The following is a 55,499-nucleotide window of genomic DNA, read 5'->3' on the forward strand; positions in this document are numbered from 1 at the left end:
GGGAGCGCGTCGATGCGGGCGAGCAGCTCCGGCGGGAGTTCTGCGGCCACCGCCTGACGGTAGATCTCCGCCTGCTCAACCCGCTCCTGGCCTCGGAAGATGCCGTCGAGCAGGTCGTCGAGTGCCCGGGTGTCCGGCTCGTCGGCCAGTGGTGAGTCGTCGGTCACGTCGATCAGCTACCCGGGGCGGAATCGGTCAAACGTCACCCCGTCGCTGGCCTGCGCTCTTGGGCCGACGGCCCCGCAACCCTTCCTTTGCTCTGCACCCGCCGATGCGACGGTCACGCTTCGTGAGTGGTGCGCGGAGGGGTGCAGAGCAAAGGGAGACACAAAGCGGCGCGGGGGCGGGGGCGGGGGCGGGGGCGGGGGCGGGCAGAGCGACAGCGCCGCCCCCGGCCTTGTGGGCCGGGGGCGGCGCTGGTGTCGGTGTGCAGGTCGCCTCTCGGCGAGTGGCACTACGCGGCTCCAGCCGGACGGTATTCCGCGAAGGCTATTTAGGTGAGGCCCGGGGACACTGGACACACCGACACCCCAGTCAACGAGCCGACCCCCGTTCGTGTTCCGCCGGTCGTGGTGTCGGCGGTCACACCGTCGTGGGCAGTGTGGCCCGACGGGCCCGCACAGCCGAGGCGAGGTGGTCGAGCACCTCGGCGGTGTCGTCCCAACCCAGGCAGGCGTCGGTGACCGACCGCCCGTACTCCAGCGTCCGGGTCGGGTCGAGCTCCTGCCGGCCGGGCAGCAGGAACGACTCCAGCATCACGCCGGTGATCCCGCGCTGACCTGCGGCCAGTTGGGCGGCCACGTCCGCGGCCACCAGCGGCTGGTTACGGTGGTCCTTGCCGCTGTTGGCGTGACTCGCGTCGATCACCAGCCGCTCCGGCAGGTCGGCGGCGCGGAGCAGGTCGAGTGCCCCGGCGACCGCCTCGGCGTCGTAGTTGGGTCGGCCGCCCCCACCGCGCAACACGAGGTGCCCGTCGGTGTTGCCCCGGGTGTGCATGATCGCCGGGGTGCCGGAGAAGTCGATGCCGGGGAAGACGTGTGGCACCCCGGCGGCGCGGATCGCGTCCACGGCCGTGCCGATGCTGCCGTCCGGGCGGTTCTTCATGCCGATCGGCATGGACAGGCCGGAGGCGAGCTGGCGGTGCACCTGGCTCTCCACCGTGCGCGCACCGATCGCGCCCCAGCCCACCGTGTCCGCGATGTACTGCGGGGTGATCGGGTCCAGGAACTCGCAACCCACCGGAAGGCCGAGGCGGAGCACGTCGAGCAGCAGCGCCCGGGCCAGCCGCAGACCGGTGTTGACGTCCCCGCTGCCGTCCAGGCCGGGATCGTTGATCAGGCCCTTCCAGCCGACGGTGGAGCGCGGCTTCTCGAAGTAGACCCGCATGACGATCAGCAGGTCGTCGGCGAGCCGGTCGGCTGCCGTCCGCAGACGCTGCGCGTAGTCCAGGGCGGCGGCCGGGTCGTGCACCGAGCAGGGACCGACCACCACCAGCAGGCGGTCGTCCTCGCGGTCCAGCACGCGACCGACCGCGCGGCGGCCGGTCAACACGGCCGCTGCGAGCGGGGCGTCCAGGGGCAACTCGTGGTGCAGCAGGGCGGGCGTGGTCAGCGGCACGACACGGTCGATCCGCTGATCGCTGACCCGATCGGTCTCCGGGGTCGTCACGGTGGGCATCCTTTCGCCGACCGTGCCCGGGGCCGGTGCCCGGGACGAGCCGGCTGCTCGTACGCAAAAGGGCAGGAACGACAGCTCCTGCCCAGCCGGCTCGGTCCGTGGTGACATCAGTTCATGGTGAAGTCACCGGCGTGCGAGCCGGCTGCCTAAACCATCGATAGGAACGCGTCACCGGGCCAGCGTACCCGACCGGACGCGTTCCCCCGTGCTGTCGTCCCAAGATGCGGGGTGAAGATCGCGTGCCGGGGACGCGGTCGGGGTAACAGGGGTGCCATGACACACGAGCAGAGCGATCAGGACCGGGTGGAGTCCCGTGCGCACCACCTCCTGCCCGAGGAAGAGGCGGTGGGCAGCGACGACCCGGAGGCGCAGGCGGAGGCCATCCTCGCCGAGTCGGACATTCGCACCGCTGACCAGAACGCCGCTCCGGACACGGTGCTGGAGCGTCGTACCTCCGATCAGACAGTGGTGGCGGTCGAACCGCCGGACTGAGCGGTCGCCCCGCGTGCCCGGCGCGACGCCCGGTAGGTCTGGTCACGCAGCCAGGCCAGCGGACCTGCCACCCGCAGTTCGGGTGGCAGGTTGCGCACCGGGTCGAACGCGAGCGCACCGTCCTCCTCGGCGCTGAGCTGGGCGCCGAGGCTGACCTGCCCGACCAGTCGCCACGGCCCCACCGCCGACGCGACCGCGAGCACCAGGCGCGGGGTGTCCGTCCGGGTCGCGGCGGACGCCGCGGCCAGGCTGCGACCGAGGTCGGCCGAGTCGGGGTCGGCCAGCGCGGCCAGCCAGAGGCGGCGCCGGCCCGCGCGGTAGAACGTGATCGTGCTGTACGTGCCGGTGAAGCGGCGTCGCGGCAGCGGCAGGTTCCGCAGCACCGGGGCCGCGCCGCTGGAGCTGACCAGCAGATCGAACGGCCGGCCGCCGTCGCTGTGCAGGCGCAGCGCCAGGCCCAGGACGTCGGGCCAACTGCCGGGCGTGGGCGTTCCCTTGGAAAGCCGGATGGTGGTCCGGTACTGGCCGGGCTGGTCCAGCAGCGCGACCCCGGTGGGCGGTCCGGGCGTACCCCAGATCACCGTCTCGCCGACGAACGAGCGACCGGCCGGATGCAGCAACCGGCCGCGGCGCAGCCAGCCGAGTGCGGTGCTGGCGCGTTCGACGGCGGTGGCGGCCCGGCCGGCGGGCCGGAACGGAGGCTGGGTGACGGTCATTGCTCTCCGGTACCCCGCGCGGCAGCTCCGAAGCCGCCCCGGGTCGGCTCGCCGACCGACGGCACGTCACCTTTCCGCCTCCGAGATCGGATAGCGTCGGGGCATGCCCGACAGCGGTTACCCCTGGCCCATTCAGACGTCCCGACTGGACAACGGCCTGCGCGTGGTGGTGAGTGAGGACCGCACCGCTCCCGCAGTGGCCGTCAACCTCTGGTACGACGTCGGCTCCCGACATGAGCCGGCCGGGCAGACCGGTTTCGCCCACCTCTTCGAGCACCTGATGTTCGAGGGCTCGGTGAACGTGGCGAAGACCGAGCACATGAAGCTGATTCAGGGCTCCGGCGGCTCGCTCAACGCCACCACCAACCCGGACCGGACCAACTACTTCGAGACGGTCCCGGCCGAGCACCTGGAGCTGGCGCTCTGGTTGGAGGCCGACCGGATGGGCGGCCTGGTCCCCGCCCTCACCCAGGAGACGCTGGACAACCAGCGGGACGTGGTGAAGAACGAGCGCCGGCAGCGCTACGAGAACGTGCCGTACGGCGACGCCTGGCTGCGGTTGCTGCCGCTGCTCTACCCGCCGGGGCACCCGTACCACCACGCGACGATCGGCTCGATGGCCGACCTGAACGCCGCCGACCTGGCCACCTTCCAGGCGTTCCACCAGACCTACTACGCGCCGAACAACGCGGTGCTCACAGTGGTCGGCGACGCCACCGCCTCCGACGTGTTCGCGCTCGCCGACAAGTACTTCGGCGCGCTGCCCGCCCGCGACGACATCCCGCCGGCACCGGACGGCCGCACCGTCCCCGCCACCGGGCAGACGGCCGTCGAGTCGGTGAGCGCCGACGTGCCGGCGCCACGGGTCTACATCGCCCACCGCAGCTACCCGTTCGGCACCCCCGGATACAACGTGATCACCGTGCTCGCCACCATCCTGGGCAGCGGCCGGGGCAGCCGGCTCTACCAGCGCCTCGCCGACGGCGAGCGAATCGCGCAACCGGACCTGGTCGGGGCGTACGGGGTGGACCTCGCCCACGCCCCGGCACCGCTGATCGCCACCGCCACCGCCCGCCCCGGAGTGAGCGCCGAGCGGCTCGCCGAAGGGCTGGCCGAGGTCGTCGACGAGTTGGCCACAGTGCCGGTCACCGCCGCCGAGCTGGATCGCGCCAAGGCGTTGCTCAGCACCGGGTGGTGGCGTCAGCTGTCCACCGTCGACGGCCGCGCGGACCTGCTCGGCCGGTACACCACGCAGTTCGGTGACCCGGCCCGCATCGCCGAGCAGTTGCCGGCCCTGCTCGCTGTCACCGCCGAGCAGATCGCCGAGGCCGCCGCCGACGTGCTCGCCACCGACCGGGTGACCCTGACCTACCTGCCCGAGGAGACCTCATGACGCTGATCGCCGACCGTCCCGGACCGGGCGCCGCCCGCCCGTACCGGTTCCCGCCGGTGGTCCGCCGCGCCGCGGCCGGTGGTCAGGTCGTCGCCGCGCACCTGCCGGGGCAGAACCTCGCCGTGGCCCTGCTGCTGCTCGACGTGGGCGCGGGCCAGGAGCCGGTCGGCAAGGAGGGTCTGTCCGGCGTGCTGGCCAAGGCGTTGGAGGAGGGCACCGCGCAGCGGGACGCCGCCGCATACGCGCTCGCCGTCGAAGGGCTCGGCACCGCTCTGTCGACCGGTCTGGACTGGGACTCGTTCCAGGCCAGCGTGGTGATCCCGGTGGACCGGCTGAGCGCCGCCGTGGAACTGCTTGCCGAGGCGGTCCGGACGCCGAAGCTCGACCCCGCCGACGTACGCCGGGTCCGTGACGACGAGGCGACAGCGCTCCGGATGGATTGGGCCAACCCCGGCCCGCGCGCCGACGCCGCGCTGCGCGCCGACCTGTTCGGCGCCCAGAACCGCTGGGGACGGCCGATGCACGGCGACCCGGAGTCGGTCGCCGGGTTGGACGTGGAGGACGTAACGGTCTTCCACTCGGAGTGGTTCCTGCGCCCCGGCACCCTGATCGTCGCCGGTGACCTGGACCGGATCGACCTGGACGCGCTGGCCGCCGCCGCGTTCGCCGGCACCGGTGGTGGTCCCGCCGAGCGCGGCGGTCCCGACGAGGTGCCGCTGCACAGCGGTCGCCGGATCATCCTGGTGGACCGGCCCGGCTCGGTGCAGTCCACGCTGCGGCTGGGCCACCCGTCACCGCACCGGGCGCACCCCGACCACGTGCCGATGACGCTCGCCGGCACCGTGCTCGGCGGGGCGTTCACCTCCCGACTCAACCACCTGCTGCGGGAGGTGCACGGCTACACCTACGGCATCCGGGGCGACTTCGCCGCGTCGCGGCGGTTCGGTCGGTTCGCGGTCAGCTCCGGTGTGCAGACGGCGGTCACCGCGCCGGCCCTGGTCGAGGCGGTGGGCGAGATCACCCGTACCCAGGCCACCGGGGTGACCGAGGAGGAGCTGGAGGTGGCCCGCTCCTGGCGTGCCGGGCAGCTCTCGGTCGAGTTGCAGAGCCCCCGGGCGATCGCCTCCGCGCTGACCACCCTGGTGGTGCACGACCTGCCGGACGACTACCACGCGCGGTTGCGCGAGTCGCTGCTCTCCGCCGACGTGGACCAGGTCTCCGCGGCGGCGGCCACCCACCTGCACCCGGAAGCTCTCACCCTGGTCGTCGAGGGTGACGCCGCAGTGATCCGCGACGACCTGGAGGCCACCGCCCTGGGAGACCTCCTCCCCTAACCCCACCCCACCCTGCCCCGCGCCCCACCCTGCCCCCTCCCTGCCCCACCCGGTCGATCATGAAGTTGTTGTCACTCGCCACGGCGTGTCGCGGCAATAACTTCATGATCGACGGGGGAGGGGGCGGGGAGCGGGCGGGGACGGGGGTTAGGGGGTGGGGCGTGGTGTGAGGTGGACCCGGGGGGTGGGAAAGGGGTCCCGGTTTCGGGGGTGGGGTCGGTAGCCTCGCGGGCATGAGGATCGGCATTGTGGGGGCCACCGGCCAGGTCGGTGGCGTGATGCGGCAGGTGCTGGCGGAGCGGGAGTTCCCAGCGGAGCAGGTGCGGTTGTTCGCCTCGGCGCGGTCCGCCGGGCGTACGCTGCCGTGGCGCGACGGCGAGGTGACAGTCGAGGACGCCGCGACCGCGGACTATTCCGAGCTGGACATCGTGCTCTTCTCGGCCGGTAAGGGCACCGCCCGGGAGTTGGCCCCCCGGGTCGCCGAGGCCGGCGCCGTGGTGATCGACAACTCGTCGGCGTTCCGGATGGACCCGCAGGTGCCGCTGGTGGTCGCCGAGGTCAACCCGCACGCCGCCCTGGACCGGCCCAAGGGCATCATTGCCAACCCGAACTGCACCACGATGGCCGCGATGCCGGTGCTGCGTCCGTTGCACGCCGAGGCTGGCCTGGTCGGCCTGGTCGTCTCCACCTACCAGGCGGTCTCCGGCGCCGGGCTGGCCGGTGTCGCCGAGCTGGACGAGCAGGTCCGCAAGGTGGCCGAGCACGCCGCTGGGCTGGCCTTCGACGGGTCGGCCGTGGAGTTCCCCGCGCCGCGCTCGTTCACCCAGCCGATCGCCTTCAACGTCCTCCCGCTGGCCGGCTCGATCGTCGACGACGGCTCGTTCGAGACCGACGAGGAGCAGAAGCTCCGCAACGAGAGCCGCAAGATCCTGGATATCCCCGACCTGTTGGTCTCCGGCACCTGTGTCCGGGTGCCGGTCTTCACCGGGCACTCGCTCCAGATCAACGCCCGCTTCGCCAGGCCGCTCACCCCGCAGCGCGCTCACGAACTACTGGCCGACGCGCCCGGCGTGGCACTGACCGACGTCCCGACGCCGTTGCAGGCCGCCGGACAGGACCCGACCTACGTGGGCCGGATCCGCGCCGACGAGACCGTCGAGTACGGGCTGGCACTGTTCTGCTCCAACGACAACCTGCGCAAGGGCGCCGCGCTGAACGCTGTGCAACTCGCCGAGCTGGTCGCCGCCGAGCGCCGCTGACCGGCACGGTCGCCGAAACGACGAACAATCACCGAGCCCTCGCCGTACGTCGGCGGGGGCTCGGTGCCATTGCGGGTGGTCGCCCTGCCGTTCGGGGTGGTCGCCCTGCTGTTCCAGGTGGTCGGTGGTCGCCCTGCTGTTCCAGGTGGTCGCCCGCAGGGGCCGGCAGGTCGTGCTTGGATGGGTCGGAGACGATCGTCCAACCTGGAGGACACCATGCCGGATGACCGGACCCAGCAGGCGTTGACCGATCTGGTGGCCAGCCGCTCGATGGGCGTGCTCGCCACGATCAAGCGGGACGGGCGTCCACAGCTGTCAACGGTGGTCTACTCCTTCGACCGGGACGCGGGCCTGATCCGGGTCTCGGTCACCGACGGCCGTGCCAAGACCGCGAACCTGCGCCGCGACCCGCGCGCCAGCTTCCACGTCAGCAGCGAGGACGGCTGGGCGTACGCGGTGGTTGAAGGTCGCGCCGAGCTGACCCCGCCGGCCGCCCGAATCGACGACGAGACGGTCGAGGAGTTGGTGGCGCTCTACCGGGGGTTGAGGGGCGAACACCCCGACTGGGACGAGTACCGCCAGGCCATGGTCGACGAGGGCCGGATCGTGCTACGCCTGCACGTCGAGCGGCTCTACGGCATGCCGCCCCGAGGCTGACCCGCCGCTCAGGCTGACCCGCCACAGCCGATCAGCCTGGCTCGATCACTGTCACGCCGGGCCAACGCTGCGCCGGCCGGTGCCGGGCCAACCGCTGCCGCGACAGGGCCACGTCCACCCGGGCCGGGTTGTGCCGCCACACCCCGCCCAGCAGATCCGTCAGACCGTACGGCGCGCAGACGTCCAGCTGGCCGGCCTGGTCCAGGCGGACGGCCACCGCTGTCGCGTACTCCGGCCAGGTGGCGACCGCCTCGGCCACGCTGCGGTACGGCTCGATCGGGTCGCCGCCGAACGTGGCCGCGTACCAGGTGTGCACAGCCGCCTGGTTGCGAGCCTCCCACGGCGGCTGCGCCCACATCCCCTTCAGCAACGCGGTTGCCCGGTCGTCGTCGGCTCGGGTCAGCCTCGCCGGGTCGAAGAAGACCACGTCAACGTCGCGGACCCGCGCCGGGTCGAACCCGTTGCCGTACCGCTCGCCCCAGACCAGGTCGCGCAGTGCGCCAGCGCCGATCCAGGCGTCCGGCAGCCCGGAATCACGCACCACCGCCAGTGCCCGGATCAGCCAGTTGCTGCCGGCGACCAGCTCCCGCAGCTCGTCCTCGCCCGTCATCATGGGCCCACGGTAGGCAGCGGACACCTGCACGGACAGTCCCGGCGGGCAGTCGGCGTTACCCCCTCCCGGGCGGCGGGTAGACGGGCCGTGCCGACACCGAGAGGGGAGCACCATGACAACGGTCGGAGAGTTCATGACGACCCGGTTGGTGACGATGGACGGCAACGACACGCTCATCGCAGCCGCGCAGGAGATGCGTGACAGTGCGATTGGCGATGTGGTGGTTACCGACGGTGACAGTGTGGTCGGCATCGTCACGGACCGGGACATCACGGTCCGAGGTGTCGCGGAGAACATGGACCCGGGTACGACCCGGTTGAACCAGATCACCACTCGCGACGTGATCACGGTGAGTCAGTACGACGATGCCGTGGCCGCCGCGGACCTGATGCGGACGTACGCCGTACGCCGACTTCCGGTGATCGACGACGGGCGCCTGGTCGGCCTGGTGTCGATGGGTGACCTCGCTGTCGAGCGCGAACCACAGTCGGTCCTGGCCGACATCAGCGCCGACGATCCGAACAACTGACCCGTCCGCCGCGGTGCGCGCCGGCTCTCCCTTCCGGGAGGGCCGGCGCGTGGTGTCTCCACCCCCTGCTCACCCGGATCGGGCGAGGTTGAGCGGGGGAGCGGCGGGGACCCGTGCGGGGACGTGCAACGCCGGCCGTCCGTGCGACGCGAGCGCGGTGGGTGGGATCCCCGGTCCGGCAACTGGGAGGAGTGGACCCGATGGTGGACGCGACCACGAGGTTCTTCGAGGACCTGGACCGGCGGGGGTACGAACCTCTGCTGGCCAAGACCTCCGGGACGCTGCGGATCGACCTGCACGAGGGGGCGCAGACCCGGCACTGGCTGCTGAGGATCGATCACGGCCGGCTGAACGTCAGTCAGGAGGACCAGGAGGCCGACACGGTGATCGGCGCGAGCCCGGTCCTCTTCGACGACATCGCCTCGGGGCGCGAGCACGGGCTGGCGGCGCTGTTGCGGGGGGACATGACGGTGTCCGGTGACGCTCGCCTCGTCGTACAGGTGGAGCGGATCTTTCCGGGCTCCCCGGACGCCCGTGGGCCGCGTCGGCGATTCGCGGGGGAGGAGCACTGATGGGGCAGAGCAACACGATCCGGATCCTGGACGGCAACACGTTCGTCGTCTGCGAGGACACCGGTGACATCGAGGCGACGCCGAGCGAGCCCACCGGGCTCTTCTCCATCGACACCCGGTTCCTGTCGACCTGGGTGCTGACCATCAACGGTGAGCGACTCAACTCGCTCTCCTACGACGACCTTCAGTACTTCGAGTCGCGATTCTTCCTGGTCCCAGGGATGGCCACGCACTACGTGGACGCGAAGCTGTCGATCATCCGCGAGCGCGCGGTGGGCGGCAGCTTCTGTGAGCAGCTGACCATCCTCAACCACGACGAGAAGCCTGTCGACCTGGAAGTCCGAATGGACGCGGCGTCGGACTTCGCCGACCTGTTCCAGGTGAAGGACGAGATCCTCAACAAGAAGGGCGAGATCTACACCGAGGTGGAGTCGGACCGGCTGCGGCTGGGGTACCGGCGGGGGAACTTCCGGCGGGAGACGGTCATCTCGTCGTCGACGTCGGCCCGGTACGACAGCAAGGGCTTCTCGTACACCGTGCATCTGGAGCCCAACGAGCAGTGGGATGCCTCGATCGACGTCCAGACCTACGCGGTCGGACCCGGTGGCCGGGACCTGCGGTTCGGCCTGCGCAAACACGGCACCGAGCGGCTCGCCCTCCAACACGACCTGGAGAAGTGGATCGCCGACGCACCGAAGGTCAACAGCGAGCACGGGCGCGTGGCGAGCACGTACCGGCGCAGTCTGATCGACCTGGCGGCGCTGCGCTTCTCGCCGCTGTCGCTGGGCGGTGCCACCCTGCCGGCCGCCGGTCTGCCCTGGTTCATGACCATGTTCGGCCGGGACAGCATCCTCACCTGCCTGCAGACACTGCCGTTCACCCCGCAGCTGTCGAAGACGACGCTGCGCATCCTGGCGTCCCTGCAGGGCAGCCGGTTCGACGACTTCCGGGACGAGGACCCGGGGCGCATCCTGCACGAGATGCGCTACGGCGAGACCGCGGCCTTCGAGGAGCAGCCACACTCGCCGTACTACGGCTCGGTCGACGCGACGCCGCTGTTCATCGTGCTGCTCGACGAGTACGAAAAGTGGAGCGGGGACGTCGCGCTGGTCAAGGAGTTGGAGCAGGAGTCCCGGGCGGCGCTGAGGTGGATCGACAACTACGCCGACCTGGTTGGCACCGGCTACATCTGGTACGAGCGACGCAACACCGACACCGGCCTGGAGAACCAGTGCTGGAAGGACTCCTGGGATTCAATCTCCTACTCCGACGGCACGCTGCCGCCGTTCCCCCGGGCCACCTGCGAGGTGCAGGGGTACGCGTACGACGCGAAGGTCCGCGCGGCCCGGTTGGCGCGCGAGTTCTGGGGTGATCCGGAGTTCGCCGACCAGTTGGAGCGGGAGGCGGCGGAGCTGAAGGAGCGGTTCAACCGGGACTGGTGGGTGGACGACGGTGAGTACTTCGCCCTGGCCCTGGACCCGGACGGCCGGCAGTGCGACATCCTCAGCTCCAACATCGGCCACCTGCTGTGGAGCGGGATCGTCGAACCCGAGCGGGCGGAGAAGCTCGCCGCGCACCTGGTCGGGCCGCGGCTCTTCTCCGGCTGGGGGGTGCGCACCCTCGCCGAGGGGGAGGCCCGCTACAACCCCATCGGCTACCACAACGGCACGATCTGGCCGTTCGACAACTCGTTCATCGCCTGGGGTCTGCGCCGGTACGGCTTCGCCGAGGAGGCCGCGACCATCGCCAACGGCATCCTGGACGCGGCCACGTACTTCGACGGCCGGCTGCCGGAAGCGTTCGGCGGCTACCCGCGGGAGCTGACCAAGTTCCCGGTGGAGTACCCGACGGCGTGCAGCCCGCAGGCCTGGTCGACAGGTACCCCGCTGCTGCTGCTGCGCACCATGCTCGGTCTGGAGCCGCACGAGGGTCACCTGGCGGTCGAGCCACGGCTGCCGGTGGGGATGGGTCGCATCGAGGTGCTGGACATCCCCGGTCGTTGGGGCCGGGTGGACGCGTTCGCCCGGGGTCGACTGGATCTGGACAACCTCGCGGACTGATCGATTCGGCCGCCGAACCGGCGGTGGCGCCGCCGCTCGCGTCGCCGCCGCCGGGTCGCCACCCAGCCGATCCCCAGCCGGTCAGGGTAGATTCTGCGAATGCCGGAGCTCGTGTACCCGCCCGTTATCGCCACCGCCAAGACGCTGTTCCGGGTCCTCGACCTGAAGATCACCATCGAGGGCGCCCACCACGTACCCCGCACGGGCGGGGCGGTGCTGGCCAGCAACCACGTCAGCTACCTCGACTTCATCTTCGCGGGTCTGGGCGCGAACGCGTCGGGCCGCCTGGTGCGGTTCATGGCCAAGGATTCGGTCTTCACGCACAAGATCTCCGGCCCGCTGATGCGCGGTATGCGGCACATTCCGGTGGACCGGCAGGCCGGCGCTGCCTCGTTCCGCGCCGCCGTTGGCGCGCTCAAGAAGGGCGAGGTCGTCGGCGTCTTCCCCGAGGCGACGATCAGCCGGTCGTTCACCGTCAAGGAGCTCAAGAGCGGCACGGTCCGGATGGCCCGCTCGGCGAAGGTGCCGGTGTTGCCGGTCGCGCTGTGGGGCACCCAGCGCCTCTGGACCAAGGGCCGCCCGCGCACTCTGACCCGTCGGCACACGCCGATCACGATCCTGATCGGCGAGCCGATCAGCCCGGCGGACTTCCCGGACCCGAACGTGCTGGCCGCCGAGCTGACCACCCGCCTCAGCGCCCTCGTCGACCGGGCACAGCGGGATTATCCGGACACCCCGGCCGGCCCGGACGACACCTGGTGGCAGCCCGCGCACCTGGGCGGCAGCGCGCCCACGCCGGAGGAGGCCGCCGCTCTGGACGCCGCCGCCGAACACCCCGCTCCCAGCGCCTGACGCTGAAGGCGTGTGTCGACGTTCTCGGTGGGCCCGGGGCTTCGACGCACGCCCTAGCTGGCTGGATCGCTCCGCGCCAGGGCAGAACGGTGTCTGCCGACGCGGACGGTCGGTGTCACCGCTGCCCGGATGCTGCGCCGCCTGCGAGCCCGCCCCACGAGGTCGGATCCGGTCTTGAGCGGTAGTAGTCGTCCCGGGAGTGGAACTCCACCGGCAACGAGCCGGGCAGCGTGATCCGGGTGTCGCCGGCGAGCAGACCGGGGCCGGCCCGCAGCAGCAGCACGTCGCGCTCCTGGGCCGAGAGGTCGACCAGTTGTGGACGGTTGAGCCGGAACATGGCAACCGCCCGGCGGACCTGCCGGGCCAGCGCCACGACCTCGGCTGTCACTCCGCTGAAGGCCAACGCCGGCTGCTGAATGGTGCGCAGCGCGTCGCAGACGATCAGCAGCTGGGCTGGGACGTCCGGCGCGCTCGTCGGCAGCTCCAACCGGGACGGCCACTGCCAGCGGATCTGACCGCTCATCAGGCCGTTCAGTCGAGCCGGTGGCCGGGCCCGGTGCGTGCCGTCGGCGACCAGCGACAGGTGCGAGCCACTGCCCACCCAGCAGATCCGCTGGTCGGTCACGGTCACCGCGACCGGCTCGGGCAACTGCCAGCGGCGTCGCACCTCGCTCGGCCCGAGCAGGTAGCCCGCGACCAGCAGCCGGTGTCGCCCGAGCAACCGCTCGCCGGGCATGGGTCGCAGGTTGTAGCGGCGGTCCAGGGTCGGGCCCACGTCGTCGTCGGTGGCGTCGAACCGGTGAGGACCGATGAAGAAGGGGGACGCGTCGGCGTGCATCGTCACGACCTTCCGGTCAGCTGGCTGTGTAAGGAAGCCTTCCGGACCGGCGCGCCCCTGTCATGACGCCTGTTAGGGGGTCGGCCGGTCGTGCGCCGCCTGTGACCGGTAGATGCCGATCTCCTCCGGGCGGACGAGACCGTCCTCGATCGCACGGGCGAGTAGCGCCGCCTTTGTGGCGGCGGGTCGCCCCGCCCGGGTGTACTTGATCCGTGCCCGGTCGACGTACTGCTTCACCGTGTGCTCGCTGATCTGCATCCGCCGGGCCACCGACGCCTTGGACATCGACTGGAACCAGAGCAGCAGCGCCTCACGCTCCTTGTCGGACAACATCGGCCGGTCCGGCCGTGGGTCGCCGACCATCGCACCGGCCAGCGCCGGCGGCACGTACGGACGGTCGCTCGCCGCGGCCAGCACCGTCTCCACGCAGTGTTCCCGGCCCTCGTGCTTGGCCAGGAACGCCACCGCCCCGGCGTCCAACGCGGCGAGCATCGTCTGCGGGTCGGTGTGCTCCGAATAGACCACCACCCGCCGGCCGGCGGCGCTCAGTTCGGCCAACTTGTCCAACGCCATCCGCCCGTGCAGTCGCAGATCGAGCAGTATGACGTCGGCGTGCGGCGCCGCCCGCAGCACCGCGTCCGGGTCGTCTCCGGTGGCGAGCACCGTCAGGCGAGGCTCGGTGGCGAGCCAGGCGCGGACCCCCTCGACCACCACCGGATGGTCGTCGACGATCGCCACCCCGACCGGTCGATCGCCGGTCACCGCCGCCACCGGGTCTGCGCCCATCTGATGTTTCCGTCCCGTTCGTAGAGGTACTCCACCGGCCCGTCGTTGTGCTCCCCGGGGGGCGGGCCAGTCGACTCCGGCCCCTCCCGGTCCGGTGTGACCAGGCTGACCACCACCTCGTCCGAGCCGGAGACCACTGTCAGACGCGCCCATTCCCGGGCGTCGGCGAGGGTGCCGGTGAGCGGGTCGGCCAGCCGGCGGCGGACCTCCACCGGCAGCGGCGGCGGGGTGCCGATGGTGACCAGGTCGATCGGAAGGCCGTTGCGTTCCGCCAGGTCGGCGGCGGCTCGCAACTCGTGCAACAGCGGGTCGGGCACATCGTCGGACTCGGCGATCAGCCGGCGCAGTCGGGCGGCGGCCAGCATGCACCGGCGCTGCACCTCCGGGTCGTCCGGGTCGGCCTGGCCGGCGGCCAGGTCCCCGAGGACCCGCCCGGCCGCCGAGCTGACCAGGGCCAGCCGGTCCCGGCGTTCCCGAAGGCCACGCTCGGCGGCGTCCCGCTCCGCGGCCATCGCGTGACCGGCGGCCGACACGGCGGCCCGTTCCCGAGCCAGGCCGACGATGACGGTGCTGCCGACGAAGACCGCCACCGGCAGCGAGAACGTGCCGTAGACGTACATCACGTAGCGGGCCACGTCGGCCGGATCGGGGCCGTGCCCGAGCACCGCGACCAGGGCGATCAACGCGTGCGTGCTGAGGAGCGCGATCAGCCCCACGACGCGCCGGCCCCACACCGCCAGCACGAAGAACCAGCCGAGCGTGCCCCACACCCAGTTGGCGGCGGTGAACAACTGCCGCTCACCGGCCGCGGCGAAGACGGCCGCGTCGACGACGAGCAGCAGCCCGGCCAGCGGCCACGGCGGCAGCGGCGAGCCTTGCAGCAGCCGTACCCCGGCGACCGCGCCGGTCACGGCGACCAGTACCCAGGCGCCGAGCACCACCGCTGGCGCGGCGAACTCCGCACGGGCGGACAGCACCGCCGGCAGCGCGATCGCGACGTGCCAGGCCAACGCGATGGCGACGGCGGCGATCCGGGCACCCCGGTCGGACGCGTGCGCCACGGCGGCCGGGGCGGCGAGCGCCGCGGGGGACTCCGGTTCCCGAGGCGTCGGAACGCTGGTCCAGTTCGGTGTCTCGGGCGCGTCGGTGGGGTGCGCCGGGGCGTTCAGGTCAGCCGACACCGGGCCACTCCAGCCGAATCCGGGTGCCCACGCCGACGGCCGAGTGCACGTCGGCCCGGCCACCGACAGTCGCCATCCGGCCACAGATGGACTCGCGCAACCCGTACCGGTGCGGTGGGACGGTGGCCAGGTCGAAGCCGGGGCCGTCGTCGACGACCTCGACCACGACGCCGATGGCGTCGCGGGTCAGCCGCAGCGTGGCCCCGGCGCCCGGCGCGTGGCGGACCACGTTGGACAGCGCCGCGTAGGCGCTCTCGCTGATCGCGTCGGCCACGCCGACCGGGACGGCGCAGGACTCCAGGTCCAGCCGTACCGCAAGCTCGGGTAGCCGGTCGGCCACCAACCGCAACCGCCCGTCGAGCGGCACCGGGCCGTCACCGGCCACCGGGCCGACGTCGGTGAGCGCGACGAGGGTACGCAGGTCGGCCGCGCAGCGGTCCCGGAAGACTGTCGAAGGCCCGGCCACCGCGCCCAGCCCCACCATGGTCAGCGTCCCGAGCACCGTGTCGTGCAGGTCGCGGTTCTGCTGGCGTTCGGCCTCGCGGGCGGCGCGTGCGACCAACGCCTCCCGGGTCAGCCGCTGGTGTTCGACGAAGGCGCGGTCCGCCCGGCCGATGCGTCGGCGCATGACCGCCGCCATCATCGCCGTGCAGGCGGTCTGTGCCAGTAGCGTGGCCGCGTGCGCCCGGGCTTCGGTGGGGTTGCCGGCTGCCTGCGCCCCCGTCACGTAGGTGGCTATCACGAGTAGCCCGGCCGGGATCGACCAGCGTGCCGAGGTCGTGGCCTGTGTGTTGATCACCGTGGTGCTGGCCAGCACGGCGATCCAGCTGCCCTCGCCGGGCAGCACCTCGGGCGCCATCAGCACCGGGATGAGCAGGCAGGTCAGCGCGGTGACCGCCACGTCACCGCCGACGAGGCCGGGGCCGATGCCGTGGCGCAACGCGCGGTGTGCGTACCAGAGGGACCAGCCGGTCAGCACCCCCACGGCGGGCAGCAGCACCGCCTGCTGCACCGGCGGGGTCTGCACCGACACGGCGACCGCCGCGCCGAACAGCCCGCAGCTCAGCCGCAGCAGCGCTGGCAACGTGGTGAAGATGAGGCCCAGGGCCCCGCCGGCGGGATTGTCCAGCGTGGGCGGCGGCACGGTTGGGGTGGCAACGGCCGGCATCGGGAAGTGTCCTTCCGACAACGACCCGGTCCGGGTCCACGCGGCGTAGATCGACATCGGACAATAGCATGGCGGACCGTGGCGGGGTCTCCATTGTGTGCGGAGTGTCGCTAATGTGTCACTCTGTGCTGTGGGCGCTGCGGCGGGCGGGCGTGATCCACTCGCGTTCACGGAAGTCGGGGTGTCCGGAGCCGGCTGACCACCCGACATCATGAAAACCGAGTCGATCACCGGGTGCGATGGAGCGACCACCCGGCCGGAACCGGGGTCGCCCGTCGTCCGTCTCATCCCCGGATGGAAAGGTGGTGAGCCGGATGCGCTTCTCCCGTACCGCACTCGCGGTGGCACTGCTCGGCATGACGCTGGGCGGCTGCGGTGGCACGGAGATTGGGCCGGGTCGGGCCGACGAGCCCGCTCCGGCTCAGATCGTCGACGGGTGGACCTCCTGCGCCACGGAGGCGCCCAGGGCCGGTGAGATGACCATGGAGGCGTCGCCACTGGCCGTGGACGAGCCGACGATCGGTCGCATCGACCCCACGTTCACACCGGTCGCGGCCGTGGTCTGCGGGCGGGAGATTCGGCCGGGACCCAATGGTGGCCAGGAGCAGGTCGCCACCGAGCGACGCGCCGAGGAGATCGCACGGCTGCTCACCGCGCTGCGCCTTCCCGACGAACAGGCCAACGGGAAGGTGGCCTGCACCCTCGACATGGTCATTCCGCCGTGGCTCGCACTGGTGGACGAGCGGGGGCGTTGGCTCCGGCCCCACATCCCGACGGACTCCTGCGACAAGCCGCACCCCGAGGTGATCGCCGCTCTGGCCGGGCCGCAGTGGACCACTGTGGACACCCGCACCATCCGGCAGGTCGAATCCGCGGCGGCCGAGGCCGCCGGATGTGCCCAACAGTGGACGGACCTGGTGTGGGTGGAGACCCGCAATGGCCGCCCCGGGCCGCCTCCGCCGGCCCGCTCGACCGCCGGGCCGCTGCGCCTCTGCGTCTACGAGGTGCCCGCGTCGCTCCAGGAGGGCGAGAAACCGCCGGGTGATTTCGTGTACGGCGGCCCGCTGCCGGCCGAGCGTCAGGCGGGCGTGCTCCGAGGGCTGTCCAACCGCCGGGCGGTGGTCGACTGTGCCACCCCGGCGAGCCGCTTCGCGGTGCTGCGCCCGCTCGAAGGGGCGGGCCCCGACCGGTACGTGGAACTCGACGGTTGCCAACGGTTCCTGGTCGCGCCAGCGACGGGTGGTGCGCAACTTGGCCAGGGCGACGCCGCTCTGGCCGCCTTGCTGGGGCCCGTCTAGAAAGTCGGAGGTACGCGCTACCGTCCCGGTCATGGCAGCTCGGATTTCCCTCACCCTCGACTCCACGGACGCACAGGTGCTCGCCGCCTTCTGGAAGGAGGCCCTGGGTTACATCGACGAGCCACCACCGCCGCCCTTCGCCACCCGCGCGGAATGGCACGCGCAGTTCGACCTGCCAGAGGACGACCTTCCCGAGCACGGCGCGTGGCTGTGCGACCCCGATGGTGTCGGCCCCTACCTCTCCATCCTCAACGTGCCCGAGCCCAAGACGGCGAAGAACCGGCTCCACATCGACATCCGGGTGCCCGGCCACGGCAACTCCGACGAGCAGTGGGCGCGGATCCGGGCTGAGGCCGAGCGGCTGGTGCGGGCCGGCGGACGGGTCCTGGCGGAGTTCGACCAGCAACACGTGGTGATGGCCGACCCGGAGGGCAACGAATTTTGCGTGGCGGCGGCCTCAGCCTGAGCGCGGCGTCACCAGGTCTCCAGGCGGTCGAGGTCGCGGGCCGGCCGGTACCCGCCGAGGATCGCCAAGCCCTCCGCCTCGGTGTAGCCGTTTCCCCAACCCTTGCGGAACGCCTCGACGACGCAGGGCTTGACCACCATCTCCAGGACGTCACTGCCTTGCCGACGGGCCCGGTAGGGGCCGGCGACGAGATCCGCGGGCCGGGCGTCGCGGGCCGGGGCGGGTTGCGCCCGAACGGTCAGCCAACGGCCGGATGCGTCACCGACCACCAGAGCGCCCTCGACGAAAAAGTCCCGCGCTGACCGGCCGAGCGTGACCGAGCACTCCAGCAGCCGTCCGTCGGGCGGCAGCGACTCCAGGCGGAACGGCACGGCGCAGCGGTGGGCGCCGTCGAACCGGACCCGGCTCGCCGTACCCGTCGCGTCGTCAAGGGTGGTCGCGTAGCTGTCCAACTGGGCCCAGAGCCCGTCGGCGGGTTGCCAGCGGACGAACCACAGCTTCCGGTCGCCGGACGGATCGAACCAGGCGACCCCCGAGCGGTCGCCGACCCGTATCTCGGTCCGCCCCTGCGGTCGCCCCTGCGAGGACAGCGTCTGCTGGAGCCCGTCGAGCAACGCCTCGGTGCGCGCCAGCGCGAAACGCGCCTGATCGCTCGGACCCCGGAACTCGACGCTCTCGATGCCGCGCCCGGTGCGCCACGTGGCGAAGTCGGCACCGTTCACCAGCGTGTCGGTAGTGAAGTGCACTGTCGCGGGATCCGCGCCGACCTCCTCGGGGCGTACGGTCCCATCGCTCTGCGCCTTCGGCAGCATCAGTGCCGCGGCCGGCATGACCGGGTCATCGGTGCTCCGAACACCCGGGATCGCCAGCACCACCCAGGTGAGAGCGACACACGCCGCCGCCACGCCGCCGATGATCAGCCCCCGCCGCCGCAGCCGCAACCGCCGGCCCCGATGCCGGGCCTGTTGCACGATCGGCGTCGGGTCGATGTCGCCTCCCGCCCGATGCCTGAGCGTGGTAGCGAGCTGCTCGTCGAGGTCACTGAACATCAGAGGTCTCCCGCCCATGCGTGGGTTGCCGCACCCTGTCGTCGACGCAGCGACGCCAGGGCCCGCTTGGCGTGTGTGCGTACCGTCCCTGTCGAACAGGCGAGGATCTCCGCGATCGACGAGTCGTCCAGATCCTCGTAGTAGCGCAGCACGATCACGGTGCGCTGACGTGCCGGCAGATCACAGACCAACCGCCACAGCGCGTCGCGCTCGGCGACGCCGGCGGCCTCGTCCACCCCGTCGGCCCGATCGAGCACCGCGGCAACCGAGATCTCCCGGCTGCTGAGCCGACGCCACCACGAGTTGTGGGTGTTGACGAGCATGCGTCGCACGTACGCGTCCGGCTGGTCCGTCCGCGAGATGCGCCCCCACCGGGCGTACGCCCGGGCGAGGACCTCCTGAACCAGGTCCTCGGCCCGGTGCTCGTCACCGGTCAGCAGCCGGGCGAGCCGCACCAGCGCTGAAGTGCGAGCGAACGCGTACTCCTCGAACGTCACGCCCTATTAACGCCGTAGGCCGGCCAACCCGTAGACACTCGCCGGGCACTTTCTACCGAGCAGGGCCGCCGTGACGCGCCTACCTGTCGCTGACGTAGGTGCCCCCCTGCGGCACGTCATCACTGGTTTGCGCTCTAGAGCTGTTGGACGATCTGGACCGGGTTGCCGTCCGGGTCGGCCGTCCAGGCGATCAGCAGGCGGTCGAGCCACCGGTGTGGTGCGGCAAGTGCTGGTGCGCCGTTCGCCGTGAGTTCGGCGTACGCGGCGGCGGTGTCGTCGGTCCAGAGGATCACCGCGGCGCGCTGGCCCTGGGGTACGGGGTCGAGCCCGTGATCGTCGCGGGTGGAGGCCACCGAGGCGACGCCGATCTTGTAGCCGTCGAGGACGAGATCGATGTGGATCGGCTCGCCTCGGCCGGCACCCGGAAGGTCTCAGTGAAGCCGAGACCGGCGTAGAACTCGGCGGCGCGGGAGACGTCTTCGCTGAAGAGGATCACCTGAGGAGTGCGGAACATCGACACGGCCCGACGCTACCAACGCAGCGCTGGTGCTGAGCGCCAGGAGACAGCTGCGCGCGGGCGGGGCTATCTCCGTCCTCGGAGAAAATCTATGAGCGAAGCGCTAGACATTCGTGCCGTCGCCGACTAACGTTCCTGGGGTCGAGAGAGCAAACAAAGACGCTGACGTTGCCGCCCCGCACGAGGGCGAAGGAGTGGGGCCCAGGAAGCTTGTAGGGCCTGCTCAGTTAGGCGACGGGCACTCGCCGTCGCTGGGTAGTAGGTAGTACGTGGAAGGCGTGTGACAGCGGGTGGGGCCGACGCTTGTTCAGGGCTTCACCCGAGGTTGAGAAGGGTTCGTCGCACGTGTCAGGGCCATGAAGTCGCGTGGGGCTCGGACACCGACGGGCAGCACGGAGTACGACAGAGGAAATCAGAGGCAAGGGAGGGCATTACACCGTTGGATCGCCCGCTGCCAGTCGCTTTCGTGGGCTGGGCGCGGACACCGCAGTTTCCATCGAACGAGAGGTGGTCTCCGGTCACGCTTATGCGATCCTCGCACCCGAAGTCGTCCCTGACGGCTGGTGCGGACAAGACAAGCCGACGTTCTGTCGGTAGATGGTGTTCCTGACCCACAACCCTTGGGCCCCGGTGCTTCCGAGCACCGGGGCCCTCGTGATGGAGGTTCCATGGCTCAACCCGACGACATGTTCGACGATGAGGACTACCCCGCCTACACGATGGGCCGCGCCGCCGAGATCCTCGGCTGCTCGCAGGACTTCCTACGCCGACTCGGCGATGCGAAACTGATCGACCCGCAGCGCTCCAGTGGCGGGCACCGCCGCTACTCCCGCTACCAACTGCGCCTTGCCGCGAGAGCCCGGGAGATGTGCGACCAGGGCACCGACATGGCCTCGGCCTGCCGAATCATCATTCTTGAGGACCAACTCGAAGAGGCCCTTCGGCGCAATGAGCGCCACCAGCAGGGCTGAGCACACCCTTTGTGCGGCGCAGACGCGCCCGGCCCGACGAAGCATCGAGCCGGGCGCATCAGGCTGAGCTATGCCACGAAGCGGGAACGGCGTCGGCGCCCCATCAGGTAGCCCGCGCCGCCGAGGAGCAGGAGCACACTGCCAATGCCGGCCACGGTCGCGGTGCCGGCACCGGTAACGGGCAGCCCACCGCCCTCGCCACCCTCGCCGCCGGGGGCACCCGGGCTGGCAGAGGCAGTAGGAGTCGGTGCAGCGGTCGTCGAGGCGCTGGGCGTAGCGCTCGGCGTGGGCTGAGACGTCGGCGTCGGGGTGGGCTGAGACGTGCAGTCGAGCTCACGGGCGGCGTACAGGCCGTCGTTCAGGTAAGCCAGATAGGAATCGACGGCCGCCTCGCGGAGCACCGTCTGTGCGGCCGCCTCCACGTTGGGGCCAGCATCCGTCAGCGTGCGAACCACAGTGATCCGCAGAGCCGTTGACCAGGCTGCCTGCACATTCGTCTTGAGGAACGCGCGGAGCTCTTCCTCAGTGCCCTTCAGTGCCTCCTGAATGGCACCCGGCAGAATGGGCAACGAGTCGGCGTTCGCCGCGGACAGGATCTGGGCGGCCAACACCCGTACCTCCTGCTCGGGGGCGGTGTCCAGGTCGATGGTGAAAAGCTCGCGGATGTCCTTGTACGCCTTGCGCTCGACCGCCTGACAGGCCTCGTTCAGCCCGGGCGATTCAATGTGAGCCACCGCCGGTGCCGCCGGAATCAAAAAGGCCAGCGCCAATAGGGCGCCGGCCGGGAACTTCCATCGCATGTGGTCTTCCTCCCCGTTGCAAGCAAAAACACGGAGATACTACCGTCAGTGCGCGAAAGGGCAAGATGGATAGACGTCCCAGGCTGCGTCACGGCCGCCTTCAGATCGTTGCGCCCAAGACGACGTTCCCGCTCGTCCGGTGCCTCGCCCCGAACCGTGCTGAAAGGCCGCCGCGGTGATCGTCTCGACCGGGCACGGCAAGCCGCTGACCTGCGGTGGTGAAGTGCGCCCGGCAGGATTCGAACCTGCGGCCTTGGGATTAGAAGTCCCCTGCTCTATCCGCTGAGCTACGGGCGCGTGTGGCGTGGATGTCGCGCCCAGAGGGTACCGCCGTCCCACTGCCCGACGGCGAAAAGGGTGCCCGCGTCCACGTTGCCGAGCAGAGTCTCACGTCCGCCCCGTAGCGGGCATCCGGGTTACCTCGGGGCGGCCCGGCCGCGGACCGTACCGTTGGCTGGTGCTGCTGGATTCCGACGCCGAGAGCGACGTCGCCTACGAGCTGTGCCAGGTAGTCGGTCGCGCCATCCTGCCGTACCGGTCATCGGGCGACGTCGGTACCGCGTTCTTCTTCCAGGGCGGCGATGACCCGGTGGGAGAGTCGCTGCTGACGGCGGCCGACCTGGTGGGCGGTTCGGGCGGTGAGTTGACCCTGCGGGCCAGCGTCACCGAGCCGGCGGGGGTGGCCCCGGCCGTCATTTCCGAGGCTGAGATCGTGCCCGGCTGGGCCCGCTTCGCTGGCGACGGGGTCGCCGTGTTGCCGACCGCTGGCCTGCACCGGTATGCCGGCGACGGAGGCTGGCGGTGGCGCGTGCAGCCGGTGCCGGCGGGGATCGCCGCCGGGCCCGAGGTGGTCGCCCGCCTCGGCGCCGACACCAGTTCCGCTTTCGTGCTGGCCCATGGGGTACGCGAAGACGGGTCGCGGCCGCTGGAGGTCGCGATCGAGCGGGTGGTCCGCGACGGGGACGCCGTGCTGATCACCACCGAGCTGCCGCCGGGGTACGTCGGCGCGCCGGTCTTCATCGTGCAGGCCGAAGCCACCGGTGAGGTTTCCCCGTACTGCCTGGGCCTGGTCCTGCCCGGTGTCGGCGCGCACCCGGTGGCGACCTTCGACCGGATCAGTGCCGTCCTTCCGGCGACGCCCGGCGACGTCTGAACCGCGCCCGGCCTGGTCAGCCGCCGGCCGTCGTCGCCTTCGCCGGGTCGGCCGGCTGTACGTCGGCCGGGGCGGTGGGGCCGGCGGCGAGGAACGCCTCGGCCCAGCGGCCCACCTCGTCGAAGACCTTCGTCCGCACGGCCGGGCCGGAGAGCGTGAGGTCGTGCAACCCGCCGTCGAAGCGCGCCAGTGTGACGTGGCGACCGAGGCGGGGCGCGTAGCGGACCATGTGCTCGACGTCCAGTACGGCGTCGGCCAGGGTCGCGTTGTCGTGCCACTTGGTGCCCCGGAATGACCGGGTCGAGCAGGCGAGCAGCACCGGCACCTGGATGTTCAGCCCGGCGCGCAGCCGGCGCTGCCCGGTGCGAATCGCGTTCAGCCAGCCGGCCCGGACCGGGAACCCGGCCAGCGGCTTCCACGCCAGGTCGTAGGTCCACTCGCCGCGGTGGTCAGAGTGGATGCTCTCGCCGTACACAGTGCCCAGCCCGAACGGCAGGATGCGGTGCGGCGCCCTGCGGCCCAGCCGGGACACGGCGGCCGCGAGGGGTCGACGGACCGCCCAGGGGGCGTTCAGGTCGAAGAAGGGGCTGTTGAGCACCAGGCCGTCGATGGTGCCGGTGTCGCGGCGGGCGTCCGCCCAGAGCGAGATGATCAGGCCACCGGTGGAGTGGCCCATCGCCAGCAGGGTGTCGTGCCCGTCGTCCTCGCGGATGATCTCGGCGGCGGCGTCCAGCTCCGGGAAGTAGTCGCTGATGTCGCGGCAGAAGTTCGGGGTCTGGGCCGGGAGCAGACTCCGGCCGTATTTACGCAGGTCGAGCGCGTAGAAATCCCAGCCTCGCTCGGCGAAGAAGTCAGCCAGGTGAGTCTGGAAGAAGTAGTCGACGAAGCCGTGCACGTAGAGCACAGCCCGCCCGGTGGGGCGCTCGGCCGGCCGCCGGACCAGCGTCGCGACGACGGGGCCTTCGTCGTCGGTGCCCAGGTCGATCGTCTGCCGCTCGTACGGCGGCCCCAACACGTCCGGTTCCACGAACGCGACGCTACGCCGCCAACCTACCCAGCGGTAGCCCACGCCCGCCCGATGCTCGCCCCCGCGATCTTGCGCTTTGTGTCCCGGCGTTAGGGGCGATTGCCGCCATTCGGCGTTCGAAAGTGCAAGATCGCGGGGGTGTGGCGTGGGTCAGACGGTTTCCGCGTCGGCGCGGAGGGCCGGGTCGACGGGCTCGTCGGCGTCGATCTGCGGCTGCGGGACGTCGCGCAGGTGCTTGTTGTGCCGGGGCTCCTGGCGGGTCTTGGCGTCGTTGAGCTTGCGGCGCAGGTCGTCCCGGACGTCATTGAGGGCGGCGTGCAGGTCCTCCTCGGTGGAGGTGGTGACGATCTTCTGTCGGCCGGCGATCCAGCACTCCAGGGTGACCTTCTGACCGCGCGCCTCCCGGTCCTTCACCGACACCTCCAGCTCGGTGGCGTCGGCGTGGAAGCTGGCGAGCCGGGCGTCGAGGGTGCCGAACTGCTCGGCGATCCAGTTGCGGTCGCCCTGCGAGAACCCGGCGCCCACCCGCAGGCACTCAGCCACGGTGGCCGGGTTCGCCACGGCGCTCATCGCTGCGCCTCGGAAGCGTTCGCGGAGCCGATGGTAGTGATCATCATGGCGCTGACCTCTCGTCGACGTGGAGCTGTCGGTGGTGCGTTGATCAAGTCCTTACCCAGTTCGGGCGGCCTGGGAAACCGTGGACGGCGGGTCGGGTGGGTCGGGCGTACCACAGCAGGGCTTGATCAGGGCGTTGTCCACAGGTGGGTTCGTCATCCACAGGTCGGGGACGGGCGCTCACAAAGGGCGCCCTCAGTGTCGATGCTCGTGTCGAGTCGACTCGCGCTGGCAGGCCCCGATCCCCCTGGAGGGACGATGTTCGACACTTACGTGACAATCGTCGGCAATGTGCTGACTACGCCCGAGTGGCGGCGTACGACCCAGAGCAACACCCTGGTGGCCAACTTCAAGGTCGCCTCCACCGCCCGCCGACTCGACCGGGACAGCGGCCGGTGGGTTGACGGCAATTCGCTCCGCGTCCGCGTCAACTGCTGGCGCAAGCTCGCCGAGGGGGTGGCGGCCTCCGTCATGGTCGGCGATCCGGTGGTGGTCTGCGGGCGGCTCTACACCCGCGACTGGACCGACGACGGCGGTAACCACCGCACGCTCTACGAGTTGGAGGCGGTGGCCGTCGGCCATGACCTGTCCCGGGGGCGCGCCCGTTTCCTGCGCAACCGGCCGAGCATGGCGACCAGCACGGTGGAGGACGCGGAGGCCGAGAGCCGGGTGCACGGCGAGCCCACCGAGCCGGTGCCGGCCGGGCAGGCGCCAGTGCTGCCCGACGACGGTCCGCTGGACGACGACTTCGAGCTGCCCGACTACGCGGAGCTGCGAACCAGCCCGTTCGGCAACGTCCCGGCCGACGACGACAGCCCTCCGAGCGGCGGCGTCCTCGGTGAGGGCGGAGCGCTTGCGGGCGGCGGACAGGGCGGGCCGGCCGACGCTGCGCCGGCTCTCGACGACGAGTTGGCCCCGTCGCCCGAGGCGGACGACGACAACGCCGACGGTGACCTGGACATCGAGTTGGGTTCGGTGCCCGACGAGGGGCAGCCGGAGCCGGCGCAGCCCGGCCGAGGGCGGCGTGGTCGGGGCCGGATTCCGCAACCAGCCTGACCGATCGGCTCGGCCGTCGCGGTTGAGCGGCACGACGGGGGCGGGGTGGCGGCGCGACCAGCGTCGTCACCCCGCGTGACAGGACGTCGGCGGGTTTGCCGGCCTGCCACTCCACGAGTTCTCGTTGCCGGTGCGGCACCGTGGGTTGGGCTGGTTCACGGGATGCTCGTCTAGGCTGGCCGGCCGGAGGTGGTGCGGGTGCGACGGACAGCGCCGATGGCGAACGCGGTGGGGCTGCTGGCCGGGTACGCGCTGGACAGGGTGCTCGGTGACCCCCGCCGGTGGCACCCGGTGGCTGGCTTCGGGCAGGCAGCCGGCGCGTTGGAGCGCCACCTCTACCGCCCGGACCGAACGGCGGGTACGGCATTCACCGCGCTGGCCGTGGGCGGGCCGGTGTTGCTCGGGGCGGTCGCCGCGGCGGCTACCCGCCACCGGCCGGTGACCCGGGCGGTGCTGGTGGCGGCCGGCACCTGGACCGTGCTGGGCGGCCGCACGCTACGGCACGAGGCGACCGTCATGGGTCGTACGCTGCGTGACGGTGACCTGCCCGCTGCCCGGCGACGTCTCGGTCACCTCTGCGGGCGGGACCCGTCGACGCTGGGCGAGTCGGAGTTGGCCCGTGCCACAGTCGAGTCGGTAGCGGAGAACACCTCCGACGCGGTGGTCGCACCGCTGCTCTGGGGTGCGGTCGCTGGTCTTCCCGGGCTGCTGGGCTATCGCGCCGCGAACACCCTCGACGCGATGGTCGGGCACCGGTCGACGCGCTACGCGCGGTTCGGCACGCCGGCCGCTCGGCTGGACGACGCGCTCAACCTCCTGCCGTCCCGGCTGACCGGGCTGCTCACCATCGCCGTCGCGCCGGTCGCGCACGGCGACCGGCAGCGCGCCTGGCAGGTGTGGCGGCGGGACCGCAACGACCACCCGAGCCCCAACGCCGGTCAGTGCGAGGCGGCGATGGCGGGCGCGCTCGGGGTCCGCCTCGGTGGTCGCAACGTCTACTTCGGGCGCTCCGAGGTGCGGCCGTTCCTCGGCGACGGTCCCCGCCCCGAGGCGCGGCACCTGAAGCGTGCCGCCCGGATCTCCGGCGCGGTGGGGCTGGCCGCCGTCGGGTTGGCCGCCGCGTACCCGGTGACGCTCGGCCGGCTGGTCGGTGCGCTGAGCAGGCGTGCACTGACCGGTGCGGGCCGGCGAGGGTCGGCGGTTATGGCCGGTGAACGCGGGTTGAGTGGCGTGGCCGGGACCCTGCGGTCGGGCGGTGCCGGTGAGCACGGGCTGCGGGCCGTCGGTGTGGGCAGGGCTGTCGGGGTGCGACGGGGGAGTGGGAGGTGAGCGGCGGGCTGCTGGTGGCCGGCACGACGTCCGACGCCGGCAAGAGCGTGCTCACCGCCGGCATCTGCCGTTGGCTGCACCGGCAGGGCGTGAAGGTGGCGCCGTACAAGGCGCAGAACATGTCGAACAACTCTGCGGTGGTCGTCGGGGCGGACGGGCGCGGCGGCGAGATCGGGCGCGCCCAGGCCATGCAGGCCGCGGCGTGCGGGCTCGCACCCGACCTGCGGTTCAACCCGGTGCTGCTCAAGCCGGGCAGCGACCTGGCCAGTCAGGTGGTGCTGCTGGGCGAGGCGGTCGACACGATCACCGCGGGCACCTTCCGGCAGTTGCGTCCCCGGCTCGCCGAAACCGCGTACGCCGCGCTGGCCGAGCTGCGCGAGACGTACGACGTGGTGATCTGCGAGGGCGCCGGCAGCCCTGCGGAGATCAACCTGCGGGCCGGTGACTACGTCAACATGGGGCTGGCCCGGCACGCCAACCTGCCCACCATCGTCGTCGGCGACATCGACCGGGGCGGTGTCTTCGCCTCGATGTTCGGCACCGTGGCCCTGCTCGACCCGGCCGACCAGGCGCTGATCGCCGGATTCGTGATCAACAAGTTCCGGGGTGACCTCGGGCTGCTCCAGCCGGGTCTGGACATGCTGCGTCAGGTCACCGGCCGCCCGACGTACGGGGTGCTGCCCTGGTCACTGGACCTGTGGCTCGACGCGGAGGACTCACTCGCCTACGGTCGGGTGCTCGGTCGACCCGCAGCCCCGCACGGCAGCGAATGGCTGGACGTGGCCGTCGTCCGCCTACCCCGGATCAGCAACGCCACCGACGTGGAGGCGCTCGCCACCGAGCCGGGCGTCCGGGTGCGCCTCACCATCGAACCGGCCGAACTGGCCGCCGCCGACCTGGTCGTCCTACCCGGCTCCAAGTCCACCGTCGCCGACCTCGGGTGGCTGCGCGAGACCGGTCTCGCCGACGCGGTGGCCACCCATGTGGCGGCCGGCAAGCCCCTGCTCGGCCTCTGCGGGGGCTTCCAGATGCTCGGCCGCGCCATCCACGATCCGGTGGAGAGCCGGCAGGGCAGCGTGCCGGGGCTCGGTCTGCTGCCCATCGACATCACCTTCGACCCGCGCAAGACCGTCCGGCAGTCGGTGGGCACCGGCCCCGGTGGCCTTCCGGTGCGGGGCTACGAGATCCACCACGGGTACGTCTCGCAGGCCGACCCCACCCTGACCCCGCTGCTGACCGGCGACGACGGCGTCGCAGAGGGCGCCGTGCTCGGCGTGGTGCACGGCACGCACTGGCACGGGGCGTTCGAGTCCGACGAGTTCCGCCGGTGGTTCCTCACCGAGGCGGCTCGCCTGGCCGGTCGCAGCGGGTTCCGGGTCGCACCGGCCACCAGCTTCGCCGCCGCCCGAGAACAGTCGCTCGACCTGCTCGGCGACCTGGTCGAGGAACACCTGGACACCGATGCCCTCTGGCGTCTCATCGAAGCCGGCCCACCCGCCGACCTGCCCTTCATCCCACCCGGCCCTCCACCCTCCTGACCGGTTTACCGTCCCCTGTGGAGGGTGGTCGTGCTCGATCCTCGTCGTGGGGGCCACGCCCACCCGGCACGATCTTGCGCGGACCGACCGCCCGCAACGGAACGTGAGTGGCGGGGTCGGGGGAGTCAGGGGCGGATGTCGGCGGGACGGTCGGTGGTGGGCAGGCCGGCGGCGAGCCAGGCGTCCACGCCGCCGATCATGTCGGTGGCCCGGCGCAGCCCGAGGGTCTGCAGGCTGGCGGCGGCCAGGCTGGAGCTGTAACCCTGTCGGCACACCAGGATGATCTCCCGGTCGTACCCGGTGGCTTCCGGGATCCGCCAGGCACTGGCCGGATCGAGGCGCCACTCCAGTACGGTCCGGTCGACGACGACCGCGCCCGGCAGGTCGCCCTGTTCGCGGCGCTGTAGTTCGGTACGGGTGTCGACCAGCAACGCGCCGCCGCGGACCGCCTCGACGGTCTGCTGCGGAGTCAGTCGGTGCAGCCCGGCACGGGCCTGTTCGAGCAGGGCGTCTATACCGGGGCTCATCACGTCTCGGAGCACCACCCGATCATGCCGATTCGATGGCACCCCGGGCGGCGAACCGGCCGCCCGTCACCCGTCGCCGCCCCAATTCCCCCGGACGTGACGGTGGCGGCGGTGGCGGCATACTTCGGTCATGCACCACGGGAGGCTGCGCTGAACCCGGGAACCGGCGGACCGACAGTCGCGGTTGTCGAGGCGTACGCCGAACTGGCTCGTCGGGTGCTCGCGGGCCCGGCGCGGTTGGGGCGGACCCGGCTGGTCGCGGTCGACGGGCCGAGTGGCGCGGGTAAGAGCCGGTTCGCCGCGCAGCTCGCGGATGCCCTGGCGGGGCCGCTCGGCGGCCGACCGCCGGTGGTGCACACGGACGACCTGCTCGACGGGTGGGACGACCAGGTCACCTTCTGGCCCCGGCTCGACGAGGGGGTGCTCGCCCCGCTGCGTGTCGGTGAGCCGGGTGCCTACCGGCGGTACAGCTGGGTCCGGCGGTGTTTCCTGCCCCGGCCGGTTCCGGTTCCGGTGGCTCCGGTGCTGGTGGTCGAGGGGGTCAGCGCCGCTCGGGCGGTCGTCCGGCCGGAGCTGACGCTGGCCGTGTTCGTCACCGCGCCCGCGTCGCTGCGGCTGGCTCGCGCGGTCGCCCGGGACGGGCCGGAGATCCTGCCCGAGCTGCGCCGCTGGCATGACGGGGAGCGGGCGCACTTCGCCGTCGACGAGACCGCTACCCACGCCGACCTGGTGGTGGACGGCGCGCCGACACTGCCGTACGACGCGGACCGGTACTACGTGCGGCTGCGATGAGCGGGGCATGGACGTGGGCCACGGTCTGCGGCACGATGCGGAGAGCTACGGCAAACGGGGAGCCACCATGACGGCAGCGGACGCGCCAGCGCGGCGTCGGATCACCCTCACCGGCATCAGCTCGCGGGCCTGGGAGCACCCGGCCGACCGTGGTGCCCTGGTCGCGCTGCGGGAGCTGCGCGGCTTCGACGACGTGGTGCGGGCGTTCTTCGGGATGTGGAACGAGCGCGGTTTCCGGCTGTCCGTGCTGGCCTCCGGCATCCGGGTCGACCACCGTCAGTATCCGGCGGTGTGGCAGCGCTACACCGAGGCCGCAGCGGCGCTCGACGTGGCCGAACTGCCCGAGCTGTACGTGACCCAGTCGCCCTGGTTGGGCGCCGAGGCGGTCGGGCTGGAGCGACCGTTCATCGTGCTGAACTCCGCCTGCGTGCAGCAGTTCGACGAGGACGAACTGCGCTGCCTGCTCGGCCACGAGTTGGGCCACGTGGGCAGCGGGCATGCGGTCTACAAGACCATGCTCATGATCCTCACCCGGTGGGCGGCCAACCTGAGCTGGTTGCCGGTCGGCGCGATCGCGCTGCGCGCCATCATCGCGGCGATGCTGGAGTGGTGGCGCAAGGCGGAGCTCTCCGCCGACCGGGCCGGCCTGCTCGCCGGGCAGGACCCGGCCGCCGCGCTGCGGCTTCTGATGAAGCTCGCCGGCGGCGGTGACCTGTCCCAGGTCGACACCACAGCCTTCCTGGAGCAGGCCGCCGAGTACGCCGGTGGCGGCGACCTGCGCGACAGCCTGCACAAGATCCGGATGACCGCGTGGAGCACCCACCCGGTGCCGGTGGCGCGGGCGGCGTCGCTGCGCCAGTGGATCGACTCCGGGGCGTACGGGCGGGTGCTGGCGGGGGACTATCCGCGCCGCGAGGACGACAGCTCGACAAGCGTGTCGGAGGAGATCAAGGCGGCTGCCGAGTCGTACCGGGAGGAGTTCAGCCGGTCGACCGACCCACTGGTCGGGTTGCTGCGCCGGCTCGGCGACGGCGCGAGCGACGTCGGCGAGTGGGTGGGCGGCACCGCCGGTCGGGCGCGTTCCTGGATGGACGCCGCCACCGAGGCGGCGGGCCGCGCACACCGCGCCGGGCGGGCCGCCCCGGGCGCGCGGGCCGGCGCCGGCCCCGCGGACAGCGGTGACGGTACGGGCTCCGCCGGCACACCCCGGTAAGGCCGGCATACGATGCCGGTCATGACCTCACCGATCATGACCGAGTCCGAGGTACGGGCCGCCGTCGAGCGGGAGATGCCCGGCGTCCGGGCCGACCTGGAGCGACTCGTCCGCATCCCCGGCATCGCCTTCGAGGGCTTCGACCACTCACACGTGGAACGCTCCGCCGAGGCGGTCGCCGAGCTGCTGCGCGGCTGTGGCCTGGACGTCGACATCGTGCGATCCGGCGGCCAGCCGGCGGTGATCGGCCGTCGGGCCGCCCCGCCCGGAGCGCCCACCGTGCTTCTCTACGCCCACCACGACGTCCAGCCGGTCGGCGACCGGTCGCTGTGGGAGTCCGACCCGTTCGAGCCTGTGGAACGGGACGGCCGGCTCTACGCCCGGGGCGCGGCCGACGACAAGGCCGGCATCATGGCGCACGTGGCGGCGCTGCGCGCGTACGGTGACGCGCTGCCGGTCGGCGTGGTCCTCTTCATCGAGGGCGAGGAGGAGTACGGCTCCGACTCACTGGAGCAACTGCTGGCCGAGCACCGCGACGCGATCACCTCGGACGTCATCGTGATCGCCGACTCCGGTAACTGGGACATCGGCGTACCGGCGTTGACCACCTCGCTGCGGGGCATCGTCAACTGCTTCGTCGAGGTGCGCACGCTGGACCACGCGGTGCACAGCGGCATGTTCGGCGGTGCCGTGCCGGACGCGCTCACCGCACTGGTCCGGCTGTTGGCGACGCTGCACGACGACGCCGGTGACGTGGCCGTGGACGGCCTGGTCGGCCGGGAGGGCGCCACCGTCGACTACCCGGAGGACCGGGTCCGGGCCGAGGCCGGGCTCGCCGAGGGCGTGCAGTTCATCGGCACCGGCCGGATCACCGATCGACTCTGGACCAAGCCGGCGGTGGCCATTCTCGGTGTCGACGCGCCGTCCACCGGCGAGGCGCCGAACGCCCTGGTCCCGGCCGCGAAGGCGAAGCTCAGCATCCGCCTCGCCCCGGGCGACGACCCCAAGCGGGCGTACGCGGCGGTGCGCGCGCACCTGGAGCAGCACGCGCCGTGGGGTGCGCAGGTGACCGTCACCTTCGAACACGACGGTGACCCGTGCGTGATCGACGCGTCCGGGCCGATGTTCGACGCCGCCCGCTCGGCCTTTCGGACCGCCTGGGACGGCACCGACCCGGTGGACATCGGCGTCGGCGGCTCGATTCCGTTCATCGCCACCTTCCAGGAGATGTTCCCGAAGGCGGCGATCCTGGTGACCGGCGTGGAGGACCCACACGCCCGCGCGCACGGCCCGAACGAGAGTCTGCACCTGGGTGAGTTCGCCCGGGTCTGCCTGGCCGAGGCACTGCTCCTGCGCAACGTGGCGGCGGCGGTGAGCAGTTAGGTGTCAGAACGGCAACTTTGGGCCTGATCTGGGAGTTTACGGCGTGTCGGATGGTCAGCTGTTATAGCCTTTCGTACATGAGTACGAACGAGGTGATGGCCCGGTTGGGGGCCGCTGTCAGCGCGCTGGGAGATGTCGATGTCTCCGCGTGGTCCGAGGACACGCTCAACGAACAGCTCGGTGAGCTCTCCGCCGCACTGGTCGCCCTCGACTCGGTGCTCTCCCGGGTCGCCGGCGAGGTCCGCGCCCGGGGGTTGCGCATCGAGGAACCCGTCTCCGCTTAGGGCGTGTGTCAAAGCCCCTGGCCGGCCTGCGGCGGGCCCAGACGACGACCGGCCGCGTTGGAGATTGGCCCGGATACAACACCGGTATCCGAGCCAATCTCCGCCTTGCCGGATCGCCGCCTGGACTCCGCCTCGGCTCGACCGAGGACTTTGACACACGCCCAGGCCCTGATCCGTCGTCCAGTGAGTGGGCGGCACCCTGCCGACACCGCCCGGGCACGGCAATGCCCGGGCGGTGTCGGAGGTGACTGGCAGGATGAGCTGCGTGCGGTTCCTCGATCTGGCAGCCACCTCCGCCGCCGTCGGCGCCACCAGCGGCCGACGCGCCAAGGTGGAGCTGCTCGCTGACGCGCTGCGCCGGCTCGACCCCGGCGAGGTCGAGCCCGGCGCCGGCTATCTCGCCGGTGAGCTGCGCCAACGGCAGACCGGCGTCGGCTACGCGAGCCTGCGTGACCTGCCGCCGCCGGCCGCCGAGCCGACGTTGACTGTGGCCGGCGTGGACGCGGCCATCGCGCAGATCGCCGCGGTGCACGGCTCAGGCTCACAGGCTCGGCGTCGGGCGCTGCTCGGCGCCCTCTACGCGGCGGCGACGACCGACGAGCAGCGGCTGCTCACCGGCCTGTTCAGTGGCGAGCTACGGCAGGGCGCCCAGGCCGGCCTCCTCGCGGACGCGGTGGCCCGGGCCGCCGAGGTGCCGGTGGCGGCGGTCCGCCGGGCGCTGCTGCTCGCCGGTGATCTCCGGGCGGTGGCGGTGGCCGCGCTGGCCGGAGGGGCCGCCGAGTTGGCCGGCTTCGGTCTACAGGTCGGCCGCCCGCTGGCGCCGATGCTCGCGCAGAGCGCCCCCTCGGTCGACGAGGCGCTCGCCGCGACCGGCACGCCGGCGGTGGTCGACGTGAAGCTCGACGGCATCCGCATCCAGGTGCACCGCTCCGGCACCGACATCGCCGTGTTCACCCGCAGCCTCGACGAGATCACCACCCGGGTGCCCGAGGTGGTCGCCGCGGTCCGTGCCCTGCCGGGCCGGGAGTTGGTCCTCGACGGCGAGGCGATCGGCCTGGACGAGACCGGCCGCCCACTGCCGTTCCAGCAGACGTCGAGCCGGGCCGCCCGACGCACCACCCCCAGCACCACCGGGCGCACACCTGTCGCTCCGGCGGTGCTCGCGGCGGCTGCGAGCACGGGCGCCACGGTGCTCACCCCGTACTTCTTCGACCTGCTGCACCTCGACGGCCAGGATCTGATCGACAGTCCCGGCCGGGAGCGGTGGGCCGCCCTCGCCGGTTCGGTGGATTCGTCGCTGCTGGTCGGTCGCATGGAGGTCGACGGCCCGGAGCAGGCCGCCGCCGCGTTCGCCGCCGCGCTCGACGCCGGGCAGGAGGGCGTTGTGGTCAAGGCGCCGGACGCCCCCTACGACGCCGGCCGGCGAGGTGCCGCCTGGGTCAAGGTGAAACCGAGGCACACCCTCGACCTGGTGGTGCTCGCCGTCGAGTGGGGCAGCGGCCGACGCAAGGGCTGGTTGTCCAACCTGCATCTGGGTGCGCGTGACGCGCGCACCGGTGACTTCGTGATGCTCGGCAAGACGTTCAAGGGGCTCACCGACGAGCTGCTGCGGTGGCAGACCGAACGATTCCTCGACCTCGCCGTGGAACGCGGCGACTGGGTGGTCCGGGTCCGGCCCGAGCAGGTGGTGGAGATCGCCTTCGACGGGGTGCAGACGAGTTCGCGCTATCCCGGTGGGATGGCGCTGCGGTTCGCCCGGGTGGTCCGCTATCGCGACGACAAGTCCGCCGCCGAGGCGGACACCATCGACGCGGTCCGCGCCATCCACGCCGGCCGCGTCACCAGCTGACCGGGCGAGGTCAGGCGGAGGCGGTCGGCGTCGGCTCGGCGGCCCGGTCCAGCGGAGCCGGGGTGGTGCCGATTCCGGCGGCCCGGCGGGCCTCCCGACGGGCCACCCAGCCGTAGCCGAACAGGGCCATCACCGCGAACAGCCACCACTGCACGACGTAGCCGAAGTTCTGCCAGTTGTTGGCGTGCCCGACCGGCACCGCCTTGAACACCGGATCGGCTGCCGGGGTCTGCTCGTCGAGCAGCACGTAAGCGCCGTAGACCGGGTAGGGAAGCTCGCCGGCCAGCCGCGACACCCCGATCCGCCGGATCTCCAGCAGCCCGTCGCGTCGGGCCACAGCGCCGGCGCCGCTCTCGGTCTCGTGCACCCGGCCGACCACAGTCACATCGCCGGTCGGCGCGGCCGGCACCGACGGCTGGGCGGTCGCCCCACCGGGCGCCGGCGGGATCCAGCCCCGGTCCACCAGCACCGCCGTGCCGTCGGCGAGCACCAACGGGGTGAGCACCTCGAAACCGACCCGGCTGTCCACCGTGCGGCCACGGACCAGCACGGTGTTCGTGGGGTCGTACCGGCCGGTGACGGTGACCCGGGTCCAGACCTTGTCCTCGGCGGGGGCCGGACCGGCCGTCCCCGCGCCGCCGGCGGGAGCGCGCAGCGCGTCGATGAGCGGCACCGGAGCCATCCGCTGGCCCGCGTCGATCCGCTCGTTGACCTCGGTGCGCCCCCGGTAGCGGTCGAGCTGCCAGTTGCCGAGGAACACCATGACGGCGGCCGCGACCAGGGTCAGCGCGAGAGCGCCCAGCCAGCGTGGGCTCAGCAGGAACCGGTACACGGCACCGAGGCTACTCGTATGACCGGCGCCACTGACCTGGACCGGGCCGGATGGGTCGGGACCGGCGACCGGGCGTCCGGCCAGGGCCGGGCCGGGCACCCCGGTTGGCGGTGCTCGCGCCTCCAGCCGGGCGGGTATCGTCACGCCGACGGATCGGCCTCGGTCGTCCCGTCGCGTACCCGCCGCCGCTCGCGAGGAGTCGATGATGACCGTCGTGCCGCGCCTGGTGCTCAGCGCGCCGTCCTCCGGGCACGGTAAGAACGCGCTGGCGATCGGGCTGCTAGCCGCCCTGGCCGAGCGAGGGGTCGACGTCGCCGGGTTCAAGCTCGGGCCGGACCACGTCGACGCCGCCTATCTCGGTCTCGCCTCCGGCCGGCCGGGTCGGGTGATCGACCCCCGACTGGTCGGCCTCGACCGGCTCGCCCCGCTGGTGGCGCACGGCGCCGCCGGTGCCGGGCTGGCCGTGGTGCAGGGCAGCATGGGCCTGTACGACTCGGTCGGTGGCCGTCCCGAGCAGGAGTCCACTGCCGCCGCGGCCGCCGCGCTGCGCAGCCCGGTGGTCCTCGTTGTCGACGTGGCCGCGATGGGCCAGTCGGTGGCGGCCCTGGTGCACGGTTTCCGCTCGTACGACGAGCAGCTGTGGCTCGGCGGGGTGATCCTCAACCGGGTGGCGTCGTCGCGGCACGAGGGGATGCTGCGCGAGGCGTTGGACGACGTGGGGGTGCCGGTCTACGGCGCGCTGCGTCGACAGGACCTGCCGGCGGTGCTGCCGTCGCGGCGGCACGGCGTGGCCCCGGTGGTCGAGGGTTCGGCCGACGCCGTCCGTGCGGTCCGCCGGCTGGGCGAGGCCGTCGCCGCCACCGTCGACCTGGAACGGCTGCTCGGGCTGGCCCGTTCCGCCCCGTCGCTGCCGGCTCCGGCCTGGTCTCCCGAGGAGGCCCTCGGCACGTTCACACCCCCGGCGAACCGCCCACTGGTGGCGGTGGCCGGTGGGCCGGGCGGCAGTTTCAGCCACCCGGAGACCACCGAGTTGCTCCAGGCCGCCGGCGCCGAGGTCGTCGTCGTCGACCCGCTACGCGACGAGGCGCTGCCGGTCGGCACCCGCGCGCTGGTCGTCGGCGGCGCGCTGCCCGAGGCGTACGCCGAGCAGTTGTCGGCCAACCGGCGGCTCTGCATCGCGGTGGCCGAGTTGGCGCGGACCGGGCGTCCGGTGATCGCCGAGGGCGCCGGGCTGCTCTGGCTGGCCCGGGAGCTGGACGGGTTGCCGATGTGCGGTGTCCTGGACGCGGTGGGCGTCAGCCGTGACGGGGTGGTGGCCGGCTACCGGGAGGCGACCGCCCAGACCGACAGCGTCGTCGCCGCCACCGGCACGGTGCTGGTCGGGCACAAGGCACACCGCGCGGTGCTCACCCCCCGCGCCGGTCAGCGCCCGGCCTGGAGCTGGGACGGCGGCACGCCCGAGGGCTTCGTCTGGCGCAACGTGCACGCCTCGCAGCTCACGCTGCACTGGGCGAGCCATCCGGCGACGGCGGCCCGGTTGGTCGCCGCGGCGGCGGCCGATCCGACGAGCGAGGTGGTGCCCGCGCAGTCGGGCGAGGTGTCGGTGTGATCGGCCAGGTGGCGGTGCGCCGATTCCCGGCGCTTACCGTCTCCACCCCGCGTACCGAGGTGCGGCAGCTCACAGCGGCCGACGCGGCGGCGGCCGGGGAGATCTTCGCCGACAAGCTCACCCGGCGTTGGCTGCCGCTGCCCGACGACTCCGGCCCGATCGACGGGCTGGCCTGGTGCACCGATCTGGCCCGGCAGCGGCGCGACAGCGGAGAGGGTGACCACTACGCGGTGCTCCGGCGGGAGGACGACCAGGTGGTCGGCTCGCTGTGGACCCGGCGCACCGACTGGGGCGCCCGCCTCACCGAGATCTCCTACGCGATGGCGGCGCACGCGCGGGGCTTCGGCTTCGCCGCCGAGGCGGTCGACGCGGTGGCCATCGCGCTGATCCTGGAGCACGGCTTCCAGCGGGTCGAGCTGCGGGTGGCTCCCGGCAACCTGGCCTCGCGCCGGGTCGCCGAGAAGGCCGGGTTCAGCTACGAGGGGCTGCTGCGCAACGCCGGGTTCGTCAGCGGCGGCCGGGTGGACCTGGAGCTGTGGTCGTTCGTCGCCGCCGACCTGCGCTGAGCCTGAGCCCCGCCGACCTGCGCTGAACCCCGCCGACCTGCGCTGACTCGCGCGCTGGTCAGCCGACGATGGCGTCCGACGGTGGGGTGAACTGACGGGTCGGGGTGCCCTTCAGGCCGTCGCGTAGGGTCTCCGAAACCGCCTTGATCGGGATCTGGGACTGCCCGTCACCGACCGCGTTGAACGGGTTGTCCGGGTCGGAGATGAAGCTCGCCGCGGCCAACTCCGGGGTGTAGCCCACGAACCAGGCCGACCGGGTGCTGTCGGTCGTACCGGTCTTGCCGGCCACCGGGCGTCCGACGGTGCCCCGCACGCTGTCGGCGGTGGACCAGCCGCCGCAGCTGCCGCGCGCCGGGGTGTCGCCGGTCGGGCAGCGGGCCGCGTCGGTGGCCGCCCGTGCCGCGTCCGCGCTGACCACCTGCCGGCAGCGCGGCTTGGCCACCTCACGGTGCAGACCGCCCGCTGTGGCGTACGTGGCGGGCGTGCCGTCCCGGTTCATGATCGCTTGCACGGGGATGGCCTCGCAGTAGCGGCCGTCGGCAGCGATGGCGGCGTACGCGTTCGCCATCTCCAGCGGGGTGGCGTCGGAGACGCCCAGGGTGAACGCACCCCACTTCTTCGCCTTGTCCGGGGACGCGTGGTCCCGGTCGACGTCGGTGCGCCACCGCAGCCCGAGCTGTTCGGCCAACCGGACCGCCCGGTCCGCGCCGACCTTCTCCTCCAGCCAGACGAAGTACGTGTTCACCGACTTGCCGAAGCCGGACCACATGGTCTGCTGACCGGACATGGCGCCGCTGGCGTTGGAGGGCGCCCAGCCGTCGTAGACCTCGGAGCGGTAGCGGTATGGGGCGTTGAACGAGGTGGAGAGGGTCATGCCAGCGTCGAGCGCGGCCAGCATCGGGAACATCTTGAACGTCGATCCGGCCTGGTAGCCGGCCAGGTCACCGCCGCCGAGCAGCGGTGCCACGGTGTTCGGGTAGTTGGCCTTCACGTTCGGCCCGGCCTCCGGGTTGGAGCTCTGCGGGTTGTCGGCCAGGTCCAGCGAGTACGTCCGGTTCACCGCCATGGCCTTCACCCGCCCGGTGCCCGGCTCGGAGACCACGATCCCGTTGGCGAACGGGCTGCCGGTGGCCTCCTTGGTGCCGACGTTCTTCTCCGCGGCCTCCTGGATCTTCGGGTCGATGCTGAGCACGATGCGGTAGCCGCCCCGGCGCAGGTTGTCCATCCGTTCCAGCCGGTTCGCCCCGAACGCGGGCTGGGCGCTCCACCAGTTCTTCAGGTAGTCGCAGGCGAAGCCCCAGCTGTTGTACTTCTCCGCCACCGCGGCGCAGTCGTGCGGTGGGGTGGTCAGCTTGAGCCGGATCGGTTCGGACTTGGCGGCGGCGGCCGAGTCGGGGGAGAGGTAGCCGAGTTGGCTCATCCGGTCCAGCACGTAGTTGCGCCGCCCGGTGGCCTCCTTCTGGTCGGAGTCGGCCGGGTCGTACTCCGAGGGGGACTTGACCAGTCCGGCGAGGGTGGCGGCCTCGACCGGGGTGAGGTCCTTCGGGGTCTTGGAGAAGAAGATCTCGCTGGCGGCGTAGATGCCGTACGCCCGGTGCCCGAAGTACGCCGAGTTCAGGTAGCGCTCCATGATTTCTTCCTTGCTGATCTCCTTCTCCAGGTCCAGCGCCATCCGCATCTCCTTGACCTTGCGCAGGCTGGTCTGCTGGGTGGCTTCCTGGACCTCCTTGGGCGTGGTCGCGCTGTCCCGTAGGGCCATCCGGACGTACTGCATGGTCAGTGTCGAGGCGCCCTGGGAGCCGCCGGAGCGGGCGTTGGAGACGAAGGCCCGGGCCACGCCCTTCGGGTCGACGCCGTGGTGCTGGTAGAAGCGGGAGTCCTCGGCGGCGATGATCGCCTGCTGGATGTTCGGCGACATGTCCGACAGCTTCGTGTACTGCCGGTACTCCTCGTAGAACATCGTCAGCACGGTCTTGCCGTCCGGGCCGTAGACGTACGAGGTCTCGGCGGGCAGGGCGGTCTTCAGCACCCGGGTCTTCTGGTCCACGGCGTGCGCGGTGGCCTTCGCGCCGAGCCCGGTGAGGGCGACGACCGGGTAGGCGACGGCGGCGATCACGATTCCGGCGATCAGTCCGGCGCGGAGGAGAGGGACGAGACGACCAGCGGCAGCAAGGGGTCGGTTGCTCACCTGGTCAAGTTATGACATTTCCGATTCGTACATGAGAAGAACTCTTAAACCGGCGAGTGGTGACGCGGCTTACGCCGGGATCGGCTGTCCCACCGGCCACCTTCCCGGCAGGATCGCGGACATGTCTGATCAGCCGAGCGCTGTCGCCCCACCCGCCGGGGTCGAGCCGGACCTCGCCCACCACGGCGACGCGGAGGCGACCGCCGGTCTGATCGACCTTGCCGTCAACGTCCGTCGGGCGCGGCCGCCCGCCTGGCTGGCCGACCCGATCGCCGCGACCCTGACCGCCCTGGCCCGCTATCCGGACCCGGCGCCGGCACGGGCTGCGGTCGCCGCCCGACACCGCCGTCACCCGAACGAGGTGCTGCTCACCGCCGGCGCCGCCGAGGGGTTCGTGCTGATCGCCCAGGCGCTGCGCGGCGTGCGCCGCCCCGTGGTGGTGCACCCTCAGTTCACCGAGCCGGAGGCGGCGCTGCGGGCCGCCGGACACCCGGTCGAGCGGGTGCTGCTCGACGCCGCCGACGGCTTCCGGCTCGACCCGTCCCGGGTGCCCGCCGACGCCGACCTCGTGATGATCGGCAACCCGACGAACCCGACCTCGGTGCTGCACCCCGCCCAGGCGGTGGCCGCGCTGGCCCGCCCCGGCCGGGTGCTGGTGGTCGACGAGGCGTTCGCGGACACCACCATCGCCTCAGGGCACCCCGGCGAACCGGAGTCGCTGGCCGAACGCCGCGACCTGCCCGGGCTGCTCGTGGTGCGCAGCCTCACCAAGACGTGGGGCCTGGCCGGGCTGCGGATCGGCTACCTGCTCGGCGCGCCGGAGCTGCTGTCCCGGCTGGCCGCCGTCCAACCGCTCTGGGCCGTCAGCACACCCGCGCTGGCGGCCGCGTCGGCCTGCGCCAGCGCCGTCGCGGTCCAGGCCGAACGCGCGATCGCCGCCGACCTCGCCGCCGACCGCGAGCACCTGGTCGCGCGCCTCGCCGAACTGCCCGGTGTACGCGTCGTCGGCCGTCCCGCCAGCGCGTTCGTCCTGCTGCACCTGCCGGGCGCGACAGCGATCCGGGCCGCCCTTCGCGAGCGCGGCTGGGCGGTACGCCGAGGCGACACGTTCCCCGGCCTCGGCCCGGACTGGCTGCGGGTGGCCGTACGCGACCGAAACACCACCGACGAGTTCATCGACGTGCTGCGCGAGACCATGGAGGCATGATGCTGGAGACCACTATCGCGGCGATCCGCCCGGCGGACGAAGCGGCAATGGCCGCCGCCCGGGCGCTGCACGGCCGGCTGACCAAGCCGGCGGGCTCGCTGGGCGCGCTGGAGGAGCTTTCGGTACGCCTCGCCGGCCTGGCCGGAGTCTGCCCACCACCGCTGCCCGAGCCGGCCGCAGTGGCGATCTTCGCGGGCGACCACGGGGTGCACGCCCAGGGGGTCAGCCCCTGGCCGCAGGAGGTCACCGCGCAGATGATCGGCAACTTCCTGGCCGGTGGAGCGGTGGTCAACGCGTTCGCCCGGCAGGCCGGTGCCTCGGTCACCGTGGTCGACGTCGGCGTGGCCAGCCCGCTGCCCACCGACCCGGCCGTGCTCGACCCGGGTTTGCTCGATCCGGCCGCCGACCCGGTCGTGCTCGATCCGGCCGTGCCCCGGCTGGTTGTCTCGTCCGTCCGCCGGGGCACCGGCGACCTCACAGTGACGGCCGCGCTGACCCGGGACGAGGCGCTGGCGGCGGTGCGGACCGGCATCCGGATCGCCGACGAACTGATCGACGCCGGTGCCGGCATCCTGCTCACCGGGGACATGGGCATCGGCAACACGACCCCGGCCGCCGTGCTGATCGCCGCGTTCACCGGCGCCGACCCACTCGACACCACCGGTCGGGGCACCGGGGTCGACGACCCGACGTACGCGCGCAAGGTGGCTGTGGTGCGGGCCGCGCTGGCCCGGCACACCCCCGACCCGGCCGACCCGCTGGGGGTGCTGGCCGCCGTCGGTGGTCTGGAGCACGCCGCCCTGGCCGGGCTGATCCTCGGGGCCGCAGCGCGCCGCACACCGGTGCTGCTGGACGGTGTGATCGCGGTCTCGGCCGCGCTCGCCGCCGCCGCGTTCGCCCCGGACGCGGTCTGCGCCATGATCGCCGGCCACCGCTCGGCCGAGCCCGGTGCCACTGTCGCGTTGCGCCACCTCGGCCTCGACCCGCTGATCGACCTGGGGCTGCGCCTCGGTGAGGGCACCGGCGCGCTGCTGGCGTTGCCCGTGGTCACCGGCGCGGTCCGGGTGCTGCACGAGGTGGCCACCTTCGACTCCGCAGGGGTGGCCGAGAAGTGAGCACGCGCCGCGAACGAGCCGTCCGCCTCGGTGGTGCGGCGTGACCTCCAATCCGTACCCCCTGGGTTTGCGGCTGCACGGGCGGCGCGTGGTCGTGGTGGGTGGCGGCACGGTCGCCACCCGGCGCGTGCCCGCGCTGCTGGACGCCGGCGCGGACGTCCTGCTGGTGGCCCCGGAGCTGACTCCGGCGCTGCGCGCCCGGGCCGACGCGGGTCGGCTGCGCTGGGTGCCCCGACGGTTCGTGCCCGAGGACCTGGACGGTGCCTGGCTGGTCCAGGTCGCTGTCGACGACCCGATGGCGGCGGCTTCGGTGAGCGCCGTCGCCGCCGAGCGGCGGATCTTCTGCGTCCGGGCCGACGACCGGACGGCCGCCACCGCCTGGACCCCGGCCGTGACCCGGCACGGCCCGGTCACCGTGGCGGTACTCGGTGGCGGCGACCCGCACCGGGCGATGACCGTCCGCGACGCCATCCGCGACCTTCTGGCGGTTCGCCTGGCGCCCGCCGGTGCTGCCGCTGCGCCGCCTGACGGGCTCGGTGCTGCCGCTGCGCCGCCTGGCCAGGCCGATGCCGCTGCTGCGCCGCCTGGCGGGCTCGGTGCCGGTGTGACCGAGGCCGGTGTGACCAGCGGGCGGCAGGTCGGGCGGGTGGCGCTGGTCGGGGCGGGGCCGGGGGACCCGGAGCTGATCACCGTGAAGGGCTGGCGGCTGCTCACCGAGGCCGACGTGGTGGTCGCCGACCGGCTGGTGCCCGGACTGCTCCTGGACGAGCTGCGCCCGGACGTCGAACTGGTGGACGCCTCGAAGATCCCCTACGGCCCGTCCCGGGCCCAGGAGGAAATCAACCAGATCCTGGTCGACCGGGCCCTGGCCGGCGCGTTCGTGGTGCGGCTCAAGGGCGGTGACCCGTACGTCTTCGGGCGCGGCGGCGAGGAGTTGTTGGCCTGCGCTGCCGCCGGAGTTCCGGTGACGGTGGTGCCCGGGGTGACCAGCTCGATCGCCGCCCCGGCCGCGGCCGGAATCCCGGTCACTCATCGGGGCGTGGCGCACGAGTTCACTGTCGTCTCCGGACACCTGGCACCCAGCGCACCGGCTTCGCTGGTGCGCTGGGACGCCCTCGCCGCTCTGCACGGCACCCTGGTGATCCTGATGGGGCTGAAGAACCTCGCCGCCATCACGGCCACCCTGATCGCCCACGGTCGGTCGCCGCAGACCCCCGCCGCCGTCGTTCAGGAAGCCACGACGGGCACCCAGCGGGTGCTGCGGTCGACGCTCGACGCGGTGGCCGCCGACGTACTCACGGCCGAGGTACGGCCACCCGCCGTCGTCGTGGTGGGCGACGTGGTCAACACCCTCGACGGCTGAGGGAGTCGCTGCATCTCGCCGGGGGCCGGGAGCCGGGAGCCGGGAGCCGGGAGCCGGGACAGACGACGGGCCGGAGCAGCGCTGCTCCGGCCCGTCGTGGTCTCTCGATCGACTACTGCTTGAGCATGTTGTCCAGCAGCAGGGCGCAGCGGATCAGACCGAGGTGGCTGTACGCCTGCGGGTGGTTGCCCAGGCCGCGCTCGGCGAGCGGGTCGTACTGCTCGGGGAGCAGCCCGGTCGGGCCGGCGGTCAGCACCATCTGTGCGAACAGTTCCTCGGCGTCGGTGCGGCGGCCGGTGCGTAGGTACGCCTCGATCAGCCACGCCGTGCAGATGTGGAAGCCGCCCTCACGGCCGGGCAGGCCGTCGTCCCAGTGGTAGCGGTAGACGACCGGGCCGCTGCGCAGGTCCGCCTCGATCCGTAGGACGGTGGACAGGAAGCGCGGGTCGTCGCCCGGGAGCAGGCCGGAGAGGCCGATCCAGAGCGACGATGCGTCCATGTCCTCGTCCCCGTACGCGACGCTGTACGCCTCGACGTCGGAGTGCCAGCCGTGCTCCAGCACGTTCGCGCCGATCCGGTCGCGCAGGTCCTTCCACTCGGGCCGGTCCTCGCCGCCGTGCTCGCGCATCACGTGCAGCGCGCGGTCGACTGTCATCCAGCACATCACCTTGGAGAAGACGTGGTGCCGGGGTGGCAGCCGGGCCTCCCAGATGCCGTGGTCGGGCTCGTGCCAGCGGCGGCGGACCGCCTCGACCATGTTCTCCAGGACCCGCCACTCGTCGTCGCGGACCGAACCGCGAGCGTCGGCGACGGCCGCGATCAGGTCGGCGATCGGGCCGAAGACGTCCAGCTGCAACTGGTGGTTGGCGAGGTTGCCGACCCGGACCGGCCGGGAACCGGCGTACCCGGGCAGCGTGTCGATGACCGCCTCGGCGCCCAGCTCGTAGCCGTCGATCGTGTAGAGCGGGTGCAGCCGCTCCGGGTGCCCACCGGTGCGCTCGATGCAGCCGTCAACCCAGCGCAGGAACGCCTCGGCCTCCTCGATGGAGCCCAGGTCGACGAGCGAGCGGGCGGTCAGCGCGGCGTCGCGCAGCCAGCAGTAGCGGTAGTCCCAGTTGCGCACGCCGCCCAGCTCCTCGGGGAGCGAGGTGGTCGCCGCGGCCAGGATCGAGCCGGTGGCCTCGTGGCAGAGCCCGCGCAGGGTGAGGGCGCTGCGCGCGACCAGCTCGCGGGAGGTGGACGGCAACCGCAGCGAGGCCACCCAGTCCTTCCACGGCTGCTCGGCCGCGGCCTGCCGCTCGTGGATCGGCACCCGGTGGTGCTCCAGGCTGTGCGTGCCGAAGCGCAGCTCCAGCACCACCTGCCCACCGGCGGCGGAGAGGTCGACGGTCGCCTTGGCGGTCTCGTACCCTCCGTCGTTGCCGACCTCCCACTGCACGCCGGGGGCGTAGAGCGCGACCGGTTCGTTCGAGCCGAGCACCAGCAAGCCGTCGCCGAGCGGCTGCAACTGGACGGCCACCTGGCCGAACTCCGGCCTCGGCGCGAACTCGACAGTGGCCTTGCCACTGCCGGTCAGCACCCGGACCAGGGTCGAGTCGCCGGTGAGGACCGCCGGGCTGTCGCCGGGGGTGGTCTCCCGGGCCGGCTTGTCCAGCCAGTCGGTGACGGTGAGCCCGGACCACCGGGTCTCCACCGTCATCGTGCCGGAGCGGTAGCGCTGGCCCAGCGGAATGCCCCCACGTTCCGGGGCGACGCTGAAGTGACCGGCCGGGCTGCCACCCACCAGGTCGGCGAAGATCGCCGCCGAATCCGGCTTGGGGTGACAGAGCCAGCTCACCTTCGCCTCGGGGGTGAGCAGAGCGACGGTACGACCGTTGGCCAGCATGGAGTGCCGTTCGATCGGCACCGCCCGCTCACCGAACAGCCAGTGCCGCCGGGTCTCCAGCAGGAGGGCCAGCGCGCGGGCGGCCTCCAGCGGGTCGGCCACCCGGTAGCCGGCCTGGGTGTCGCCGGGGCCGATCTTGATGCCGAGGTCGGGACCGTGCAGGTGGGCGAACCCGTTCTCGTCGGTGATGTCGTCGCCGATGAACAGCACCGCGCTGGAGGCGAGCTGGGTCCGCAACTGGTCGAGTGCGGTGCCCTTGTGGGTGGCCACCACGGAGAGTTCGATGACCTCCTTGCCCTGGGTCACCGTGACGCCGTCGAAGGTGGCCGGACCGTTGCGGACCGCCTCGATGGCGGCGGCGGCGATCTGCGGGTCGACCCCACGGGTGTGCATCGCGACGCTCGCCGGTTTGCGTTCCAGCCGGATGCCCGGGTGCTGGGCGGCGATCTCACGCAGCGCGTTGCGGACCTGGGTCCGTACGGCGACCAGCTCGGGGGAGAGCCGCTCGACGAAGCCGATGTCGAATTCGGAGCCGTGACTGCCGACGAGGTGCACCTCGCTGGGCAGCCGCGAGAGGGCGGCCAGGTCGCGCAGCGCCCGGCCGGAGACCACCGCCACTGTGGTCTGCGGCAGCGCGGCGAGCGCGCGGACCGCGGCCACTGACTCGGGCAGTGGAACGGCCGTGCTCGGGTCCTCCACGATCGGCGCCAGTGTGCCGTCGTAGTCGCAGGCGACAAGGAGTTGGGGGACCCGGGCTATCCGGCCGATGGCGGAGCGCAACTCAGGGTCCATGACCCCGGTGGCGACTGCCGCCCCATCGTTGAGGGACGTGTTCACTCGGCCTCCGCCTCGGGAACTCCGAGTTCCGAGAGGAAAGACTTGGCCCAGTGGCCCACGTCGTGGGTACGCAGGTGACGTTGCATTGTCCGCATCCGGCGGCGCGCCTCGGTTTTCTCCACGTGCACTGCCCGGAGGAGGGCGTCCTTGACCGCGTCCGGGTCGTGCGGGTTACACAAAAATGCCTGGCGAAGCTCCGTGGCGGCGCCGGCGAACTCACTGAGTACGAGCGCGCCACCCTGGTCGGCACGTGATGCTACGTATTCCTTCGCCACGAGGTTCATTCCGTCTCGCAGCGGGGTCACCATCATCACGTCGGCAGCAACGTACATCGCTGCCAGCTCACTGCGACTGTACGACTGATGGAGGTAATGAACCGCCGGCACGCCGACCCTGCCGAACTCGCCGTTGATCCGGCCGACCTCGCGCTCCACCTTCACCCGTAGTGCCTGGTAGTGCTCCACGCGCTCGCGGCTGGGTGTGGCGACCTGAACCATGACCGCGTCGGGAACTGTCAACTTTCCGTCAGCCAGCAGTTCCCGGAAGGCCTTGAGCCGCAACTCGATGCCCTTGGTGTAGTCCAGCCGGTCCACGCCCAGGATTATCGTCTTCGGGTCGCCCAGTTCGGCGCGAATCTGCTTGGCCCGGGCCTGGATCGCCGGGTCGGCGGCCATCCGCTCCATCTCCTGGGTGTCGATCGAGATGGGGAAGGCGCCGGCCTTCACCTGCCGACCGTCGACCTGGATCATCTGCCCCTCGTAGCGCAGCCCGAGCAGGTGCCGGGCCAGCCGGACGAAGTTCTGCGCGGCCAGCCGCTGCTGGAAACCGACAAGGTCGGCGCCGAGCAGACCGCGCAGGATCTCGGTGCGGAACGGCATCTGCATGAACAGCTCGATCGGCGGGAACGGGATGTGCAGGAAGAACCCGATCCGCAGGTCCGGGCGGAGCTCGCGGAGCATCGCCGGCACCAACTGGAGCTGGTAGTCCTGCACCCAGACCGTCGCGCCCTCGGCCGCCACGTCGGCCGCGGCCTCCGCGAACCGGGCGTTGACCAGGCGGTACGCCTCCCGCCACCGGCGCTTGTAGGCCGGTGTCTCCACGGCATCGTGGTAGAGCGGCCAGATCGTCGCGTTGGACTGGCCCTCGTAGTACCGCTCCAACTCCTCGGCGCTGAGCGGGACCGGGTGCAGCCGGATCCCCTCCAGGTCGAACGGCTCGGGGGCCGCGCCGGTGCCACCGGCCCAGCCGACCCAGGTGCCCTTGTGCTCGGCGAGTACGGGGTGCAGCGCGGTGACCAGCCCGCCAGGGCTGCGTCGCCACTGCCGGCCCTCGGGTGTGCTCACCTCGTCGACCGGCAGACGGTTCGCCACTACGACAAAGGAGCTACGGACGGTCACGATCGGCCACCTCCGGGTACTGACGGGTCCACCGCGATGAGAGTACTGAGCGTAGCTGCGGCGTCTTGTGCCTAGTGCCGGAGTCTCCTACCCGCCCCGGTGCGACCGAATCCTAAAGGTGATCTTGTCGACAAGCGCGCTGGTCAGAGGTCGATGATCGGCCATTCCTTGGGCAGCACCTCGCCGAGCAACTCCCGCCGGTCCGTCATGATCGGTACGAGGGGGTGGGCGGCGGCGTCCATCGCCAGCTGGGCTAGGTCCGTGTGCCCGGCCATTCGGCGTGACCATCCGCCGAGAAACGAGCACATGTTCGGCTCGACCGGGGTTACCCGGATGTGCGGCAACGCGGCGAGCACTTCGAGCATCTCCCACTGGCCGGGAGTGGCCTCCTGGTGCGCGCGGACGAGGCAGAGTGCCGGCACCAGCACATGGACGCCATAGTCGGCGGCTTCCGCGATGCGATGACCGACATCCCGTTCCGACGACGAATAGGCCAGCAGGGCGGTTGCGTCCAACGCCAAGCCGTAGCCCGTCATCGACTGGCTCTCGCGCGTGCCGCCAAGACTTCGGCCTGGAGTTGGGCCGCCTGTTCGCGCAGTTCGGGGGTGATGCTCGCCCTCAACTGTTCCATCTCGGCGTGTACCCGCGCTACGCCCTCATCAGTGATCTCGAAACCGACCCGTCGAAGGATCTCACGCGTCCTCTCCCCGGCCACTCGCCGTCGGAGGGACTCCGCGACATAGGCAGAGGCGTTCGGCTCCTCAGCCAGCCGATCCGCAAGGTCATCGGGCAGGCTGATGGTGATCTTCTTGGTCATACCGAAACCGTAATTTGCCTTACCGGCTCTGGCAAGGAGGCGCGCCCGCGTACTCCTGGGGCGGGGTGATGTGGGCGAAGCGCGCCGTACCTGTCAGGATTGACGATGGCGTGCGCGCGGCCGGCTCCCGGCCGGCGGCGGCGGGCGGTCCTCGCAGCCCGCGCCGCGCCGCCGATCAGCGACAGCAACCGACGGAGGTAGCCCGCACCGTGGCCCAGTACATCTACGTCCTGGAAAAGGCGCGCAAGGCGCACGGCGACAAGGTCGTGCTCGACAACGTCACGTTGAGCTTCCTGCCGGGAGCCAAGATCGGTGTGCTCGGTCCGAACGGCGCCGGTAAGTCCAGCCTCCTCAAGATCATGGCAGGGCTGGACAAGCCGAGCAACGGCGAGGCCCGACTCATGCCCGGCTACACCGTCGGCATGCTCGCCCAGGAGCCCCCGCTCAACGAGGCCAAGACCGTGCTCGGCAACGTCGAGGAGGCGGTCGCCGAGACCAAGGCCAAGCTGGAGCGGTTCAACAAGATCGCCGAGCAGATGGCCACCGACTACTCCGACGAGCTGATGGAGGAGATGGGCAAGCTCCAGGAGGAGCTCGACCACCTCGACGCCTGGGACGTCGACTCCAAGCTCGAACTGGCGATGGACGCGCTGCGCTGCCCGCCGCCGGACGCCGACGTGACCCAGCTCTCCGGTGGTGAGCGTCGCCGGGTGGCCCTCTGCAAGCTGCTGCTGGAGGCGCCCGACCTGCTGCTGCTCGACGAGCCCACCAACCACCTGGACGCGGAGAGCGTCTCCTGGCTGGAGCAGCACCTGGCGAAGTACGCCGGCACCGTCATGGCGATCACCCACGACCGGTACTTCCTCGACAACGTGGCCAACTGGATCCTCGAGCTGGACCGTGGCCGGACGTACCCGTACGAGGGCAACTACTCCACCTACCTGGAGAAGAAGGCCGCCCGGCTGGCCGTCGAGGGTCGCCGCGACGCCAAGATGAAGAAGCGCCTCACCGAGGAACTGGAGTGGGTCCGCTCCAACGCCAAGGCCCGCCAGACCAAGTCCAAGGCCCGCCTCGACCGGTACGACGAGATGGCCACCGAGGCGGAGAAGACCCGCAAGTTGGACTTCGAGGAGATCCAGATCCCGCCGGGCCCGCGCCTGGGCAGCACGGTGATCGAGGCGAACAACCTCAGCAAGGGCTTCGGCGACCGGCTGCTGATCGACAACCTGTCGTTCTCGCTGCCGCGCAACGGCATCGTCGGCATCATCGGTCCTAACGGCGTCGGCAAGACCACGCTGTTCAAGACCATCGTCGGGCTGGAGGAGCCGACCAGCGGCGAGGTCCGGGTCGGCCCCACCGTCTCGCTGTCGTACGTCGACCAGAACCGTGAGGGCCTCAACGGCGACAAGACCGTCTGGGAGGTCGTCTCCGACGGGCTGGACTACCTGATGGTGGGCAAGGTCGAGATGCCGTCGCGGGCGTACATCGCCGCGTTCGGCTTCAAGGGCCCGGACCAGCAGAAGCCGACCAAGGTGCTCTCCGGCGGCGAGCGCAACCGGCTCAACCTGGCGCTGACCCTGAAGATCGGCGGCAACGTCATCCTGCTCGACGAGCCGACGAACGACCTGGACGTGGAGACGCTGTCCAGCCTGGAGAACGCCCTGCTGGAGTTCCCCGGCTGCGCCGTGGTCATCTCCCACGACCGGATGTTCCTGGACCGCGTCGCCACGCACATCCTGGCCTGGGAGGGCGACGACCAGGACCCGTCCAAGTGGTTCTGGTTCGAGGGCAACTTCGAGGCGTACGAGAAGAACAAGGTCGACCGCCTCGGCGCGGAGGCCGCCCGGCCGCACCGGGTGACCTACCGCAAGCTGACCCGCGACTGACCGGCCGAGAAGGTGTCTGACCGCTTCGTCTACCACTGCACCCTGCGCTGGTCCGACCTGGACGCGTACGGCCACGTCAACAACTCGCGCTTCCTCACCCTGTACGAGGAGGTGCGGGTGGCGTTGATGTTCGCCGGCGGCCGGGCCTGGGGCGTCGGCTCGTTCGCCGACGGGGTGGTGATCCGCCGGCACGAGGTCGACTACCTGCGTCCGGTCGACTACGCGCTCGGCCGGGCCACCGCGGAGGCGGCCCCCACAGTGCGGATCGAGCTGTGGGTGGAGGAGATCCGGGCCTCCCGGTTCACCGTCGCCTACGAGCTGTACGACGGTGAGGTGCTGGCCAGCCGGGCCCGCTCGGTGCTGGTGCCGTTCGACCTGACCCGCCAGGTGCCCCGGCGGATCACCAGCGAGGAGCGGGACTTCCTGCTCACGTACGCGCCGCAGGGCGGGGTGGCGTGACCCGGCCCGGCACCGCCGAGCCGGGCCGGACGGCGGCGCCCACCCACGGTGTCGAAGGGGTGGCGGACGCGGGGGCCTTCCTGGCCCGGCTTGTCCGGTTGGATCCGGTCGCACCGGTCCGGCTGCGGCCGGCCGGCGCACCGGGCCGGATCGCCCTGTGGGCCCGGCTGCCGTGGCAGGTCCTGGTGGTCCGCACGGTTGCCGGTGGGCCGGCCGACGGCGTCGCGGAGGACGTCACTGTGGCGGCCGCGGAGCTGCTCGCCGAACTGGAGCGGAGCGGCGCGACCCTGCCGACCCGCCGGGACGCCCAGTGGCGGTGGCCGCTGCCGCCGGCGCGGAGCCGCCAGGTGGAGGCGCTGCCCGTTGCCGAGTTGCGACGGATCGCCGACGCGGCGGCGGGCACCCTGCGGACGGCGAGCGAGCAGGGTGTGGCCGGCCGTGCCGTGGGCCAGCGGGCTTTGCGTGACGCGTTGCTCGACCACGTGGCGGTGTTGATCACCCCGGACGGGACGCCCGACGGGACGCCTGCCGCGCCGGTCGAGGTGCCGCAGCGGCTGGTGCAGGGGGTGGTCCGGATGGGCTTCCTCGGTGCCGCCCACGGCTCGGCGGCCGGCGAGGGCGGGGACGCCGTTCAGGTGCGGGTGGCCGGCCGTTGGGTGGGCCTGGTGGGACCACACGGAGCGGCATGGTTGCAGAAGGCCACGGATCTTGTCGTGACACCCCTGAGTGCTCGTCCGAACGGGTGATCCCGGATCATTCTTCTGGTCAGGGGCGGTCGTTGGGGGGGTGCTTCAACCCGGCTGTCCGGGTACCGTCCATCCTCGGATCCAACGCACCGTAGGCGACTGGATCCGCTGGGGAGTGAGGTGCGCGAGCGATGCCGTGGTGGTCATGGCGCCCCGGTCCCGCCGACGGCGGCGAACCGGAAACCCGAAGCGGGATCACAGTCGATAGCGCGGTCCGGATCGGGCCGCCCAGTCCTCGCCAGCCGGGGGACGACTGCCCGTCCAACGAGCGGCCCGTGCTGACCGATACGCCCGCCACCGTCGAGCCGGTGAGTCTGCGCCGGGTCTGTGACGCGCTCGATCTGCTCGACGTGCGTTACCTGGCCGACGGCGACGGCAACCTGCTGGCGATGTGGGAGCGGCACGCGGTGCTGGTCACCCTCGAAGGGCCGGAGGACGAGATCCTGGTCATGCGGGCACGCCCGCACGCCACGGTCCCGCCGGACTGGGCCGACCGGGCGTACCGGGTGGTCAACGAGTGGAACCACACCCGCCGGTTCTGCAAGGCGTACATCGGTGACCCGACCGAGCGCGGTCAGCTACCGATCTACGCCGAGCTTCAGGTGCCCCTGGGTGCCGGCACCCACGACGCGCTCCTGGTCGAGATGCTCGACTGCGGCGCGGCGGTCGCCACCAGCTTCGTGGACTGGCTGCACGACGAGGGCGCGCTGCTCTGACGCCGCTCCGGGTGCTGTGGGTCAGCCGCCGTTGGCCGGGTCGTCCTCGACGTTGACCATGAAGTACGCGGCCCGCTCCAGGTAGTCCCAGAGGGTGACGGCGATCTCCGGCTCAAGGTCGAGCCGGTCCACGGCCCGGCGCATGTTGCGCAGCCAGGCGTCCCGTTCGGCCGCTCCGATCCGGAACGGCGCGTGGCGCATCCGCAGCCGAGGGTGCCCCCGCTGAGCGGAGTACGTGTTGGGCCCGCCCCAGTACTGCATGAGGAACAGGGTCATCCGGTCCGCGGCCGGGCCCAGGTCCTCCTCCGGGTACATGGGTCGCAGCAGGGGGTCGGTGGCGATCCCGGCGTAGAACTCGTCGACCAGCTTGCGGAAGGTGGGTTCGCCGCCGACCGCTTCGAAGAGGGTCATCGACGCACCGGGACGGTCGGATTCACCTGCGGAAGTCACAGTTCCATCCTGCCAGGTGCGTCCGGTGCCGACCCGACCCGCACAGCGTGGGTCGGATCACGCCGGGTCGACAAGCCCGAATGTCGCCACCCGGCCTGCCCGGGCGAAGGTCGGTTCGACGGGTCAGGTGACAGCGTGCCGGCGGTGGCCGTCACCGGTATGCGGGTTGGGCCTGCCTTCCACCGGGCGGTCGCTGGCCGGGTCGCCGAGGCCGGAGGATGGCGGAGCGGCGTTGGCCAACGAGGCGGCAGTGATCGCGTCGTCCACCGTCTGCCGGTCCGGCCACCGCAGCGTGGCCACCGTCATCAGCACCACCCCGGCTGCGCTCCAGACCCCCACCACGATCGGAATGGGGAACCGTTCGGCGAGCATCCCGGTGACCAGTACCGCGAGGCCCTGGATGACCTGTATGCCGGTGGCCATCACCCCGAAGGCGCGGGCTCGGAAGCCGTTGGGCAGCGCCTGGACGAACAACCCGTTGGCCATCGGCATCATGCCGGCGACCGCGAACCCGCAGAGCGCGGCGAGCAGTGCCACCACCAGCGGCGGGGGGTCGAGCAGCACCGGTACGAGCACCAACGGGGCGAGCACCGCGAGCGGCCGCATCAGCTTCAGTCGGCGAGCCGGGCCGAACAGGCGACTCACCAGCAACCCACCGAGGATGAAGCCGATCGGGTTCGCCACCATGATCGCCGCCTGTGCGGTGCCCGCGCTCACCGCGCCGCGGCTCTCCTCGTTGGCCCAGGCCGCGGCCAGACCCTCGGGAACGATCGAGAAGAGCATCGAGCTGAACACCAGCACCGCGATGGCCCGCAGCACCGGTGTGCGGAACACGATGCCGAACCCCTGCCGAGTCTCCCGCAGCAGGTGGCTGCGGTGCTCCGGGTTCATCATCGCCGGATGGTGGCGTACGCCGAGGCGAACCAGCAGCGCCGAGAGACCGAACGTGACCGCGTTGAACAGCAGCGCCGCCTCCGGGTCGACAGCGGCGACAGCGGCGCCGAAGACGTACCCGACGACCTGGGCGGCCTGCCCGACACTGCCGTTGAGCGACAGCCCCAGCACCAGCCGGTCCCCGGTGAGCAACTGCGGGATCAGCGCGGACTTCGCCGCCTGGCTCGGCGGGTTCGCCAGCGTGGCGGCGAAGATGAGCACCAGCACCGCCTGGTACGGCAGGCTCGGAATGGCGATGACCAGCATCAACGCCATCCGGATGAGGTCGCATGCCACCATCACCCGTCGGAACGGGTACCGCTCAGCGAGTGCGGCGAGCACGGGACCGCCGAGCAGCCAGGGCAGGAAGCTGACCGCGAAGGCAGCCGCGGAGAGCGCGACGGACCGGGTCTGCTGATAGACGAGCAGGGTGACGGCGGCCTTCGCGACGTAGTCGCCGACCCAGGAGAGAGCACCAGCCACGAACACGGCCCGGAACTCGTGCTGGCCGAAGACGTCGCGGAATGTAGCGGGGCCTTCCGCGGAAGGTCGCTCGTCAGGCACCGTCGCCTCCATCGGCCCCGGCTCGGCCGCTCGTGGCAGCCCGGTCGGAAGCGCTCGTCAGATCTACGGATCAGCGAGGTTGTGATCACGCTTCGGTGGGAACGCGTGCTCCGGATTCTGCCCGATCGTCTGACAACTAGCTAGGTCGAACGGGTCGTTCGTCGCCTCCCCGACTGAACGAACGGACGATACCCGAGGGGCCGGCCGGCTCGCGACCCCTGAATTGCCGGACAATGTGGGCGGTGTCAGGTGGCGCCGCCCTGACCGGTCTCGCCCTCGGACAACGGCCGGGTCGACAGACCGGGATAGATGCGGGCCGCTGCGATCTGCGCGGTGATCCCCGAATTCTCCAGCGCCTCGGCGAGACGCCGACGCAGTTCCCGGCCCACCGCGAACTGCCCGTCAGCGGTCGTCTTCACCACTGTGCGGATGACAGCGCCGTCCACAGTCACCTGCTCGACACCCAGCACCTCGGGCGCCTCCACGATCTCCGGCGACAGCTCCGGGTCCATGGCGACCGAGGCGGCCGCGGTCCGTAGCACCGCCGTCGCTTCCTCGGTGCTGTTGAAGCCGATCGGCAGGTCCACCACCACGAGCGCCCAACCCTGGCTCTTGTTACCCACCCGGATGATCTCGCCGTTGCGGATGTACCAGAGCACGCCGCGGCCGTCGCGCACTGTGGTGACCCGCAGGCCGACCGACTCGACCACGCCCATCGCCTCGCCCAGGTCGACGTTGTCACCCACGCCGTACTGGTCCTCGATCAGCATGAAGAGGCCGGCGATCAGGTCCTTCACCAGGCTCTGCGCACCGAAGCCCAGCGCCACACCGGCGATCCCCGCGCTGGCCAGCAGCGGGGCCAGGTCGAAGCTGAACTCCCGCAGGATCATCAGCAGCGCGATGCCGAAGACGAACGCGGTGGTCAGGCTGCGTAGCACCGACCCGATCGCCTCGGCCCGCTGCCTCCGTCGCTCGGGCACGAACTCGGCCGGGTCGACCGCGGCGGTGGGTACGCGCTCGCGCAGCGGCCGTAGCATCGTCGGCACCGCGCCGTCGGTGGTCGTCCGGACCAACCGGTTGATCGTCCGGTGCAGCGCCCAGCGGGCCACCATCGCCAGGGCCAGGATCAGCAGCACCCGAAGCGGTTTGAGCAGGATCCAGTAGCTTCCCTCGGCGAACCAGGACGACCCGGTGATCCGGTAGATCCACTCGCAGGAGGTGCTGCCCTGGCAGCTCACCGAGACGGCGTCGGACAGGGCTAGGGGCGTCACGCTGGCGGCACTCACTATGTCTTCGTACCGCAAGGAGCCCGAGCGTCCGCCGCCGACCCACCAGCCGGCGGACCGGCGTGGCGAGCAGCGCGAGAAAGAGGTGGAGCGTGCGCGTCGACCCGAAGGGGTCTGTTCGCGCTCTTCTCGGCTGCGATCGGCTACCGCCT

Annotated in this window: 53 protein-coding genes, 1 tRNA gene and 1 pseudogene (1 of these 55 running past the window's edge); 30 read left to right on the forward strand and 25 right to left on the reverse strand. The window is 71.8% G+C overall.

Features of this window, described 5'->3' with window-relative positions:
- A protein-coding gene (locus ACLQ3F_RS21290) for a hypothetical protein (RefSeq protein ID WP_355009012.1) crosses the window boundary here: on the reverse strand, positions 1 to 176 show its 5' portion. 58 nt of this gene lie to the left of the window's left edge; only the first 176 of its 234 coding nucleotides appear in the window; its start codon is at positions 174 to 176; the stop codon falls past the left edge of the window.
- A 406-nt stretch (positions 177 to 582) separates the two neighbouring features.
- Entirely contained in the window at positions 583 to 1,677 is a 1,095-nt protein-coding gene (locus ACLQ3F_RS21295) for a 3-deoxy-7-phosphoheptulonate synthase (RefSeq protein WP_425851053.1), read from the reverse strand.
- A 273-nt stretch (positions 1,678 to 1,950) separates the two neighbouring features.
- Here ACLQ3F_RS21295 and ACLQ3F_RS21300 point away from each other — a divergent pair, with 273 nt between their 5' ends.
- A complete protein-coding gene (locus tag ACLQ3F_RS21300; RefSeq protein WP_355008950.1) occupies positions 1,951 to 2,169 on the forward strand; it encodes a hypothetical protein in 219 nt (72 codons plus the stop codon).
- Here the strand turns inward: ACLQ3F_RS21300 and ACLQ3F_RS21305 are convergent.
- A complete protein-coding gene (locus ACLQ3F_RS21305; protein ID WP_425850972.1) occupies positions 2,136 to 2,885 on the reverse strand; it encodes a phosphodiesterase in 750 nt (249 codons plus the stop codon). The genes ACLQ3F_RS21300 and ACLQ3F_RS21305 overlap by 34 nt on opposite strands.
- Positions 2,886 to 2,988: 103 nt before the next feature.
- Here ACLQ3F_RS21305 and ACLQ3F_RS21310 point away from each other — a divergent pair, with 103 nt between their 5' ends.
- From ACLQ3F_RS21310 to ACLQ3F_RS21325, 4 genes are all read left to right on the forward strand, one after another.
- Positions 2,989 to 4,278 (forward strand): M16 family metallopeptidase, encoded by a 1,290-nt coding sequence (locus ACLQ3F_RS21310; RefSeq protein ID WP_357206497.1) that lies wholly within the window; start codon positions 2,989 to 2,991, stop codon positions 4,276 to 4,278.
- A complete protein-coding gene (locus tag ACLQ3F_RS21315) occupies positions 4,275 to 5,612 on the forward strand; it encodes a M16 family metallopeptidase (RefSeq protein WP_425850974.1) in 1,338 nt (445 codons plus the stop codon). The genes ACLQ3F_RS21310 and ACLQ3F_RS21315 overlap by 4 nt, the downstream gene beginning before the upstream one ends.
- A gap of 233 nt (positions 5,613 to 5,845) precedes the next feature.
- A complete protein-coding gene (locus tag ACLQ3F_RS21320; protein WP_355008946.1) occupies positions 5,846 to 6,871 on the forward strand; it encodes an aspartate-semialdehyde dehydrogenase in 1,026 nt (341 codons plus the stop codon).
- A 216-nt stretch (positions 6,872 to 7,087) separates the two neighbouring features.
- Entirely contained in the window at positions 7,088 to 7,528 is a 441-nt protein-coding gene (locus tag ACLQ3F_RS21325; RefSeq protein ID WP_425851055.1) for a PPOX class F420-dependent oxidoreductase, read from the forward strand.
- Positions 7,529 to 7,559: 31 nt separating this feature from the next.
- Here ACLQ3F_RS21325 and ACLQ3F_RS21330 read toward each other — a convergent pair whose 3' ends face one another.
- A complete protein-coding gene (locus ACLQ3F_RS21330; RefSeq protein WP_357206502.1) occupies positions 7,560 to 8,141 on the reverse strand; it encodes a nucleotidyltransferase family protein in 582 nt (193 codons plus the stop codon).
- A 112-nt stretch (positions 8,142 to 8,253) separates the two neighbouring features.
- Here ACLQ3F_RS21330 and ACLQ3F_RS21335 point away from each other — a divergent pair, with 112 nt between their 5' ends.
- From ACLQ3F_RS21335 to ACLQ3F_RS21350, 4 genes are all read left to right on the forward strand, one after another.
- Complete coding sequence (locus ACLQ3F_RS21335; protein ID WP_425850976.1) at positions 8,254 to 8,670, forward strand: CBS domain-containing protein; 417 nt, start codon at positions 8,254 to 8,256, stop codon at positions 8,668 to 8,670.
- A 200-nt stretch (positions 8,671 to 8,870) separates the two neighbouring features.
- Entirely contained in the window at positions 8,871 to 9,242 is a 372-nt protein-coding gene (locus ACLQ3F_RS21340; protein ID WP_355008943.1) for an SCP2 sterol-binding domain-containing protein, read from the forward strand.
- Positions 9,242 to 11,302: a glycogen debranching N-terminal domain-containing protein gene (locus tag ACLQ3F_RS21345; protein WP_425850978.1), complete on the forward strand. Its 2,061-nt coding sequence runs from the start codon at positions 9,242 to 9,244 to the stop codon at positions 11,300 to 11,302. Before ACLQ3F_RS21340 ends, ACLQ3F_RS21345 begins: the two co-directional genes overlap by 1 nt.
- Before the next feature lie 99 nt (positions 11,303 to 11,401).
- Positions 11,402 to 12,154, forward strand: coding sequence for a lysophospholipid acyltransferase family protein (locus ACLQ3F_RS21350; RefSeq protein ID WP_357257948.1), 753 nt, complete (start codon positions 11,402 to 11,404; stop codon positions 12,152 to 12,154).
- A 115-nt stretch (positions 12,155 to 12,269) separates the two neighbouring features.
- Here ACLQ3F_RS21350 and ACLQ3F_RS21355 read toward each other — a convergent pair whose 3' ends face one another.
- The 4 genes from ACLQ3F_RS21355 to ACLQ3F_RS21370 form a co-directional block, all read right to left on the reverse strand.
- A complete protein-coding gene (locus tag ACLQ3F_RS21355) occupies positions 12,270 to 12,992 on the reverse strand; it encodes a hypothetical protein (RefSeq protein ID WP_425850980.1) in 723 nt (240 codons plus the stop codon).
- A gap of 72 nt (positions 12,993 to 13,064) precedes the next feature.
- Positions 13,065 to 13,778 (reverse strand): response regulator transcription factor, encoded by a 714-nt coding sequence (locus tag ACLQ3F_RS21360; protein WP_357202965.1) that lies wholly within the window; start codon positions 13,776 to 13,778, stop codon positions 13,065 to 13,067.
- Positions 13,751 to 14,959, reverse strand: a complete 1,209-nt coding sequence (locus ACLQ3F_RS21365; protein WP_425850982.1) for a hypothetical protein — start codon at positions 14,957 to 14,959, stop codon at positions 13,751 to 13,753. Before ACLQ3F_RS21365 ends, ACLQ3F_RS21360 begins: the two co-directional genes overlap by 28 nt.
- Complete coding sequence (locus ACLQ3F_RS21370; RefSeq protein WP_425851057.1) at positions 14,949 to 16,127, reverse strand: sensor histidine kinase; 1,179 nt, start codon at positions 16,125 to 16,127, stop codon at positions 14,949 to 14,951. Before ACLQ3F_RS21370 ends, ACLQ3F_RS21365 begins: the two co-directional genes overlap by 11 nt.
- 314 nt (positions 16,128 to 16,441) lie before the next feature.
- Between ACLQ3F_RS21370 and ACLQ3F_RS21375 the strand changes: the two genes are divergently transcribed.
- Both ACLQ3F_RS21375 and ACLQ3F_RS21380 read left to right on the forward strand, forming a co-directional pair.
- Entirely contained in the window at positions 16,442 to 17,425 is a 984-nt protein-coding gene (locus ACLQ3F_RS21375) for a hypothetical protein (RefSeq protein WP_425850984.1), read from the forward strand.
- Positions 17,426 to 17,456: 31 nt separating this feature from the next.
- Positions 17,457 to 17,891, forward strand: coding sequence for a VOC family protein (locus ACLQ3F_RS21380; RefSeq protein WP_425850985.1), 435 nt, complete (start codon positions 17,457 to 17,459; stop codon positions 17,889 to 17,891).
- Between the two features lie 8 nt (positions 17,892 to 17,899).
- On the opposite strand, the gene ACLQ3F_RS21385 is transcribed toward ACLQ3F_RS21380, so the two are convergent.
- The 3 genes from ACLQ3F_RS21385 to ACLQ3F_RS21395 form a co-directional block, all read right to left on the reverse strand.
- A complete protein-coding gene (locus ACLQ3F_RS21385) occupies positions 17,900 to 18,940 on the reverse strand; it encodes a hypothetical protein (RefSeq protein WP_425850986.1) in 1,041 nt (346 codons plus the stop codon).
- On the reverse strand, positions 18,940 to 19,437 hold the full coding sequence (locus ACLQ3F_RS21390) for a SigE family RNA polymerase sigma factor (RefSeq protein ID WP_425850988.1): 498 nt from the start codon (positions 19,435 to 19,437) through the stop codon (positions 18,940 to 18,942). The genes ACLQ3F_RS21385 and ACLQ3F_RS21390 overlap by 1 nt, the downstream gene beginning before the upstream one ends.
- A 134-nt stretch (positions 19,438 to 19,571) precedes the next feature.
- Positions 19,572 to 19,790, reverse strand: a complete 219-nt coding sequence (locus ACLQ3F_RS21395; RefSeq protein WP_425850989.1) for a VOC family protein — start codon at positions 19,788 to 19,790, stop codon at positions 19,572 to 19,574.
- Positions 19,791 to 20,622: 832 nt separating this feature from the next.
- Here ACLQ3F_RS21395 and ACLQ3F_RS21400 point away from each other — a divergent pair.
- Positions 20,623 to 20,925, forward strand: coding sequence for a MerR family transcriptional regulator (locus ACLQ3F_RS21400; protein WP_357202949.1), 303 nt, complete (start codon positions 20,623 to 20,625; stop codon positions 20,923 to 20,925).
- A 68-nt stretch (positions 20,926 to 20,993) separates the two neighbouring features.
- Here ACLQ3F_RS21400 and ACLQ3F_RS21405 read toward each other — a convergent pair whose 3' ends face one another.
- Positions 20,994 to 21,725: an LPXTG cell wall anchor domain-containing protein gene (locus ACLQ3F_RS21405; RefSeq protein WP_425850990.1), complete on the reverse strand. Its 732-nt coding sequence runs from the start codon at positions 21,723 to 21,725 to the stop codon at positions 20,994 to 20,996.
- Positions 21,726 to 21,949: 224 nt separating this feature from the next.
- Positions 21,950 to 22,022, reverse strand: a tRNA-Arg gene (locus ACLQ3F_RS21410).
- Positions 22,023 to 22,182: 160 nt separating this feature from the next.
- On the opposite strand from ACLQ3F_RS21410, the gene ACLQ3F_RS21415 reads away from it, so the two are divergent.
- The gene (locus ACLQ3F_RS21415) at positions 22,183 to 22,878 is read left to right on the forward strand and encodes a hypothetical protein (RefSeq protein WP_425850991.1); all 696 of its coding nucleotides are present in this window, start codon (positions 22,183 to 22,185) and stop codon (positions 22,876 to 22,878) included.
- A 16-nt stretch (positions 22,879 to 22,894) separates the two neighbouring features.
- Here the strand turns inward: ACLQ3F_RS21415 and ACLQ3F_RS21420 are convergent, their stop codons facing one another.
- Both ACLQ3F_RS21420 and ACLQ3F_RS21425 read right to left on the reverse strand, forming a co-directional pair.
- Positions 22,895 to 23,905 carry an alpha/beta hydrolase gene (locus ACLQ3F_RS21420; protein WP_425850992.1) on the reverse strand — a complete coding sequence of 337 codons (1,011 nt, stop codon included), beginning with the start codon at positions 23,903 to 23,905 and terminating at the stop codon, positions 22,895 to 22,897.
- Positions 23,906 to 24,055: 150 nt separating this feature from the next.
- Positions 24,056 to 24,475, reverse strand: a complete 420-nt coding sequence (locus tag ACLQ3F_RS21425) for an HPF/RaiA family ribosome-associated protein (RefSeq protein WP_357202941.1) — start codon at positions 24,473 to 24,475, stop codon at positions 24,056 to 24,058.
- 303 nt (positions 24,476 to 24,778) lie between these two features.
- Between ACLQ3F_RS21425 and ACLQ3F_RS21430 the strand changes: the two genes are divergently transcribed.
- From ACLQ3F_RS21430 to ACLQ3F_RS21440, 3 genes and pseudogenes are all read left to right on the forward strand, one after another.
- Positions 24,779 to 25,576 (forward strand): single-stranded DNA-binding protein, encoded by a 798-nt coding sequence (locus ACLQ3F_RS21430; protein ID WP_425850993.1) that lies wholly within the window; start codon positions 24,779 to 24,781, stop codon positions 25,574 to 25,576.
- Positions 25,577 to 25,792: 216 nt separating this feature from the next.
- Positions 25,793 to 26,764 (forward strand): annotated as a pseudogene (locus ACLQ3F_RS21435) (cobalamin biosynthesis protein); the annotation flags it as partial.
- Between the two features lie 137 nt (positions 26,765 to 26,901).
- Positions 26,902 to 28,443: a cobyric acid synthase gene (locus ACLQ3F_RS21440; RefSeq protein ID WP_425850994.1), complete on the forward strand. Its 1,542-nt coding sequence runs from the start codon at positions 26,902 to 26,904 to the stop codon at positions 28,441 to 28,443.
- 125 nt (positions 28,444 to 28,568) lie between these two features.
- Here ACLQ3F_RS21440 and ACLQ3F_RS21445 read toward each other — a convergent pair whose 3' ends face one another.
- A complete protein-coding gene (locus tag ACLQ3F_RS21445; protein WP_355009007.1) occupies positions 28,569 to 28,970 on the reverse strand; it encodes a rhodanese-like domain-containing protein in 402 nt (133 codons plus the stop codon).
- 24 nt (positions 28,971 to 28,994) lie between these two features.
- On the opposite strand from ACLQ3F_RS21445, the gene ACLQ3F_RS21450 reads away from it, so the two are divergent.
- From ACLQ3F_RS21450 to ACLQ3F_RS21470, 5 genes are all read left to right on the forward strand, one after another.
- Positions 28,995 to 29,762, forward strand: a complete 768-nt coding sequence (locus tag ACLQ3F_RS21450; RefSeq protein ID WP_425850996.1) for a uridine kinase family protein — start codon at positions 28,995 to 28,997, stop codon at positions 29,760 to 29,762.
- A gap of 67 nt (positions 29,763 to 29,829) precedes the next feature.
- Positions 29,830 to 30,975: a M48 family metallopeptidase gene (locus ACLQ3F_RS21455; RefSeq protein WP_357202977.1), complete on the forward strand. Its 1,146-nt coding sequence runs from the start codon at positions 29,830 to 29,832 to the stop codon at positions 30,973 to 30,975.
- A 36-nt stretch (positions 30,976 to 31,011) separates the two neighbouring features.
- The gene (locus tag ACLQ3F_RS21460) at positions 31,012 to 32,358 is read left to right on the forward strand and encodes a dipeptidase (RefSeq protein ID WP_425851059.1); all 1,347 of its coding nucleotides are present in this window, start codon (positions 31,012 to 31,014) and stop codon (positions 32,356 to 32,358) included.
- A 77-nt stretch (positions 32,359 to 32,435) separates the two neighbouring features.
- Positions 32,436 to 32,642 carry a hypothetical protein gene (locus ACLQ3F_RS21465; RefSeq protein ID WP_030333429.1) on the forward strand — a complete coding sequence of 69 codons (207 nt, stop codon included), beginning with the start codon at positions 32,436 to 32,438 and terminating at the stop codon, positions 32,640 to 32,642.
- Positions 32,643 to 32,898: 256 nt separating this feature from the next.
- On the forward strand, positions 32,899 to 34,491 hold the full coding sequence (locus ACLQ3F_RS21470; protein WP_425850998.1) for an ATP-dependent DNA ligase: 1,593 nt from the start codon (positions 32,899 to 32,901) through the stop codon (positions 34,489 to 34,491).
- Between the two features lie 10 nt (positions 34,492 to 34,501).
- Here the strand turns inward: ACLQ3F_RS21470 and ACLQ3F_RS21475 are convergent, their stop codons facing one another.
- The gene (locus ACLQ3F_RS21475; RefSeq protein WP_357202368.1) at positions 34,502 to 35,323 is read right to left on the reverse strand and encodes an SURF1 family cytochrome oxidase biogenesis protein; all 822 of its coding nucleotides are present in this window, start codon (positions 35,321 to 35,323) and stop codon (positions 34,502 to 34,504) included.
- A gap of 205 nt (positions 35,324 to 35,528) precedes the next feature.
- On the opposite strand from ACLQ3F_RS21475, the gene ACLQ3F_RS21480 reads away from it, so the two are divergent.
- Positions 35,529 to 36,932 carry a cobyrinate a,c-diamide synthase gene (locus ACLQ3F_RS21480; protein WP_425851000.1) on the forward strand — a complete coding sequence of 468 codons (1,404 nt, stop codon included), beginning with the start codon at positions 35,529 to 35,531 and terminating at the stop codon, positions 36,930 to 36,932.
- On the forward strand, positions 36,929 to 37,498 hold the full coding sequence (locus tag ACLQ3F_RS21485) for a GNAT family N-acetyltransferase (protein ID WP_091405515.1): 570 nt from the start codon (positions 36,929 to 36,931) through the stop codon (positions 37,496 to 37,498). The genes ACLQ3F_RS21480 and ACLQ3F_RS21485 overlap by 4 nt, the downstream gene beginning before the upstream one ends.
- Positions 37,499 to 37,556: 58 nt before the next feature.
- Here the strand turns inward: ACLQ3F_RS21485 and ACLQ3F_RS21490 are convergent, their stop codons facing one another.
- Positions 37,557 to 39,686 (reverse strand): transglycosylase domain-containing protein, encoded by a 2,130-nt coding sequence (locus ACLQ3F_RS21490; protein ID WP_425851001.1) that lies wholly within the window; start codon positions 39,684 to 39,686, stop codon positions 37,557 to 37,559.
- A gap of 121 nt (positions 39,687 to 39,807) precedes the next feature.
- Between ACLQ3F_RS21490 and cobC the strand changes: the two genes are divergently transcribed.
- Genes cobC through cobA form a run of 3 tightly spaced genes read left to right on the forward strand, consistent with a single transcriptional unit; the run spans position 39,808 to position 43,371 of the window.
- A complete protein-coding gene (cobC, locus tag ACLQ3F_RS21495) occupies positions 39,808 to 40,893 on the forward strand; it encodes an Rv2231c family pyridoxal phosphate-dependent protein CobC (protein WP_425851003.1) in 1,086 nt (361 codons plus the stop codon).
- A complete protein-coding gene (gene cobT / locus ACLQ3F_RS21500; protein WP_425851061.1) occupies positions 40,893 to 42,008 on the forward strand; it encodes a nicotinate-nucleotide--dimethylbenzimidazole phosphoribosyltransferase in 1,116 nt (371 codons plus the stop codon). The genes cobC and cobT overlap by 1 nt, the downstream gene beginning before the upstream one ends.
- Before the next feature lie 40 nt (positions 42,009 to 42,048).
- Complete coding sequence (gene cobA / locus ACLQ3F_RS21505) at positions 42,049 to 43,371, forward strand: uroporphyrinogen-III C-methyltransferase (protein ID WP_425851005.1); 1,323 nt, start codon at positions 42,049 to 42,051, stop codon at positions 43,369 to 43,371.
- Between the two features lie 112 nt (positions 43,372 to 43,483).
- Here cobA and otsB read toward each other — a convergent pair whose 3' ends face one another.
- From otsB to ACLQ3F_RS21525, 4 genes are all read right to left on the reverse strand, one after another.
- Positions 43,484 to 46,048: a trehalose-phosphatase gene (gene otsB, locus ACLQ3F_RS21510; protein WP_425851063.1), complete on the reverse strand. Its 2,565-nt coding sequence runs from the start codon at positions 46,046 to 46,048 to the stop codon at positions 43,484 to 43,486.
- A 41-nt stretch (positions 46,049 to 46,089) separates the two neighbouring features.
- Positions 46,090 to 47,490, reverse strand: coding sequence for an alpha,alpha-trehalose-phosphate synthase (UDP-forming) (locus ACLQ3F_RS21515; protein ID WP_030333449.1), 1,401 nt, complete (start codon positions 47,488 to 47,490; stop codon positions 46,090 to 46,092).
- 143 nt (positions 47,491 to 47,633) lie between these two features.
- Complete coding sequence (locus ACLQ3F_RS21520) at positions 47,634 to 48,026, reverse strand: hypothetical protein (protein WP_393242248.1); 393 nt, start codon at positions 48,024 to 48,026, stop codon at positions 47,634 to 47,636.
- Complete coding sequence (locus ACLQ3F_RS21525; protein WP_425851006.1) at positions 48,023 to 48,307, reverse strand: hypothetical protein; 285 nt, start codon at positions 48,305 to 48,307, stop codon at positions 48,023 to 48,025. The genes ACLQ3F_RS21520 and ACLQ3F_RS21525 overlap by 4 nt, the downstream gene beginning before the upstream one ends.
- Before the next feature lie 209 nt (positions 48,308 to 48,516).
- Between ACLQ3F_RS21525 and ettA the strand changes: the two genes are divergently transcribed.
- From ettA to ACLQ3F_RS21545, 4 genes are all read left to right on the forward strand, one after another.
- Complete coding sequence (gene ettA, locus ACLQ3F_RS21530) at positions 48,517 to 50,193, forward strand: energy-dependent translational throttle protein EttA (RefSeq protein WP_357202344.1); 1,677 nt, start codon at positions 48,517 to 48,519, stop codon at positions 50,191 to 50,193.
- A 12-nt stretch (positions 50,194 to 50,205) separates the two neighbouring features.
- On the forward strand, positions 50,206 to 50,652 hold the full coding sequence (locus tag ACLQ3F_RS21535; RefSeq protein ID WP_425851008.1) for an acyl-CoA thioesterase: 447 nt from the start codon (positions 50,206 to 50,208) through the stop codon (positions 50,650 to 50,652).
- Positions 50,649 to 51,398: a hypothetical protein gene (locus ACLQ3F_RS21540; RefSeq protein ID WP_425851009.1), complete on the forward strand. Its 750-nt coding sequence runs from the start codon at positions 50,649 to 50,651 to the stop codon at positions 51,396 to 51,398. The genes ACLQ3F_RS21535 and ACLQ3F_RS21540 overlap by 4 nt, the downstream gene beginning before the upstream one ends.
- Positions 51,399 to 51,529: 131 nt before the next feature.
- Positions 51,530 to 52,114: a YbjN domain-containing protein gene (locus ACLQ3F_RS21545; protein WP_355008914.1), complete on the forward strand. Its 585-nt coding sequence runs from the start codon at positions 51,530 to 51,532 to the stop codon at positions 52,112 to 52,114.
- Positions 52,115 to 52,135: 21 nt separating this feature from the next.
- Here ACLQ3F_RS21545 and ACLQ3F_RS21550 read toward each other — a convergent pair whose 3' ends face one another.
- From ACLQ3F_RS21550 to ACLQ3F_RS21560, 3 genes are all read right to left on the reverse strand, one after another.
- Positions 52,136 to 52,564, reverse strand: a complete 429-nt coding sequence (locus ACLQ3F_RS21550; RefSeq protein WP_357202334.1) for a globin — start codon at positions 52,562 to 52,564, stop codon at positions 52,136 to 52,138.
- A gap of 123 nt (positions 52,565 to 52,687) precedes the next feature.
- Positions 52,688 to 54,073: an MFS transporter gene (locus ACLQ3F_RS21555; RefSeq protein WP_357202331.1), complete on the reverse strand. Its 1,386-nt coding sequence runs from the start codon at positions 54,071 to 54,073 to the stop codon at positions 52,688 to 52,690.
- A gap of 233 nt (positions 54,074 to 54,306) precedes the next feature.
- The gene (locus ACLQ3F_RS21560; RefSeq protein WP_425851011.1) at positions 54,307 to 55,365 is read right to left on the reverse strand and encodes a mechanosensitive ion channel family protein; all 1,059 of its coding nucleotides are present in this window, start codon (positions 55,363 to 55,365) and stop codon (positions 54,307 to 54,309) included.
- Between the last annotated feature and the right edge of the window lie 134 nt (positions 55,366 to 55,499).

The organism is Micromonospora sp. DT15 (assembly GCF_049841475.1).
GTDB lineage: Bacteria > Actinomycetota > Actinomycetes > Mycobacteriales > Micromonosporaceae > Micromonospora.

Bases quoted from the DNA above. Each gene is read 5' to 3' on its own strand.
- ACLQ3F_RS21375 (WP_425850984.1), top strand. From the start codon at position 16,442: ATGCGCTTCTCCCGTACCGCACTCGCGGTGGCACTGCTCGGCATGACG.
- ACLQ3F_RS21520 (WP_393242248.1), bottom strand. From the start codon at position 48,026: ATGACGGGCTACGGCTTGGCGTTGGACGCAACCGCCCTGCTGGCCTAT.
- ACLQ3F_RS21460 (WP_425851059.1), top strand. From the start codon at position 31,012: ATGACCGAGTCCGAGGTACGGGCCGCCGTCGAGCGGGAGATGCCCGGC.
- ACLQ3F_RS21555 (WP_357202331.1), bottom strand. From the start codon at position 54,073: ATGGAGGCGACGGTGCCTGACGAGCGACCTTCCGCGGAAGGCCCCGCT.
- cobT (WP_425851061.1), top strand. From the start codon at position 40,893: ATGCTGGAGACCACTATCGCGGCGATCCGCCCGGCGGACGAAGCGGCA.
- ACLQ3F_RS21350 (WP_357257948.1), top strand. From the start codon at position 11,402: ATGCCGGAGCTCGTGTACCCGCCCGTTATCGCCACCGCCAAGACGCTG.
- ACLQ3F_RS21445 (WP_355009007.1), bottom strand. From the start codon at position 28,970: ATGAGCCCCGGTATAGACGCCCTGCTCGAACAGGCCCGTGCCGGGCTG.
- ACLQ3F_RS21465 (WP_030333429.1), top strand. From the start codon at position 32,436: ATGAGTACGAACGAGGTGATGGCCCGGTTGGGGGCCGCTGTCAGCGCG.
- ACLQ3F_RS21345 (WP_425850978.1), top strand. From the start codon at position 9,242: ATGGGGCAGAGCAACACGATCCGGATCCTGGACGGCAACACGTTCGTC.
- cobC (WP_425851003.1), top strand. From the start codon at position 39,808: ATGTCTGATCAGCCGAGCGCTGTCGCCCCACCCGCCGGGGTCGAGCCG.
- ACLQ3F_RS21370 (WP_425851057.1), bottom strand. From the start codon at position 16,127: ATGCCGGCCGTTGCCACCCCAACCGTGCCGCCGCCCACGCTGGACAAT.
- ACLQ3F_RS21300 (WP_355008950.1), top strand. From the start codon at position 1,951: ATGACACACGAGCAGAGCGATCAGGACCGGGTGGAGTCCCGTGCGCAC.
- ACLQ3F_RS21355 (WP_425850980.1), bottom strand. From the start codon at position 12,992: ATGCACGCCGACGCGTCCCCCTTCTTCATCGGTCCTCACCGGTTCGAC.
- ACLQ3F_RS21340 (WP_355008943.1), top strand. From the start codon at position 8,871: ATGGTGGACGCGACCACGAGGTTCTTCGAGGACCTGGACCGGCGGGGG.
- ACLQ3F_RS21405 (WP_425850990.1), bottom strand. From the start codon at position 21,725: ATGCGATGGAAGTTCCCGGCCGGCGCCCTATTGGCGCTGGCCTTTTTG.
- ACLQ3F_RS21455 (WP_357202977.1), top strand. From the start codon at position 29,830: ATGACGGCAGCGGACGCGCCAGCGCGGCGTCGGATCACCCTCACCGGC.
- ACLQ3F_RS21450 (WP_425850996.1), top strand. From the start codon at position 28,995: ATGCCGATTCGATGGCACCCCGGGCGGCGAACCGGCCGCCCGTCACCC.
- ACLQ3F_RS21430 (WP_425850993.1), top strand. From the start codon at position 24,779: ATGTTCGACACTTACGTGACAATCGTCGGCAATGTGCTGACTACGCCC.
- ACLQ3F_RS21295 (WP_425851053.1), bottom strand. From the start codon at position 1,677: ATGCCCACCGTGACGACCCCGGAGACCGATCGGGTCAGCGATCAGCGG.
- ACLQ3F_RS21360 (WP_357202965.1), bottom strand. From the start codon at position 13,778: ATGGGCGCAGACCCGGTGGCGGCGGTGACCGGCGATCGACCGGTCGGG.
- ACLQ3F_RS21305 (WP_425850972.1), bottom strand. From the start codon at position 2,885: ATGACCGTCACCCAGCCTCCGTTCCGGCCCGCCGGCCGGGCCGCCACC.
- ACLQ3F_RS21525 (WP_425851006.1), bottom strand. From the start codon at position 48,307: ATGACCAAGAAGATCACCATCAGCCTGCCCGATGACCTTGCGGATCGG.
- ACLQ3F_RS21380 (WP_425850985.1), top strand. From the start codon at position 17,457: ATGGCAGCTCGGATTTCCCTCACCCTCGACTCCACGGACGCACAGGTG.
- ACLQ3F_RS21330 (WP_357206502.1), bottom strand. From the start codon at position 8,141: ATGATGACGGGCGAGGACGAGCTGCGGGAGCTGGTCGCCGGCAGCAAC.
- ACLQ3F_RS21385 (WP_425850986.1), bottom strand. From the start codon at position 18,940: ATGTTCAGTGACCTCGACGAGCAGCTCGCTACCACGCTCAGGCATCGG.
- ACLQ3F_RS21480 (WP_425851000.1), top strand. From the start codon at position 35,529: ATGACCGTCGTGCCGCGCCTGGTGCTCAGCGCGCCGTCCTCCGGGCAC.
- ACLQ3F_RS21325 (WP_425851055.1), top strand. From the start codon at position 7,088: ATGCCGGATGACCGGACCCAGCAGGCGTTGACCGATCTGGTGGCCAGC.
- ACLQ3F_RS21545 (WP_355008914.1), top strand. From the start codon at position 51,530: ATGCCGTGGTGGTCATGGCGCCCCGGTCCCGCCGACGGCGGCGAACCG.
- ACLQ3F_RS21400 (WP_357202949.1), top strand. From the start codon at position 20,623: ATGGCTCAACCCGACGACATGTTCGACGATGAGGACTACCCCGCCTAC.
- ACLQ3F_RS21320 (WP_355008946.1), top strand. From the start codon at position 5,846: ATGAGGATCGGCATTGTGGGGGCCACCGGCCAGGTCGGTGGCGTGATG.
- ACLQ3F_RS21310 (WP_357206497.1), top strand. From the start codon at position 2,989: ATGCCCGACAGCGGTTACCCCTGGCCCATTCAGACGTCCCGACTGGAC.
- ACLQ3F_RS21335 (WP_425850976.1), top strand. From the start codon at position 8,254: ATGACAACGGTCGGAGAGTTCATGACGACCCGGTTGGTGACGATGGAC.
- ACLQ3F_RS21315 (WP_425850974.1), top strand. From the start codon at position 4,275: ATGACGCTGATCGCCGACCGTCCCGGACCGGGCGCCGCCCGCCCGTAC.
- ACLQ3F_RS21470 (WP_425850998.1), top strand. From the start codon at position 32,899: ATGAGCTGCGTGCGGTTCCTCGATCTGGCAGCCACCTCCGCCGCCGTC.
- otsB (WP_425851063.1), bottom strand. From the start codon at position 46,048: ATGGACCCTGAGTTGCGCTCCGCCATCGGCCGGATAGCCCGGGTCCCC.
- ACLQ3F_RS21425 (WP_357202941.1), bottom strand. From the start codon at position 24,475: ATGAGCGCCGTGGCGAACCCGGCCACCGTGGCTGAGTGCCTGCGGGTG.